The organism is Alteromonas sp. MMG017 (assembly GCF_018100795.1).
GTDB lineage: Bacteria > Pseudomonadota > Gammaproteobacteria > Enterobacterales > Alteromonadaceae > Alteromonas.
The window spans coordinates 288,357-346,027 of sequence record NZ_JAGJDY010000001.1; the positions used below are offsets into that span (position 1 = coordinate 288,357).

Genomic DNA, 57,671 nt, shown 5'->3' on the forward strand with positions numbered 1-57,671 from the left:
CATTGAAAGAAGCACAAAAGGGTGTATTTGCCGCAGCAGGCATTCGCTTACTAATCGTGCCAGCAATCATCGTGATCCCTGGCATAGTATCTTACAAACTGTTTGGCGATATTGGTGATAGTGCTTACGGAAAAATTGTAGCCACTGTATTACCAGATTGGTTGTCGGGTGTATTCGCAGCTGCGATGGCTGCCGCAGTACTGACTACATTCAATAGTAACTTGAACTCAGCCACTGCCTTGTATGTGTGTGATATTCACGAAAGCTACGTTAACAAGACACCAAATGTTCCAAAACTCAGTGGTTACGTTACGGTACTGCTTTGTTTAGTGTCGTTAGCGCTTATCCCTGTTTACCAGCAAGCCGATAGCATTATTAACCTTATTCAACAGCTTTACGGATTGTTAAGCATGCCTATCTTATCGGTATTTATTGTGGGCTTGTTGTTTAGAAATGTTCATGCGAATGCGGCGATTGGTTCGGTACTCTTTGGTGTCGCCTTGTACTCGGCAATGTCTTTTGAGTTCTCTCCTATGTATGCACCTTTTGGGCTGCACTACATTCACTTAATGTTTGTCACTCTGATTGCCTGTGTATCATTTGCACTAATATCTAATAAGGTCATCTTCAATCAGAAAGCTGAATTTAGTTTGGCTTTGTACAAAGAAGAAAAAGCTCAGTAACACTAAACAGGGAAGGTGTTGTGCAAACACCTTCCCTGGTTTTCATACAAAATAATAACAATACGGCAAGGCTATTCTTGGTCTGATTTCTCATTGCCTCAAAACCGCGTTATCATTGATAGTAAAACGTTTACCCTATCTAATAGAATTGACTTAAGCTGCACTACTTTGTGTGCTATAAATTGCTAACAAACTAAGTGCTATCTACACTGTTTACAACTTTATAACTGTGAGGTTTTCATGTCGTCATTATCGGCCTTCGCTCGCTTATCCAATGAAAAAACGACTTTAATTTTTGACTGCCAAGGGCGCATGCCTACTTTGATTTACTATGGCCAGCAGTTGAACAATGCAACGACGCAAGAGATGCTTGCGCTGCTTAACACCCGCCAAGAAGCCAAATGTGCGCCGGTTATCGAGCCTCCTATTTCTTTAGTGCCAACCCACGGTGAAGGGGTGACGGGCTCACCTGGCCTTGAAATTTCAGGGGATGCAGATCAGTGGTCGGCAGGTTTTACCTTGTCGGATATTCAGCAAACCGATACCAGCGTAACGTTTACAGCGGTCGATACTGACAGAAAAATGCAGTTGGTTACTGAGGTAGTGCTAGATGCTGAAACGACAGTGGCCACATTTACCTCAAGTATCGAAAACCAAGGCGAAAGCACGTTACAGTTAAATTACTTAAATGCGGCGAGCCTTGCCTTGCCAACGACCATGAGCAAAATTAAAAGCTTTGAAGGTAGATGGTCGAATGAATTTCAAACTGCCGATCATGATTTGTTTTTCGGTAGTTATGTGCGTGAAAATCGCCGCGGCAAAACATCACACGATACTTTTCCCGGTTTAATTGCGTTTGCTAATGGAACCGGTGAGCTTGTGGGCGAGTGTTTCGGCTTTCATTTAGGTGCCTCAGCTAACCATAAATTCCGCGCAGAAATGATGGCCGATGGCAGAAGCTACGTTCAATTTGGCGAGCTATTGTTTCCAGGTGAAGTGACGCTTAAATCTGGTGAAAGTTATACATCACCCGTGCTTTACGCAGGGTTTGGCGATGCTGGCTTTTCATCCCTTTCACAGCAGTTCCATAACTTTATTCGAAGCAATGTGTTAACCCACAGCGCTGACATCACCAGTGCAAACAACAAGCCTCGCCCTGTTCATTACAACACGTGGGAAGGTATTTATTTCGACCACGATGAAGCCACACTCAAAGCGCTTGCCGATAAAGTAGCACCGCTAGGCATAGAGCGTTTTGTACTAGATGACGGCTGGTTTAAAGGCCGTAGAAACGACAAAGCGGGCTTAGGTGACTGGACTGTTGATAAAGCCATTTACCCAGAAGGGCTAGATGGGCTTATTGACCACGTTACCGATAAAGGCATGGAATTCGGAATATGGTTTGAACCAGAAATGGTTAACCCAGATAGCGACTTGTACCGCGCACATCCTGAGTGGGCACTGCACACCAAGAATAACCCTCATGTTCCGTTTCGAAATCAGTACGTTCTTGATTTAACGAACCCTGAAGTGGTTGAATACCTATATAAAGTCATCACCGACGTACTAAGCACCTACCCTAAAATCAGCTATATTAAGTGGGACATGAACCGCGATGTGAATCATCCAGGAAACCTTAAAGGTAAACCTGCAATGCATGGCCAAATGGCGGCTTTATATACCCTAATTGACCGTGTTAAAGCAGCACATCCGGGTATTGAAATTGAAAGCTGTTGTTCTGGCGGAGGCCGTGTGGACTTGGGTATTTTACCTCACACCGATCGTTTTTGGACGTCTGATTCTAACGATGCATTAGACCGCTTGTACATTCAGCGTGGTTTCTCATACTTCTTCCCTTCTGAAGTGATGGGTGCACACGTAGGGCCTCGTGATTGCCATATTACAGGGCGTAACTTACCTATCGAGATTCGTTCAGCAGTATCGATGTTTGGCCACATGGGTATTGAGATGGACCCTCGTGAGCTCACTGAGCACGAACAAGAGACCCTAAAATCAGCGATTTCGCTATACAAAAAATACCGCCATATTACCCACGGCGGCGATTTATTCCGTATGGATGACGATGGCCTTAACGTGAAATTCGGCTATGTATCGAAAGATAAAGCGGAAGGTATATTTGCTTACAACAGCGTAAAAGAAACTGGCCGTACCATGCCTTCTCGTTTCTATTTTGCAGGGCTTGATGCTGATAAATCATACACCCTTGAACGCGTATGGCCGGGTACCTTAAAAGAGTACTCACCGTCGATTTTGCAACAAACCGATGGGCAAGTATTTAGCGGTGAAGCGTTAATGAAGTACGGTATGCAAATGCCGGTATTATTCCCGCAAACTGCGCTTATCTATACCGTTAAAGCGGTGTAGTGTAGTAAAAAACACATTACATAAAGCTTAAAAAAGCGAACCACTAGGTTCGCTTTTTTATTTGTTTTTTGAGGCTTTTCATTATTTTTGCCAAACGTTTATCACCGTCTTTTGTCACTTTCGCAAGGGTGGTAGAAGCCATTGATACATCATCAGCATTTAGAAACAGCTCGGCTAAACGTAAGTTAGCCCAGTTCTTACTTGGCAACTGATGGGTATCAATATCTGTCGCCTCTAATTCAGCCAAGTAATAGTTGAGCGCGTTGATACCCGACTCGGTATATTGACTGGTTTCTACCGCAACCCACCCTATACGATAGGTGCCATAAAGCTGACTAAATTTGCGGTCTGAATAGGTATCCCACGCTTGTGCATCAGATTTTTGGGCTTTAGCTACACTAGCGCTTAATAAAGGGGTTAGCGCGGCTATCGCGTCATCGTATTCTTCACCATCTATATGCAATCGACCAAGTTCCAAACGTGCACGAACTTCGAACTCAGGCTGTTCGCTAAGCCCGTTTAACATCGCCTTTGCTTCAGTAGCTTTATCGTCAGCTGCATATACTGTTGCAGTTGCAAACTTGCCTTCAAGTGCATCCATTTGCGTAATTTTATCGGCAAGTATTTTAGCTTCATCTATATCGCCACCAGCGATAGACGGCGCCACTATGTAAAATTGCATTAGCGCCTGATAAACCTCAATTTCATCTGGTGCCACTTCAATCGCTTTTTGTAGGCTCGCTTTGGCTTTTTTGGCATAACCTAGGGCGGAAAAGACACTATCCATTGCTTGCGCCCCCATCACGTTAGCCTGCATGTGGTAGGCGCGGTAATTGTCTTTATGATCGTTAACAAATTTAGCCGCCATATCCTCAGCATCATCTAAATCTGTATTCATTAACGCCGAAATTAACACGTTATATTGCTTCGGAGTTTTCGACGGTATGGGTTCAAGTACGTTCACTATCGTTTCGTAATCCTGCGCTTGAAACATAGCGTCTAATGCATCGTCAGAAGGTAATGCGTTAGCATTAGCAAATGAAACAAAGAATGATAAACACAGCAGCACAGCTACATGTGCAGCCTTTAACGCGGTAACAGCACATGGAAAAAAACGGTAGAGAGCAGTTAAGTTTTTTTGATTTCGCTGGGGGAACATTCCTTTGCCTCAAATGAATAAGCGTGAAGTAGTAAACTAGCATGCTTAAAATGACTTCTCTAATTGAATAAGTAACAAAGCATGTCTTTCTAAATGAACTGTTCGCTTATGGGAAAAATACAAAGCAAAACCAAAAAAGGCCTAACATGGTTAGGCCTACACGCTATTTTTTCGTTATTGAAGATAGTAAGGTTTGCGCCTATATCTTAGGTTTAGATTTAGGCTAAGGTTTACCATCCATTTTTAAGCCTAACGCATAGCGATTGTCGAAGCCTTTCCAAACTTCTGGCACTTTGCCGTCTACAGCAACTTGCCCACTATCGCCTTCAACATCTAAATAAGCACAAAAGTCAGCTTTTCCTTTCACATGGCATTCCATCATAGCCAATGCAAAGTGTTCGTTAATGTCATTCATGGTTTCTGAACGCCATGCTGGCTCTAAGTAGTGGCCAATATCGAACTCGTGGCCAAATGCCTCTTTAGGGGCGGGATGGGGAGCAATATTGTGTCTGGCATTTTTGTACGTAAGCAGTTTACTGTTTTCGTTACCCGTATTTTCAAATAACCACTGTATACCTTGGTAACCAGATATATCATCATGATCGCCGGCTACGTATAGCATTGGAACTTTAATATTACTGAGTGCATCTTCTGAAAACACTTTGTGTTGACCGCCCCACGGCGCTAACGCCATAGCCGCTTTCCAGCGTGTGTCTACGCTTTTAGCGTCGGCGTTGCCACCAGCACAGGTGTTAAGTGCATTTTGTAACGCACTGATAATTTTCGGATCGGTTACGCCAGTAAAACTAGCGGTAGCTTCAGCGCCAAATTCATAACATCCGCCAACGGTATTCACCGCACCAAAACCACCCATGGAATAGCCAATAAGCCCAGCGTTTTTTGTATCGGCAACACCGCTGAACAGCGCATGCTCACTCACCGCTTGAAGTGTTAACACTTGATCTCGTGAGCGATTTAATAAGGTACTAGGGAAACCTGCAAAAGGGGCATTAGCGAAATCTACATCTTCGTTTGTAGAGTCAGTATGGTCTATCCCTGCCACAATATAACCATGAGACGCTAGGTGCTCACCAAGGTAGTACATTATTGTGCGATAACCCGTATAGCCGTGTGATAACACAACGATAGGGTAACTGTCTTGCGTTTTTGCCACACTGGCATCGCGAATAGCATCAGCTTGAATGCTAAATTCGTTACCACTGCGGGTTTGGTTTTCATACGTTGTTGACGCGCCGCTATCCATAGTGGGATACCAAACTTCCAGTTTCAACGCACGGTCAACAACCTGCCCTTGTAAGGTAACTACCGGCTTAGGATAGTTAACGGTTAAGGTTCTAACACCCACTTGGTAGGCGCCTTTTTCACTTAGCTCGGGCGTAATATCACTAGGATAGTCTTGATAAAGCGTCTGCGCTGAATATGCCGGTGTGGCTGCTAATAATGCTGCGGTACATAACAGGGATAACGTTTTCATAATTTGCTAATTTTTTGTTAATTATTGTGCATAGCCTATATTACCTCTATGACCTTATTACACAAGGCATAGCCCATTGATTAAATGAATTGTCATCAATAAGACTGGTAAATTTAAACGGCAATTTTGAGAACAAGAAATGTAAACGTATAACCTAAAGGCTATTTTTGTACTCTGAATACAGCAAAGCACACGATAAGAATGAGTGCGAGGGTAGCGCAAGAAGTTACCAGTGAAACAGTTACCCCTTGGACTAACAAGGTTCCAGCAACTAAAGCCCCTATTGCGCCTGCTCCCACCTTAGCTGCGGCAACCCACATGTACGTTTGCGCCGCGCTGTGCGCTGGGGCAAACTCAGTTCGTGCCGCTAGGCTGGAAGTAAAGAATATGGCATTGGCTACACCACACAACCAGTAGCCCGCCGCACCAAGAACGAAAGAAGGACTTAGGGTTGTGGCCAGTAACGCCACCAACAAAAAGCTTCCTGAACGCTTTAACAATATTAAGGGCTCTTTCGAGAGTGGCCTAAAGATGAGAAATAGCGCACCACTTAAATTTCCTACCCCGTATGCTGTGACCAGATAAGCGCCATGATGCTCTACATGCTGCCAATGTTCGCTAAGATAAACCGCCAATACGGGCAAGGCTGCAATACTGAATGCCGCACCCGATGTCATCACTAACGTACGTACCAATGCGCTCGAGTCTTTAAACGCATAAAATACGCTTTTAAACCCTATATCTAATGAGGCATCACTTTTCTGCAGTACATGCTTTTTAGGGAACGTTAAAATGAGCATACCAGCTAACATAGGTGTCAACACCAGTACACTGACAGCCACCTTCGTCGAGAACAGCGCCGACAAGGAGGCAATAATCAACGGCCCCAATGTGTGCCCTACCCCATAGGTAATAGTATCCCAGCTTTGCGCCTTTCTAAGGGATGTATTGCTTGCGCTAACTAAACTTGGCAACTGGGTGCCTAATCCCCCCATAATAAACGAACTGCAAACACCACTTAACAACAATGAAAACGCCAACAACCAAGCCAAATGCTTCTCAAAACTGAATATAGCCAAAAGAAAAAAGCCGGTGTAACTCAGCGCCGCCGCGCTAATAAGATACTTAGGCTGCGAAACCCCATCTAACCAACGCCCGTATACTGGCCCTAACAAGTGGGGCAGCGTTAAACACGCCGCCAAAATGCCTGCCGCTTTGCCATCAAGCTCAAGGTTTCTAGCAAGCAATACGATGGCAACAATAGCACCACCTGTTGCGGTGCGCGCGATAATGGCAGCCACAACATATTTGAGTAATGGTGAAAAATGGTCCTTGTTCAACGGTGGGCTACTCTTTGGCTCTGTGCGTTAGCATTAGCGACAGATTTAAACTGGGTCACGTATTACTTAATCCAGTGATAGTTGCGTTAAAATCGCTTCGAGTTTCTGTTTATCTTCGTCCTGAAGCGGCTGTAACGGATGTGGTAAGCAGTTTGCTTCTGTGTAACCCAATATTGCCGCCGCGGTGGCTATTACGCGCATACCGCCTTTATTGCGGGCGAATAAGTCCCACAACGGCGTTAAGCGTTCAGATTGCGCGATTGCTGCTTCTGGTGACCTTGATTGACTTAGTGCAATCATGGTTTTCACCGTATTAGGGAATAGGCCTCCGAGCACAGATAGCCATAAATCGCATCCCGCATGCATCCCCAAGGCACCAAATTTATCACCACTTACCCCAATGGCGACATGCTCTGGCACTATATTTCGCAGGCTTGAAAGTCGTGTTTTCCCTACCTCATTTCCATTACCATCCGTATCGGCAAAAGGCATCCCTGGAATTTTAATCGCGCCTACGTTGGGAAGCTGGGTAACTTGGCGATATAGCTCGTCGCTGAAACTAAACTGGGTCACTCCAGGGTTCTCGTAAATACATAAGGGAATTGAGATTTCAGCGGTAACCTTCTCGTACAGGGCAAATACTTCAGCTTCGCGTAGAGGGTGATAAGAAACCGGTGCTAACAGCAGCGCTTTCGCACCCGCTTGTTGCGCGGCTTCTGCGTTTTTCAATACATCATAGGTACGCAGTGAGCCAATGCCTACCATTACCGGCGTGTCGCCAGCTATTTCTACTGACGTTGTTGATACCTTAACTAGCTCATCCCTTGATAAATAGGGATACAAACCTGTAGACCCCATTGCACAAATCGACTCAACATTGGCCTGCTTTAGGTTACTAATTAACTTTTCAAAAGCGTGAAAATCAATTTTTTCACGGTGAAAGGGCGTAAGAGGAAAAGCACACAATCCGGTGAACATGGAGGCTCCTAATGCGAAGGGCAAGCGATGTATTTAAGCGATTAACGTTACTATACATCAATCATACACTTGTCATTCGCCCACATACATGTCGTTACCTTCTAAACTAGAACAACATTTTATGCTTTTGAAAAGCTGATCATAGATTTTTCATTACGGTATCTGCCCATAACGCGCCGTCTTGTTGGCAACGGCCATAAAGGCAAATATCTTGGTTTGATAAGCGCTCGAAGGTTTGGCTATCAAATCGTTCTATGCCAACCACATTAATAAGCAAGGAACCTAGCGCATTGTCATGTGTTAGTAACGCTTGTTTTAAATGGGCTTCTAGTTTCAAACTGCCGACTAATGTCTCCATGTTCACTTTAAAAATGGCATCTACACCAGATAACAACCCCACTAAAAAGCATTCTAGCGGATGAAGTGTACCGTCCTCATGCTGCCGACTTAAAGCAATCAGTTCAAGGGTTTTTGCCCGTGCTAACAAGGACCGGAATAATTCAGTTGGGCTAGTAGAAACAGACATTAGCGACATAACAATTGCCCACTGCTTAACAACATCTAGCCCTAAGATAACAACGGCTTCCCGTACACTGTTTACATCTCGAACCAGTTGATAAAGCGGGCAGTTAATTAACAGCAAAATTTTAGTAGTCAGCACAGGATCTAATGAAATGATTTCTGCGACCTTATCAACCTCTATGTCGTTTTTACTGAATTCAGACACTAGCTGCAGACTACTGTTTTGTTTTTCGCTTATTTCTTTTCCACCAATAATGGTAGGGTTTTCAAGGAAGTCGCCTTGAAATAGGTCAAACCCTAGCGCTTTACAATTTTCGTATACCGTTTGGCTTTCTACTTTTTCTGCCAGTATTAAGCACTTCGACTTCTTTAAAATTGGTAGGCTTTTACTAAGTTGAGACTGGGTCACGTTAAGCACATCAACTTTTATTACTTTGAGGTATTTAAAAAAAGAAGCTTTAGATGGGTCTAATGCATATTCGCTTAGCGCAAAATCAAAGCCTTTGCGTCGCAATTGCTGAATACGTTTCAGATTTGATTCCGTAGGCTCTACCGAAGCCAATATCTCCAAAATGATGTTTGGTTTTACCGCATAAATATCGTCAGTTTCACTCAAGAACGTTTGATCGACGTTGATAAAAATAGGTACATCTAAATGCCGTTCACTTTCAGTAATGCTTTCACAAACACTGGCTAATCGCTTTGTGGTCATAAACTTTTTTGATGGGCACACATTTACGCTTGAGGAGGCATCTTCCGCCCCTTCATCTAAGCATAAGAACTCACAAGCATAGATTTCGTGGTTTTCGTTAAATACAAGCTGCCTTGCAGTTAACACATCCTTCACCATAGGCTACTCCATAAGATTACTAGGCAGCGGCTGAAAATCGGCCACTAAGTAAAATGCATCAACAATGACCGTGTGCAAAATGCATTGGGAAGCAATAATTGCCATTCTCTAGACCACGCTGATCTTCGCAATTATCGCTATTGTCATCTACATTAAAATTGTCGCGGTTTTTACTGGCTTTATTACAAAGCGAGAACAAAATTAATTAGAAAATCCTTATATAATAAATATTTAAGAAAAGCTTTTATCAAAACTGTTTGGCGCTTCTTCAATAATAGACCACCTTTTCATGACTATAAAAGATATTGAAATTAATAGAGACCTGAAAAAAACTCAAAGTCTCATAAATCTGTTTTATCACCCCGTGCTTGTGGTCAATAACGACTTGGACATTCTGGCTTCAAATAATAAATTGAATGAGAGTGAGGCGCTGTCTTCCAATTTGCCAATTATTATAGATGCCATAGTACCTTTGCTAAACGGCGAGCAAGAACTGGCTTTTTGCGTGATAGAAGGCGAAGAAAAACTGTGCACGGCCATGCCTATGGAACATGGGAGGACGCTAGTTAAAGTTGCTCGCTCTAAGCCATCTGCGCTGGCAAAACGATACTATAACTTGGTTACCGCCATCGATAAGATACCCGATGCAGCAATAATTTGTAGCGACGGAAAAATTGACTTGGTTAATGAGCAATTTCAAAACATATTCCCTTTTTGCGGGAATAAAAGTTTAAACGGTGTGCCATTAGATTCCATTCTTAACGATTTTAGTGACTATTTCGCACAAGGGGATAGCCATCTACAGGCTGTTACCTATCGTTTTTTACGACGGAAATTTAATAGTAAACAAGAGATGTCTTTGTCGTTCACCGCCCCCGATGGACAATTCTATGAGTATCGCGACAATCTCACTTTCACAGGGGGGCGTGTCGGTCTTATTATCAATGAATCGCAAATTAAAGGGCTAAACGAGCAACTTGAAAGTTCTTTCAATGAGGCAACCGCCCTTAGTAATGCAAAAAGCAATTTTATGGCAGCAATGAGTCATGAGGTACGCACCCCATTGAACGGCATTATTGGACTACTCGATTTATGTGAACATCAAGACGAACTGAAAGGGAATGAGCTGTTAAGAAGAGTGTCTAAAAGCTCTAAGTCTTTGTTAAGCCTCATCAATGATGTTTTAGATTTCACTAAGTTTGATGCCAATATGGTTCAGCTCTCACCGTCAGACGTTAATTTGAGAGTACTGTGTGAAGAACTAATTAACACCTTCTATGGACAAGCAAAGCAACAAAATGTGGAGCTTACATTGTTTGTCGACCCCGTCATATCTCAAATTGTTAGTGTAGATGAACTTCGCCTCACCCAAGTACTCACAAACCTTATTAGCAATGGTTTGAAGTTTAATCAAAAGCTAAACGCAACACTTCGCCTTGAAGTATTGCAAGATGATTTAACCAACTACATTCACTTCAACGTTATTGATAATGGGATTGGTATAGAGAGTACTAAAGTACATACGATTTTTGATCGCTTCACCCAAGCTCATGATGATATTCACAAAACGTTTGGTGGCACCGGGCTTGGTTTAAGCATCTGTCAAAAGATAGTACAGTTGATGGGTGGCGGTATCTATGTAGACAGTGAGCTAGGCAAAGGCTCTACCTTTGTAGTGCAACTACCACTAGAAGCTTGTTCTGCATCGGAGATTGAGTTAGCCCCAGCCAATTTAGGCAGTTTTACTTTTGAGACTAACAGCGCAGTCTTTTTTAACGATTTGAAGCGTTACGCTGAGCGGTTCCATTTTAGCGCCCGCTTCATAGATTCGTTGCCGGGCAACGCATTACTAAACCATTTCTATTTATTAGATGCATCTAGTAGCAGTGAAGCTGGGCTGATTAAAACTGAACAGGCATTGCAGGATAGCAGGTCTACTATGCTAACAAGCCAAACCGCGTTGCTTGTAGATAACGTTAATATGCATGCCCACACTCACTCAACGGTTAAGCAGATTCATCTCGTTCCGCTTAAGTTAGCCGAATTATTCAACTTAGCAGCACCACAATCCGCTGCTTCGTCGACAACCTCTGCCAACACGTCGCCTAAAAATATTTCTGACCGATTACGTATATTAGTAGTAGAAGACAACCCAGATAATATTTATGTGCTTAAGAAACAATTTAGTGCGTTGAACATTAAAGCGAGCTTTGCAATGTCAGCGGAAGAAGCCATTATTTTCTTTGAACAACAGCCATTCAATGTGGTGATTAGCGATTACCAAATGCCCGTCATTACTGGCGGAGAACTGATAGGTATTTTGCGAGGTTTAGAAGAAAGTGAACAGCGACCCAAGGCTACCATGCTAATCCTAACCGCAGATAACTCTAAGCAGTGCCAAGCACACTGTAACGAAGTGGGTGTCGACCGAATTTTAATGAAGCCGCTAACCTTGCAAACCTTAGCAGAACTAATTAGCCGTCTTAATAACGAGCAGCCCACTCCGAGTTCCTCTATAGAAACAACACCAGTTGAACCTGAACCGGAAGCTCACTTCTTTGAAGACGACTTTTTTGATGACAGTAGCGAGGTAAATAGTAAGATTGATCCCACCCGTGTTTTTGATATTTCAGCATTAACCGAAATCGTTGGCGATATTAGCCCGCAAGAGGAATACGACTATCTATGCGGATTTGAAAAGAACCTGCACAAAGATTTCCCTCACATGTGTGACTTGGTCGATGTCGAAGACTGGCAAGCCCTCTCGAAGCTTGCTCACAAATTGAAAAGTAGCGCCAGAATTGTTGGCGCGTATCATCTAAGTCAAAAATGCGAAGCCGTGGAGCTCGCAGGAAGACAAGATCCAGTAGACCAACTAATTTTGTTGGATTGGGAAGAAATGAAACTCGCTATCGAAGCGCTCATAGCCCATTTAAGGAAATATTTGGAACATCATGACTCAATCAAGTGAAGCACAAATTGTACTCTACATTACAGAGCCACAAAGTGACGAAATCGTTCTTGAGGTTATTAAGAAACATTTTGAAGACTATGTTACGTGCGATTCTTTAAGAGATTTATGCAAGTTATTGATTGATACAAAACCTAAAGTGCTTTTATTAACAGGCGACTCATTAGAGAAAAGCCTGTTTACTTATTACCGCACACTGGAAGCACTGAAATCATACCACCTATGCAACCACAAGATAGTTAGTTTAATACCTCGTCAGTTTGAAAGAGAAGCTTATGAAGCCCATGCGGCGGGGATTATCGATGATTACATGATTGCCCGGCCGGTTTATGAACTACATCGCATTATATTAATTTGCGAACATTTATTTACCGAATTAGGGGTGCATGTTCAAGATAAAGAGATGCTGGCTCAACAAACCTACTTTAGCAAAATCGACCATTTTGATGACAAAATAAAGCAGGCTTTAAAACAAGGCCTAGATTATAAAAATCAATTACAGTCAGAGTTTGAAAGCTCTATTGTAGAAATTGAGAACGCATTAGAACGAGCAGTAACACGGGTAGAAATGGAGCAGTCCGTAGACCTTGATATTGCCAAGTTACAAGAGACCCTATCTAAAATAAAGTCAGACCAAATTCGTCCAGAGTTAATTAAACTACAAGCAAGGGCAATTAGCTTATTAGAAAAAACCCTCGATTTAAAAACCGCAGAATTAACGCCAAATACTAACGCTGAAAAAGCAACGACAGGTGCGAGCACTGAAACTAGCGCAGACGAAAAAGACAAAGGCTATGTCTTTAACCGACTATACAACCAAGATATCGACCCTGAAAAAGTACTAGAAAAAAAGAACGGTGTGCCATCTATCCTTGTGGTTGAGGATGACATTATTAGTCTTCAATTAACTAAGCGATTGATTGATAAATATAAGATGCATTGTGATGCCGTAACCACAGGCAGGCAAGCCTTCGCTTCTTTAACCGCCAAAAAGTACGACCTTGTGCTAATGGATGTGAATTTACCAGACACTAACGGCATATACATTGTAGGCCAAGCGGCCTCACAGCAAAGCCTAAATGCTGATACACCTATCATCATGCTATCAGGAGATAAGCATAAAGCTACGGTGACTAAAGCGATGCAAAAAGGGGCTAAGGGTTACATTATTAAGCCCCTACAAAAAAGTTCGTTTGATAGGTTGATTGAAAAATATATCCCTAAAGCTTAAACAAACACTTAGGTAGTTATTCACGGTTTTTAATAAAAAGAGGCTGTATAGGGGAACCCTGACGGGAGCCCCCTTACATTAGAATAGGCTAGTCAGAGTAGGCCTGGCCCTGCTACTTTTTTGCTGCCTTAATTTTATTCTTCGCTACTGCGAATTCGAAAAACGTTCTTATATCAAGATCGTAAATACGCTGCCAGTAAGTGTCTGCAAGTTCAGCGTTGTCATTTTCAATGTGGTTTAGCGCTGAAATGAATAGGGCTTCAGACTGTTCGCAGCGATCACTTGCCAGTGCCATCAATTGCATTTCATCAATACTGCCTTTGGCAAAGCTAAGCATTCCTTTTTGCCAATCGTCCAGTTCGAGGTGCTCAGACGCAAAGTTCAATAACTCACGATATCCTTGGCTATTACCCTGTATTTTATAGCCATAAGCACCATAAAGTGCCCCGTAGATTCTAGCCTCATCAACTTGACTATAACGACTCGCAAGAGTGCCTACCTTATCCCAGTTGCCTGCGACAATATTTGCGTAAATTTGGGTAAGTAAAACCTCTGCTTTGCTATCTGCATCAGTTATCTCATAGTCGATGACTTTATCGATTTTGGTATCCCATAAATACATTTCATTTAAGTAACTTTGGTAACTAGGATCTAACTTTGCCGCTTTTTGTGCGGTATACACGGCCAGTGTGGTTTTATTGCTAAGACGAAATAAATCGGCGAGCAAATTAAACTGAAATGGATCATTAGGAAACGACTGCGTCAGAAGTCGGCTTTCGGTAATGATATCGTCTAATGGCTTGTAAGTGCCGGTATCACACATATTCTTAAGTGCGTATTCAGTTTGATAAAGCACCCAGTCCGACTTTAAATCTGGGTAGCTGTCATCTCGCTTGCGTGCTGCCTCTACAATGTAAAGCGCTAATTCAACCTGATCCTGATTGTAATAATAATAAGCTAACTCTAAAGCTCCATTCATAAAAAATGGATTATCACGAACCGTTTGTTTCAACGCCGCTAGCATTTTTTCGTCTTGGGGTTGCTCAAGTAAGTAAGAGACATACACCGGCGGTGCAATATCTAACGTACTCAAAAACGGGTGCTGATTATAAAAACCTTGCCACTTTTGTTCGTCGTATTCTTGCTCTACAAATGCTAATTGCAAATTCAACCGGTAATAGTGAAAAGCAAAATACCGATCGTTAGGCGCTTGTTTTATGCCTTGTTGCAAATTGCTTTGCAGCTTATTCAATAAGCCATAATCCGGCTCTCGCTCAAACGCCTTTAGCTGGTACTCAACTAAATTGCGCAATGCCTGCGAATCGTTGGGATAACTCTTAACCTGCTGCTCTAAACCAACAAGTTCAGGCGAGGCATTTACATTTTGGGTTGACGTAGACTCACAGCCGCTCAGTAATATCACACCAGCAAGTAGTACAATTCGGTAAAACATCATCTAATAATCCTTTATGTACTAATACTGATAGCCAAGCGATTCAGCACGCTCGAACGCCGCTTCAGACAGCGCGTCTTTGCCATTGAAACCATGCACAATACCCAGTAAAAACTGCACTTCCCCATTATCTTTATTGCCATTAGCAAGTTCGGTAACATATTTCAACGCCTCGTCAAAGCGCCCACTATCAAGTAAGGCTCGCGAGTGCGCTATTTGCTCTTCTATCGATAACGCTTCGTGGCTTTGCGGTGATGTTGCCATCACCTTGTCATAAACGAACATACTCTCGCTGCCTTTTTGAAAGGCATCAATAGCATTAAAAAAGGCCGCATATTCTTCAACCGGTATGGTTTGCGCATACAGTACAAACTTTGAAGTACTTGTTACCTCGTTGTCACTAGGCTGCGCAGTATGTGTAATTTCAAAAAATGGGTTTTGATAATTGCTGGCAGGCCCATTTTGCACGAGCTCTGCATCTGACCAAGGGGCAGGATAAGTAATAGAAAGTTCTACCGTGATAGGTATTTGTATATAAAGGTCTTGGGCGCGTTCAGATACAGGTTCCATGATAGAAAAACCGGTAAAGACTTTTAAAATTTGCGCATAGTTCATGCTGTAATGAAAACGAGAAATGTCTTCGGTAATAGAAAGCAAATCTACAAACTTCCCTTCTATTTCAAAAGGTGTGGCAGAGTCTGCAGGATCAGTTGCCGTAAACGACGTTACTCGATTATCGTGAACAAATGGCGACAGAAGTTGCTCTACTACAGCACGCTTTTCTGGCGAAAATTGATAATAATTGCGAAGATTCGTTTCCACTTGACCGTCAAAACTCATCTTTACTGATGCGCTTAATGCAGAATCATTCAGTGAATAATCAACCGCCACTTTTGCTACATTCTCTTCAGGGTTAACATGGGGAACTTCCACGAGCTGACCCGCGTTGCCAGTTATCACAAATGTACGCTTGCCCCCAAGCATGGCGCTTAATCCTGGGAAAGTGCCCGTTTGACCACTAGTATCTAGCCAATAACTACCTTCGTCCGTGGTCACGTAGGTGATCATATGGTTAAAGTTAAGTGCTGGTAAATCATCAAATACAACACTTCCGTTGTAAGTATTCACTAACGCTGGCGATGCTTTAATACCGGCTATGTTGAGCAGAGCAACAATAAGAGTGGTTTGGTCTTTACAATCGCCGTAGGCGTTCTGCAGCACTTCTTGTGCAGTATGAGGTTGGTAGCCTCCACGGTTAACATGCGCACCTATATAACGAACATTTTTTTGCATGTAATCAAACACCGCTTTTACTTTATCGGTCTGGGTATCTTGGCCACTGAACAGTTCATTCGCTAACGCGGTAACATTATCTGCTGGCATCAGGCTTGGCTTGAATAAGTCCCAGTACCAATCATCTACGGTTTTCCAATTGTTCATGGTAGAGGCGTAAACGAGGGGCAAGGTTTCATCGATTGGCGGCATGCCAGACTCAATTTCAATACCTTTTAACTTATCCATTTTCCACACGTATTGCATTGTGCTTCCACTTTTCGTTACAAGCGGAGATAAATCAGTGTTGCGATTTTCGATATATAAATCGATGGTATTGGGAATAGTGAGTGTTGTTAACGAGGTCAGAATAGGATCGATTCGCACCCAGTTTTTCTGCGGTAAAAACTTTACGTGGTTAAAGCGAATGCCGGTGAACCATTCACCATCGATAATCGCTTTCGTCTGCTTCTCGTTAATTTGGTACTCGATGATATTACCGACTTTTAACTGAGGCACAGCGAACTCAATTCGCTTCATATCATCGAGGTAATCGTCGTTATTCGCTGCCACCTCAGAGATAGCATCGTCTTGCATATTGAAAATTTGACCATCAGCAGCAATTACCCGAGCAAAATCGATACTACTAGTATGGTAATAAGCATTGAACGAGTTAACTAATTTTGAATAGTCAGATACCGCTTCTTCGCTTGCAATATAGATAGCACGGTAATATTTGGTAGACTCTAAGCGTTGCTCGTCTACCGTAATTTCGGTTTTGCGACTGAGTATTACTGCCCCGCTCTCTGCATATTCTATAGCGTCTGTTTTAAGTGCTAATAAGGTCTCGGCGTCGGGACCAATACTAGTCGATTCTGCACTTGCGTTAGTTATCACTAAGAAACTCAAAAAGATAACGAACACTCGGATATATACTGCCATCCCATTCTTCCTTGTTGATACAAATTCCAACCAAACGCGTGCGTTCAACTGTTCATTTTTTAAGTTATGCTGCCGTATCTTCCTTTATTTGTCGATAAGAGATTTCTTATATCAATAAAAGAGCCTTTAAATTTTTCTGCTGTACTTTTCGCTTTATATCGAACTAATTGGCAACAATTATTCTTCTCATAAAAACTAAAAAAGCCGCTTAATAGCGGCTTTCTAAATTGTTTTTCAACATTTTTGTCTTTGTCTAGAACGGAATATCATCATCAAAGTCAAAGTCTGGCTCAGCCATTGGAGGCTGCTTAGGCTGTGACTGACCACCGCCTTGATTAGGCGCTTGCTGTTGATAACCGCCTTGATTTTGACCACCTTGGTTTTGGCCGCCTTGCTGCTGATACCCGCCTTGGTTTTGACCACCTTGTTGCTGGTATCCACCTTGCTGGTTATTCTGAGGACGTTGATAGCCGCCCCCCGCATTACCACCGCCACCTTCACCACCGCGACCACCAAGCATTTGCATTTGGTCTACAATGATTTCTGTGGTGTAACGGTCTTGGCCTGACTGATCTTGCCACTTACGCGTTTGCAATTTACCTTCAACGTAAATTTGAGAACCCTTTTTCAGGTATTCCCCGGCAATTTCTGCTAAGCGACGGTACATAGTAAGGCGGTGCCACTCAGTGCGTTCCTGCATTTGGCCTTGCGGATCTTTCCAGCTTTCGCTGGTAGCCAAGCTTAGGTTCGCAACGGCGTTACCGTTAGGCATGTATCGTACTTCAGGATCATTACCTAGATTTCCCACAAGTATGACCTTGTTAACGCCTTTCGTTGCCATTGGTGTCTCCTGTAACGTATTTAGTGCCTTGCTGCTCTATCACTTTGTGACAACAACAAGTGCGAAAGTTTCATCGATATTAGCCGATTAGTATATCTTATTTTGAACAGGAGAAATTAAGTTTTTTCTCTCCCGTGTGCTTTCAAATTTGAACGCTATCAAAATATTCATAGCTTGTCGGCTGAACTTTCGCATGGTTTTATTGGGCGCTTGATAGATTAAGCGCACAAACCATTACCCGTTACTTTCTACCTCCAGTGGCTTTTTACCGCCAGCAGCAGTCTTTACCACCAAGCGCCGTAGAAGGCGATAAGCAAACACACTACGGCGAAGGCTGCGATGTTAAACCCTTTGGTGGTAGCGAATTCGACCTCATCTAAATCTACCGCGTTTTCATGTACACCTTTTTTCTCGGCAAGCGACACGATGATTGCCACAGAAACACAAAGTAAGAACACGATACCAACACGGTCAATAAACGGCAGTTCAGGCCAGAATTGACGGAATACAATACTAAGTACAAACGAACCTAGTGCCGCACACAGTCCACCGGTTGCGGTGGTCTTCTTCCAGAACATACCCAATACAAACAAGGCGCAAATACCTGGCGTAAAGAAGCCTGTAAATTCTTGGATATATTGAAAGGCTTGGTCGAAATTACCTAATAATGGTTTTGCGGTAATCATGGCAATAATAAGCGATACAAAGCTAACAATACGGCCTACTTTTACATAGTGATGTTGGCTTTCATTTGGGCGTTTGTCTTTATATAAGTCCATAGTAAATATGGTCGATACACTGTTGGTCATCGAAGCTAACGACGACACTATTGCGGCTACTAACGCGGCAAAAATCACCCCTTTCAACCCTACTGGCATCATGCTCATTAGTGATGGGTAGGCTTGATCAGGCTTTGAAAGCTCCGGCACTAATAGCACTGCCGCAATGCCTGGTAACACCACAATTAGTGGCATTAACAGTTTTAGGAATGCCGCAAACGCTATCCCTTTTTGGGCTTCTTGTAGGCTTTTCGCCGCCAATGTGCGCTGAATAATGTATTGGTTAAAGCCCCAGTACGACAGGTTCATTATCCACATACCACCAATGAGTACGGAAATGCCCGGCAAGTCCATATAATGCGGATTATCTTTCGATAAAATCATATCGAATTTTTCAGGTAGCTGGTTACTTAGGTCAATAAAACCTTGAATAGGGCCATTACCATCACTGATTAAATTAAGCGCGGTGTAAGATAAAAACAGGCCGCCGAATATCAACAGTACAACTTGAATAATGTCGGTTAGTGCCACGGCTTTTAGCCCGCCGTATAACGAATAAGCCAGCGAGAAAGCACCTAGGAATATCATGCCGTAAATCATGTCCACACCAGCAATGGTGTTAATGGCCAAGGCGCCTAACCACAATACCGCGGTTAAGTTTACAAATACGTAAACCCCTAACCAAAATACCGCCATGACTTTACGTACACGATGGTCGTAACGCTGCTCTAAGAACTGCGGCATGGTATATATTTTGTGCTTTAAGAAAATGGGTAAAAAGTATTTTCCTACAATAATAAGTGTGATGGCTGCCATCCACTCATAAGAGGCAATAGCTAATCCCAACTGGTAGCCAGAGCCTGACATACCAATAATTTGCTCTGCCGATATATTTGCCGCAATCAGCGAGGCCCCTATTGCCCACCATGGCAAGCTAGAGCCTGCTAAGAAGTAGTCGTTCGTATCTTTTTCGTGCCCCTGCTTTTCCCTTGATACCCACCATGCGATGCCGATAAGCGTCACCACATAGATCACAAACACTGTGATATCTAACGATGCTAATTTCATAGTTTTTCCCAACGATTATTTTAGTTTTGCGGTGCGAATTTTCTCGATGCAGGGTCGATGAAGGCTATTGGTATTATTATTATTATTAAAGTCCACACCATGACTTTCTTTATGACTTCGCCAAAAAGCGCATCATTAATATCACATTTCATTAACTTAGATGAACAAGAAATATAAATTTGAGGCAAAAAAGCGTTGTCTTGAAATTCAAAACAACGCGAGGGGCACAAGTAATCGTTAACGGGAGTCTTGTGTATTACATGAAAAAATTAAGCAAAGGCACCTTGAGTGGCTGCGCATACATAAATATCGGCTTTGTAGCCAGTCTCATCGAAGTACTTGTCGGTCACCACTTGCTTTACCGCATCTACTGAGTCGGTTGGAACTAACGCCACAACGCAGCCACCAAAACCGCCACCAGTCATGCGAACGCCACCAGTTTTACCTAATACTTCACCAATAATTTCTACAAGGTAGTCAATTGGCGGTACGGTAATTTCAAAGTCGTCGCGCATAGAAACATGAGATTCTGCCATCGCCTCACTCACGGTGGTGATATCACCTACCTTCAATGCTTCGCTGGCACTTAATGTACGAGCATTTTCAGTAATAATATGACGGGCACGTCGATAAACCACTTCAGGCATATGAGGCTTAGCGGTTTCCAGCATTTCAATAGTCGCTTCACGTAACGAAGGAACGCTTAATAGCGACGCGCCTTGCTCACACTGTTCACGACGCAAATTGTATTCGCTGTCTACCAAGCCACGTTTTACATTTGAGTTAATGATCACAATTTGATGTGATGATGGCAGTGGAGAATGTTCAATCGCCAGTGATTGGCAATCAAGCAACATTGCACTTCCTTCGTGACCCATTGCCGATACCAACTGATCCATAATGCCGCACGAACAACCCACAAAGGTGTTTTCAGCTTTCTGACCAAGTAAGGCCGCTTGAACACCGTCTAGCGGCAACTCATATAGTGCACTAAGGGCTTTCAAAATAGCGATTTCAAAAGACGCTGATGAGCTTAAACCCGCGCCTTGTGGCACGTTGCCTGTAACAACAAGATTAGCACCAGCAAAATCAGGTAAGGCATCTTTAAGGACTTTAACCACGCCACGCACATAGTTCGCCCAGCCTTGGTTATCGTCATACTGAATATCAGCCAGTGAAAACTGGTTTTGCTGATTTTCATAATCAAGCGCAGACACTACTATGTCGTTGTCATCACGTTTTGATGCAGCAACCCACGTACCAAAGTTAATGGCGGCTGGAAACACAAACCCTTCGTTGTAGTCGGTATGCTCACCGATGAGGTTCACTCGACCTGGCGCGTGGGCAATAAGTGTAGGCTCTGCGTCGAAACAACGTGTAAATTCTGATGAAAGTAACTGGTTATCCATTGGTGTTCTCGCGTTTCTTATAATGCACTACAGGCAGTGCTTTTAATCGGTCTGCCGCTTGCTCGGGCGTAAGGTCGCGCTGAGCTTCAGCCATCATTTCGTAGCCAACCATAAATTTGCGTACACTTGCTGAGCGTAAAAGTGGTGGGAAGAAATGGGCGTGCACAGTCCATTCTGGGTGCGCTTCGTTATCAAATGGCGCACTATGCCAGCCCATCGAATAAGGGAATGACGTTTCAAATAAGTTGTCGTAACGGCTGGTGATATCACCAATAATTTGCGCCAGCGAGTACGCTTGCGCATCAGTTATTTTATCTAATGATTGTACGTTAAAGCGTGGAAGCAATAAGGTTTCAAAAGGCCAAGCAGCCCAGTATGGCACCACGACAACCCAATCATCGTTTTGGCAAACTACGCGCTCCTGCTTTTCTACTTCTTGTTCGGCGTAATCAAGCAGCATAGGGCGCTGGTTTTCTGCGTAGTATTGACCAAGTTGAACCAGCTTTTTCGCCGGATCTGAAGGTAAATGCTGCTGCGCCCAAACTTGACCATGTGGATGGGGGTTTGAACATCCCATTGCTGAGCCTTTGTTTTCAAACACTTGAACCCAAGTAAATTCTTTACCTAGCTCTTCGGTTTGTGCTTTCCAACAATTCACCACATCGGCACGTTCATCGTCGGTAAGTTCCGGCAACGTTTTGCTGTGATCAGGTGAAAAGCAAATAACACGGCTGCAACCTTGCTCTGTTTCAAACTGGAACAACCCACTCTTTTCACTGGCTTGTTGGGTATCTTTTTTCAATGCTGCAAAGTCATTTTCAAAAACGAAAGTGCCAGTGTAATTAGGGTTTACTTCACCGTTTACCCGAGTATTGCCTGGGCATAAATAGCAAGTGGGATCGTATGACGGCTTTTGCTCGTTCGAAGGCTCTTCAGATTGTCCTTGCCAAGGGCGCTTAGCGCGATGTGGCGACACTAAAACCCATTCACCTAGCAATGGGTTATAACGGCGATGTGGATCGTCAGTTGGGTCGAAGGGCTTTCCCATAATTTCTCTCACTATTTATTTGGCTTTCGTTGCAATATTGCCACGCCCCTGCACTTAATTTTTATAGTGAAAGCGTGTGAATAAACCAAAAAGGTTAAACGTTTACCCTCAATGATATATTAAGGGCTCACGATTATCAATTATCGAATAAAGATAATGCATTGTTAAATAAATTAACAATTCAAATGTACTATCTTTTCGTTTAATTCAGCGTAAATTGATACCGTATTTCAGCGGTAAAGGGTTTATCGGGGTAAATGATGCAATCAGGAAACTCTGGTTTATTCGGTGCATCAGGGAAGTGCTGGGGCTCTAAACATAATGCGCCAAGCTGACTGTCAGATTCTAAGCTACCCGTATAGAACTGAATACCCGGTAAGTCGGTGTATAAATCCATTTGCAGATTTGTATCTTCAGCAAACACTTGTGCCTGAGGCTTTCCAGCTGCCCCTTTATTTAATACGAAGTTATGATCGTATCCACCCACCAAATTATACAAATCATGTGATTTTGCGCTGTTTTCGATCACCCGGGTGAGTGCCCTAAAGTCGAAGGGCGTGCCGGCTACTTCTATAAGTTTGCCTGTTGGCAATAAGGTACTGTCTGCATCAGTAACCCGCTCTGCGTCAATTTTCACCAAGGTGTTTTCCACTGTCGCATCTTTACTCAATGTAAAATATGCGTGTTGGGTAAGGCTGAAAGGGGTCGCTTTGTCTGTGGTAGCATTCAGTGAAAGCGATAATGTATTAGCATCATCTAGGGTATAAACAGCCTCAACGGTTACGTTGCCAGGAAAACCTCCTTCGCCGTCAGGGCTAGATAAGCTTAAAGATAACGAAACACTGTCTGCATGCGTTTCTGCCTTAGCTTCCCACATCTTTTTATGAAAACCTGGAATGCCGCCGTGCAAGTTATGTTCCCCCCCATTTTTATCGAGGTGATACTCAGTACCTTCCAGGGTGAACTTCCCATGCCCAATGCGGTTAGCGAAACGCCCTACTATTGCATTTCTATAACTGGGATCGTCCACATAGCCATCTATAGTTGAATATGACTGCACGCAAGCATGAAGCTTACCTTGGTTATCTGGCACATTTAATTCGTGAATTATGCCGCCATAATTCAAAATTTTTGCCTGCATACCTTGTGAATTACTTAACGTGTAGAGGGTGACTTTATCACCATCAACGACACCAAAATCAGACGCTTCAACTTTCATAACAATGCATTAACCTTTTTTGCAAGAAATGAAGATTACCATTTTTTAATTAATAGGCTGGCACGACCTCAACAGCAAGGAGGGTATACGTTTTCTTATTCTGTTTATAGTGCTATTTGTTAGAACATTTTTATGTTTTTTTGTAAATATACTGTACGCTGTACGCCATAACAGAGGATAGTTGCAGCCAATATGGCTAAATTGAGTAACAAAAATGCTTACTGGCCTACCTAAACTGCGAGTCTTCACTTCTATAACCTAATAATAATTGCTAATTTTTCTGTATGGCTACGATTAAAGACATTGCTCAGGCTGCAGGTGTATCTCTTGCAACCGTTTCACGCGTTATAAATAACGGCCCTAAAGTTGGCAAAGATACCCGTCAGCGGGTAAAACTCATCATGGAAGAAATGGGTTATAGACCCAATGCTAACGCCAGAGCTTTGGTGACTAAGCGCAGTGCCTCGCTAGGCGTAGTGTTAGCAGAACTTCACGACCCTTTCTTCGCAATGCTTGCCCATGGGGTTGAAACCGTTACTCGTAAGAATAACGTTCAAATTCTATTAAGTGCGGGCTCGATAGAAAAAGAAACCGAATTGCGTGCTATCGAAATTCTACTGGAACACCGCGTAGAAGCCATGGTGGTTCACAGTAAAGCATTGGATGACAAAACCCTTATCGACTTTGCTAAGCAAGTACCGGGCTTTGTATTAATTAACCGCTACATTCCAGAAATTGCTAATCGTTGCGTTTGGTTAGATAACGTCACCGGCGGGCGCTTGATGGCTGAACATGCTATCAATCAAGGTCATAAAAAGTTGGCGGTAATCAGCAGCCAATACCATATTGATGATCCTAATCACCGTTTAGAAGGCATAGTTAACGCTACCGAAGCAGCCAAGCTTACCTTACCTGAAAGCATGATTGAGTATGCGACGCCAGATCAAGAAGGCGGCGAATTGGCCATGCAGAACTTACTCGCTACTGGCGCTGAATTTACTGCGGTGCTTGCCTATAACGATGCTATGGCGTCTGGCGCAATGACCATGTTACAAGACCATGGTATCGCTGTACCCGAGCAAGTATCAGTGATGGGCTATGATGATGTGCTGTTAGCCAAATATTGTCGCCCTAAATTGACCACTTTGCGTTACCCAATAGAAATGATGGCAGCAAAAGCGGCAGAACTTGCGCTGAAATACGCTGCTGGGACAAAACCTGAAGAAGGCCTTACCTTTAAATATACGCCTACTATCGTTAAACGTGACTCGGTGGTAAGGGTCTAGCACGCTATTTGCCTACCCTAGAGCGCGGCTTGGTACTTACCTTCATCAATAGGTAAAAATTATGAAGGTAAGTCGCTATCTGTTAGAAAATTTCATGGATGATAGATCTTGACAACTTACTGAGCTTGATCTTTTAACGAAAACTTTTATCCCCAATCCCCTGCTACTAGCGATCCTGATACCACTAAAGATCTACTTATCGACCGATCTAAAATAAACTTGCTACAGCCCTTGATTTAATTGAGCTAACGTGATCTGACCAGTTGGTCTAGGCAGATCACGATCTTATTTTAAATTTATAAGCTTAGGGAGTTACCAACAACTTGATCCACACTTTATCCACAGGCTTAAAAGTGTGATAAACCTTGATTCTACGGGCTTATATGGCTGATAAACCGCTGATACTCTTCTATCGCGAAGTCGTGCTTTAGCGTGGCATTATGGGTCGCACCAGGCACTACACTAATGTACTTTGCGTGACTGGCCGACGTTGCTAACAATTGCTTACTAATTTCGAATGGGGTAATAACATCTTTCTCACCAACTAAGAGCCAAAGCGGGCCCTCGTAGTGCCTTAAAATGGGGGCGATTTGCATTAGGTGTACTTCAGGGTGAAGTTTCATGCTGGTCAGTGAATTCGAAAAACCAGGCACCATGTTGGCAATGAGATCGGATATGTCGTTAAACGCCCCATCGAGCACTAGCCCGCCAATAGGTTTATTCGCCGCCACATAGCTTGCGAAATAACTGCCCACGCCTCTGCCATGCACAATAGTGGGTAACGACTTATCGAATATACCTTCGGCGTAATCAAAAACAGTCAATGCATCGGCTTTAATCGCATTAATGCTGAGCTTTTCAGATTTATCACTGGCACCAACTCCTTGGTAATCCATCCAAAGAATATTCGCCGGAATCTTACCTAAGCGATGCAGCACGCTATTGTTTTCGCTCACCGGCATACGGTTATCGGCGTAAAAAACAATATTCACAACAGGCTCGGCATAAGACACAGCAACGCCTCTTAACGTTAGACCTTGCTCATTATCAATTTCTACGCGAGTAATCCCTGCCGACGTTTTATCTTGCTCAATGGCGGCATGTAACTTCGTGGTTGTCAGGGGCTTTGTTTGGTTGTCTTGATGAAAAAAAGCGCTTGGCGTCACATTAATTGCGCAGGCGGCTAAGCCTAATGACATAACCGCCACAGTAAATATTTTCGAAAATGTCATATCACAATCCTTGTTGACTACGTGTTTGCTTACACCAATGAATTTACTATCTTACCGTCTTTTACCATAACACATGTCATTCCTGCATCTAACGCGGCGCGTTGACCCATTTCAGTATCTTCAAATACTACGCAATCTTCTGGCGCAACATTCATTGCTTCTGCGGCCATGAGGAAGGTTTCTGGGTGAGGTTTGCCATTTTTGACATCATCAGCCGTGACCAATACTTTCAATTGCTCGATAATATTATGATGGCTCAATAACCACTCGGCATGGGGTCTATCAGAGCCTGTGCCCACCGCAATAGGGTGGCTTTGTATGTAGTGATTAAATACGGCAAGGGTATCTGGAATTAACCTAGGGATATCGGGTAAATTTTCAGAAGTACGCTTTTTAAAGCCAGCGACTTCTTCGGTATCATTTTGTTTGTTGTATTTGGCATTCAACATCTCAACAGTCTCAAGCGTTGGTACGCCCCCTAAACTGTGAATGTAATCTGCATCAAATGGGTAGCCGAACACTTCACACGTTACTTGCCATGCGTTGATATGTCTGCCCATTGAATCAACTAGGGTGCCATCCATATCAAAAATAATGCCTTTAAAAGACGATAAATCTATCACGGTCGCACTCCTTACGTTCGTTATTCTTAGCAATTAAAGCCAATATGCTTACTACTAAGCGCTATCAATTACCGCCCTAGCTTGGGTAGCATCGAAGTCTCGGTTCACTTTTAAATATACCGTGCCATTTTGACTGTTTAAAGTCACCTCTAAAACACCTGGAACCAAAGAAATATTTTTCTTTAACGCGTCTTCCTGATGCGAACTAAAACTACCGTTCATCATGACACGCTTAACGCGGCTTACTTCTTTTAGCCCATAAATAATATAAAGCCAAAGTAACGTGCTGACCGCACCAACTATATAGGCGATATCAGGGGACCAAATATCGGTCACAACACCAGACAACATGCCACCTAAAAAAGCGCCAAAGAACTGGAAGCTAGCATAAATGCCCATGGCAGTGCCTTTTTGACCTGCCGGCGCAATACTGGAAACAAGAGATGGAAAATTGGCTTCTAGATAATTAAACCCAGTGAAAAACAGCACTACAGCGGCTGTGGTTATCCACCAGCTATGGTCTTTCATGGCAAGCGCTGCAAATGCAATGCCCATAAGTACCACGGCGAAAAGTAGATAGGATTTTGGTGTGCGGCCTCTGGCCATACCCATCATAATAACTAACCCCACCACCGAAATACCTAATACCGGTAAGTACACGGTCCAATGGGTATCAAGGGCCATGTCGAAATGCAGTAAGGTTAAAGGTAATTGTACAAAAAGCAGGGTAATTAGCATGTGCAAAATAAGCACACTAACGTTTAAGCGCCAAAGCTGTGAAGAGAACACCAACCGTTTAAGTTGACCCTTTTGCGGTAGCGTATCGCCACTACTCAGAATCTCGCCATTAGGCACAACCCATTGCACCAACGGCATACAAACAATGGCTAACACACCGGTTATAGCGAAAATACCCGCCAAGCCCCAATTATTCGCTATGAGAGGCCCTAACAGCACTGCCATATAAAAGGAAAAGCCAATTGCAATGCCGATAACCGCCAGCACTTTTGCCCGTTGGCTTTCACGGCTAACGTCGGTGGCTAATGCCATAATGGCCCCGGCGATGGCGCCTGCTCCTTGTAATATTCGCCCTACAATAAGCCACGCCATAGTGTCGGCATTGGCCGCCACGAAACTACCGAACGCAAATACAGCTAGTCCGAACAAAATAACGGGTTTTCGACCCCATTTGTCAGACATCATACCCATTGGAATTTGCAAAGCAGCCTGTGTTAAACCGTATCCACCCACCGCTAGCCCCACCATTAAAGGTGAGTAGTCTGAATAATCCATAGCAGCGACGGCTAACACCGGCATCACCATAAATAATCCCAGCATGCGTAATACATAAACAGATGCTAGCGCTAGCGAGGCGCGCAATTCCAAAGCGTTCAAAGCTGTACCGTTCCTCTAAATCAATGTGGGCGCGAAGTGTAGCATATATTAGTAAGCTGCCTACGTTCGAAATATTCGATTAATGTAATCTTAAGTTGATCTCATTGATAGCCAATCAGTATAACTTGATCATGCAATGCAATATCAATTTGCTTGACGACTATGGCATACTGATTCTTTTTTTCGCACTTAGGCTTCAATGGATAAAATCGAGATACGCGGTGCTCGCACCCACAATTTGAAAAATATCGATTTAACACTGCCACGAGACAAGCTGGTAGTGATAACTGGGCTGTCAGGCTCAGGTAAATCGTCTTTAGCTTTCGATACCCTATACGCAGAAGGTCAACGTCGTTACGTTGAGTCGTTGTCTGCGTATGCCCGTCAGTTTTTATCTATGATGGAAAAACCTGATGTTGATCATATAGAGGGTTTGTCACCGGCTATATCCATTGAGCAAAAGTCAACGTCACATAACCCTCGTTCAACCGTGGGTACTATTACCGAAATTTACGATTACCTTCGTTTGATGTTTGCCCGTGTTGGCACGCCACGATGCCCAGATCACGATGTGCCGCTTGATGCGCAAACCGTGAGTCAGATGGTAGATAAGGTGTTGGCAATGCCAGAAGGCAGCAAGTTGATGCTGCTAGCGCCTATCGTGAAAGAACGTAAAGGTGAGCATTTAAAAACCCTGCAGAATTTGTCTGCTCAAGGTTTTATTCGTGCGCGAATTGACGGCGATGTATGTGACCTGTCCGATCCACCGCCATTAGATTTACATAAAAAGCATACTATCGAGGTGGTAGTAGACCGCTTTAAAGTGCGTGAAGACTTAGCGCTACGTTTATCAGAATCTTTTGAAACCGCATTAGCGTTAGCTGGCGGCAATGCGCTTGTAGCCGACATGGATAACAGCGATGCTGAAGAAATTGTATTTTCAGCTAACTTCGCTTGCCCGCACTGTGGATATAGTATTAGTGAATTAGAGCCTAGATTATTCTCGTTCAACAACCCTGCTGGGGCATGCCCAACCTGTGATGGTTTAGGTACACGACAGTTCTTCGACCCAACTCGTGTAGTGGGTAACGACGAGTTAAGCCTTGCAGGCGGCGCAGTGCGTGGTTGGGACAAACGCAGTTATTACTATTTCCAGATGCTGCAATCGGTTGCCGACCATTACGAATTCGATTTAACTGGCCCCTTCGGCGAATTAGACGATAAGCACAAAGACATTGTGCTATATGGCTCTAAAGGTAAGTCGTTAGCGTTTAAATACATTAACGAACGCGGCGATGTAATGGAGCGTAAGCATCCGTTTGAAGGCATTATTCCCAACATGGAGCGCCGCTATCGCGAAACCGAGTCTAACGCGGTACGTGAAGAGCTGGCTAAATACTTAAGCCAACAGCACTGTAGCAGCTGTAATGGCACACGCTTGCGAGTAGAAGCCCGTAATGTCTTTATTGAAGACACTACACTGCCTACCATTGCGGATAAATCTATTGCTGATGCCTACGAGTTTTTCGAAAACTTATCGTTAACAGGCCAAAAAGCCCAAATAGCAGAGAAAATTTTAAAAGAAATTCTCGATCGTTTACGCTTCTTGGTTAACGTTGGCTTGAACTACTTATCACTTTCACGCAGTGCCGATACCCTATCGGGCGGTGAAGCCCAGCGTATTCGTCTTGCGAGCCAAATTGGTGCTGGATTAGTAGGTGTAATGTACGTTCTTGATGAGCCTTCTATTGGGCTCCACCAACGAGACAACGAACGCTTATTGAAGACCCTTAGACACTTGCGTGATTTGGGTAACACGGTATTGGTGGTAGAGCACGACGAAGACGCCATTCGTGAAGCCGATTATATTGTGGACATTGGCCCTGGAGCCGGTGTACATGGCGGTGAAATTATTGCCGAAGGTCAGCTTGAAGATATATTAGCAAGTGAAGACTCACTTACTGGTAAATACCTATCCGGCCGTGAAAAAATTGTTATTCCTGAAGTTCGTACACCTATTAACGATGATAAATGGTTGGAATTAAAAGGGGCCACAGGCAACAACTTGAAGTCAGTAGACTTGCGAGTGCCTATGGGCGTGATGACCTGCGTAACCGGTGTATCTGGCTCAGGTAAATCGACCCTTATTAACGACACCTTTTACAAAATAGCCCATTGTGAATTAAACAAGGCCACCACTTCTGAGCCTGCGCCTTATGTCTCGATGACGGGGTTAGATCAGCTTGATAAGGTGGTCGATATTGACCAGAGCCCTATTGGTAGAACACCGCGTTCAAACCCTGCAACTTACGCCGGAATTTTCACGCCTATTCGTGAAATATTCGCCGGTACACAGGAAGCACGTTCTCGCGGTTATAAACCAGGTCGCTTTAGCTTTAACGTGAAAGGCGGACGCTGTGAAGCGTGTCAGGGCGACGGTGTAATTAAAGTAGAAATGCACTTCTTACCCGATGTATACGTTCCGTGTGACGTATGCCAAGGCAAGCGCTACAACCGCGAAACCTTGGAAGTGAAATACAAAGACAAAAACATTCACGAAGTGCTAGAAATGACGGTAGAAGATGCTCGAGATTTCTTCGACCCCATTCCTGCCATTGCCCGTAAACTGCAAACGTTAAAAGAAGTAGGCTTGGCCTATATTCGTTTAGGGCAAGCAGCCACTACCTTATCGGGCGGTGAAGCACAGCGGGTTAAGTTAGCCAAAGAACTGTCGAAACGTGATACCGGCCAAACCCTGTATATATTGGATGAACCCACCACAGGGCTGCATTTCCACGATATTAAACAGTTACTAGCCGTACTGCACCGACTCCGTGATCATGGCAACACAGTGGTGGTTATTGAACACAACCTTGATGTGGTCAAAACTGCCGACTGGATCATCGACTTAGGCCCTGAAGGTGGCTCAGGCGGTGGTCAAATTATTGCTGAAGGTACGCCAGAAGTGGTGGCTGAATCTAAGGTTTCTCATACCGGCCGATTCTTAAAGCCAATGCTTGAAGCACAAGCCTAAGCTCATAAGCTTCAAAGGCTTAGCTTTTAAGGTTTAGTATCAAGAACAAAAAACGCGCCTTTTCGGCGCGTTTTTCTATTTAGCTCTGTTAAATACTTAGGCACCTGACTAGCCTAACTTTGAAACTTAGCTGCTAGCATAGCTATGCTTTAAAACTTAGATGCTTGAATAGCCAAGCCTTCACACACAGAGTTAAACGCATCGTTCTCTAACCGAGGCAGTCCGGTCAATAGCTCTTCGTACAATGCATCGATAATAATAGGCGATAAGCTCATACCACCGGTAACCATCACTACCTCAGGTGCCGCAGCGCTTTTTTCCAAACATTCCACCACTAACGCTTTTACCTTACTTAACCACGGCTTTAACGCGCTTTTTAAGTCCTCGGTACTAATGTTCACATCAAAATCTTCTTCAATGTAATGCAGTGGTAAGGTGATCTTGTCTTTGCTAGAAAGCAGTTCTTTTGCCATTCTCACCGAGTTAACCACCCGCGCCGACAACTTGTTTTCTTGCACTAGCAACAAACGCTCTAATTGTTCTGGGTTTTTGGTTACTGACATAGTTTGGGAAATCTCTAGGCCGTAATCATCAGAGAAGAACCGAGTAAGTGCGGGGATATTATCAACCGCACACATATCTGAATAATAGGTAGGGGGGATGGGCAGACCGTTAATCATTTTTAGCCCCATTCCCATTTCGGGCGCTACCACCTTTAATAGCAGGCTTTTATCGCAATCCATGCCGCCCAAACGTCTTCCCGTTACCGATAGCACGTCCTGCTTTCTATCCAGTTGGTTATTACGTTCCGGTGAAAGATTAATACAACAGATGTCTGTAGTACCACCGCCAATATCCACAATAAGCGCCGTGGTATCGCGGGGTAACGTCTGCTCAATTTTATACGCCGCCGCAATAGGCTCATCCAAAAAGTTAATTTTACTAAAGCCAGCGCTAGATGCTGCTTCAGTCATAATCTGAATGGCTTGAGTGTTACCCACTTCACCACGGGTGCCATGAAACTTAACCGGGCGCCCTATTACTACCGAAGAAACCGGTGTTTCTAATTGGGTTTCTGCACACTGTTTAAAATACGCTAACTGTTTGGCAATAATGCCAATAAACGCCTTTTTCTGGTCGCCATCTAATGATGCACCTAAGAAGTTTTTAGGTGAGTAGATAAGCCGGCCTTTATCGGGCATTTTTAAAAAGCGTTTAAACCCTTCTTCACCGAAGGCAAACTTGCCATGCTCCACTAAACGTAACAATGGAATTTCTTCCAGCGACATAGCGTGCATAAGCTGCTGGATAGCCTTACGTTGCAATGCAGGTCGGTTATGGTATTCACCACGAAGCGATTCAATGCGGTTGCTATAGCGCGACTGCTCTTTGGGATCTTTAGCGTCGTAATAGCCCTGCTTGGCTTTGTCTATTTGCTCGTTGATTAAACGCTGCAACTGCGACACTTTAGCTTCCACCATGGCATCAGGCGGAGGCGGCAGTTCATCCTCAAAGTATATAAATACAGACGAGCGAATTTTATTACCCTGTTCAAGTGACGGGTCGAGCTTTATATGTCTATGGGTAGCGCCATCAAAGTACACCACCTCAGAGTTTGAGGTACCGTAATCAATCCCAATTGCAGTCATAATTATTGTTTAATCAGAAATTTGGCGCAGATTGTAATTTAAAACCACGCTGGGATCACTTTTCATCTTAATTTCGTTTCCAATGGCCTGTCAGATTGAGCCAGATTACTGAAAAACCCAATGTAGCGTGATAAAGTGAATACACATCACGATAAAAATAAGAGGCGATATGTCAGCAGTAACTCCATCTGAAACCATTCCTATGGAAATGTCATTCGAAGTACGGTTTTGTGAGACCGATGCCCTGCAACACGTGAGCAACACCGCATTAGTCAGTTGGTTTGAAGCTGCTCGGGATCCTATCTTCAGAATGTTCACGCCGACGATGGATTTACAGAACTGGCCGCTTATTTTAGCAAGCTACAAAGTCGATTTTCTTGCGCAAATTTTTTACGGCAAAACCGTTACCGTAAAAACGTTTATCAGTCGTTTAGGGAACAGTGCGTTTGATGTGTACCAAGAACTTTGGCAAGACGGTAACCTGTGCTCAACGGGCATCACGACTATGGTACATTTCGATTATAAGCAGCAGCGATCAGCCCCCATTCCTGACGATATAAAAACTACGTTACAAGCACATTTTAAGGCGCTACCTAATGACTGATTTAATTGAGGTTATTGATGACGTTCTGTCACCCGAATTGTGTACTCAACTTATCGCGCGTTTCGAGAAAAGCCCAAACCTAACTCAAGGTAAAACTGGCGGCGGTGTCGATTTAGATAAGAAGCGTAGTGTTGATGTGTCTATCTCTCAACAACCTGAGTTTGCTGACTTATTTAAGCAGGTGATGCAGCTAACAGGCGAGCAATTGGTGAAGTATATAGAGAAATACTATTACGCACTGGTTGGTCCTATTGGCCTAACCGTTCGCCACCCCAAAACGGGAGAACCGGTTAAGCTTACCGGCGAAAACTTTGAGGAAGTGGGTAAACCTAATTTACATAACTTGGTTAACTACCTATTTCGTATTGGTGACATTAACGCACAGCGCTACACAGCAGGTAATGGCGGTTACCCTTACTGGCATTCGGAAGTGTATCCGCAAGCGCCTCACAATGAAGCTTTGCATCGAGTATTACTGTTTATGTTTTACTTAAATGATGTGGAAGATGGTGGGGAAACCGAGTTTTATTATCAAGATAAAGCCGTAAAGCCTAAAGCAGGAAGAATGGTCATTGCCCCTGCTTATTTTACCCATACTCACCGTGGGCAAATACCTAGAAGCAACGACAAGTACATTCTTACTTCGTGGCTACTGTTCAATCGTGCAGAACAAATCTATACACCACAAGGCTAGGCCACGTTTTTGCTTATGAGGAGCTCCCTACTCAAAAGGAGCTTACTTGCCTAAAAAGCACTTACCTCGATACCCTTAAGTCGATAACCTACCGATGCGATATCACCTTTCCAGCCTTCAGTGGTAAGCTCGCCAGTTACCCATATCGCGTCGTAAATATTATCTAGAGGAATGCCTTCTTCAAACGTCACGTACACAATTTGGTTTGACGCAGGCGGCGGCACATGAATACAAGCGCCAAAGTAAGGCACTAGCAAAAATTCGGTCGTGAGCTCAGGCGTGCCTTCAAGGGGCACCACAAAGCCAGGAATTTTTACCCGCTTACCATCGAATTTATCGACCACTGGCGCATCAGGCTGCAACTGTGACATTTCACCATTGTGCTGAACGGCGGGAGGCGCAAGCTCATTAAACCCTTCTGGTACCAAATCTTCCCAATACACTTCAATAGGTTCTTCGTCGCTATACGCAGAGAACGACGGAAGCAATATCACCAAGGCTAAAACCAATGCCTTTCCCATGACTTTCAACATAACACTCACTTAAATAAAAAAGGGTAGCTCTTAAAATAAAAAGGGCCGGTACTTACCAGCACCGACCCCTTTTTAGCATGTCTTGTAAGCAGCGTGAATTATTCTGCTTCGAAACGCTTAACGCTTGCGACAATTTCTTCTTTCGCTGCAGCTGAACCAGCCCAGCCGTCAATCTTAACCCACTTACCAGGTTCAAGATCTTTGTAATGAGAGAAGAAGTGCTCGATTTGCTGTAGTAGCAACTCAGGTGCGTCTTCAGTTTCTTGTACTTTACGGTAAATAGTAGAAAGCTTGTCGATTGGTACCGCCAATACTTTAGCGTCTTTACCAGACTCATCAGTCATGTTCAAAACACCAATTGGGCGACAACGAATTACCGAACCCGCTAGCAATGGAAATGGTGTCATTACCAATACGTCAACTGGGTCACCGTCTTCAGACAAGGTGTTAGGCACGTAACCGTAGTTAGTTGGGTAGTGCATGCAAGTTGCCATGAAACGGTCAACAAACATAGCGCCTGAGTCTTTGTCTACTTCGTATTTTACCGGGTCAGCGTGTGCTGGAATTTCGATAACTACATTCACTTCTTCAGGCAAGTTCTTGCCCGCAGGAATATCATTCAAGCTCATTCTAAGGTCCTTTCAATGATGTTTTAAAAAATTTGGCGCTAAGTATACGGTGACGGCGGCAAAATAAAAACGGTTTAGCGCTAATCACGCGCAAAACCGCCTTTATTTAGCGATTTTTCTATTCACCTTTACCGTAATAGCTTAAACAGGTTTCAACTTCTTCTTTAGAACCAATAATACATGGCACGCGTTGATGTATTTCTTCAGGCATTACTTCAAGAATACGCCCTGTACCGGTTTCTGCTTTACCACCGGCTTGTTCCATCAAAAATGCCATCGGGTTTGCTTCATAAAGCAAACGCAATTTACCTGGCTTAGATGGGTCACGTTTATCGTATGGATACATGAAAATACCGCCGCGGCATAACAAGCGATGAATATCGCCCACCATCGCAGCTACCCAACGCATGTTGAAATTTTTCTCACGAGGGCCATCTTTACCCGCTATCAAGTCGGCAATGTATTCTTGCATAGCCGGTTCCCAATGACGCTGGTTCGATGCATTAATAGAGTACTCAGTGGTTTGCTCTGGCACTTGAATATTAGGGTGAGTAAGTAGGAAACCACCGTGAGTTTTATCTAAGGTATAAATATGTGTGCCACGCCCAGTAGTAAGGGCTAGCATAGTAGATGGTCCGTAAAGCACGTAACCTGCTGCAACTATCTGTGTACCCGGCTGAAGAAACGCTGATGGATCATCGGGCTCCATCCACTGAGGCGCGTGGGTAATTGAGAAGATAGTACCAATTAAACTATTAATTTCTGTATTCGATGAGCCGTCTAATGGGTCAAAGCTAACCAAATAGTTACCATCTGGGTTGCACGGTACTACATCGTCTTCTTCTTCCGATGAAATGGCTTTTACATAGCCCGACTCGCGAAGCGTATCTTTAATGATGTGATTAGAGATAACATCTAACTTCTTTTGCGTTTCACCTTGTACGTTTTCTGACAAAGTAGAACCCAATACGCCAGCAAGCGCACCTTGACTCACCCGGAACGAAATTTCTTTGCAGCTCGCCAACAAGGTTCTTATAAGCAATATGAGCTCTAGCGGGGCACCATCTTCTTGCAACTGGGAATTTAAACGTTTCATCTTAGTTAAGCCTTTTTTTTAGTGTGTAGGGTATGACAATACAAGGCGCGCAGCTTTCCTTACCGGCTTTCTCTTGCACTACCAACAAGCACTGCTTTATATGCTTGTTAAATTGATTGTAACCGTGAATGCACCGAAGTGGAATAAGGCAGGCGCTGCCAATCTACACAACATACCAGTGAAAGCAGGCATTATGAGTGAAAATGCATTATTTAACCGGCAACGGTTCTGATAAAGTAGCCAGTATTCAATGCAGTAAAAATGAGAATTCGCTATGCATGTACATATTTTAGGTATTTGCGGTAGCTTTATGGGTGGCATCGCAGCCATTGCGAAAGCCTTAGGCCATAAGGTCACAGGCTCAGATACCAATGTGTATCCGCCCATGAGTACCCAACTTGAAGCCCTTGGCATCGAGCTTACCGAAGGCTTCGATACTAACCAGTTCGAGCCAATTCCTGACATCGTGATTATTGGTAACGCCATGTCTCGAGGAAATTCAGCGGTTGAGTATGTGTTAAATAGAAACTTGCCGTATACCAGTGGCCCGCAGTGGTTACTTGATAACTTATTAAAAGATAGATGGGTAATTGGCGTATCGGGCACCCACGGCAAAACCACCACCAGCAGTATGGTGGCGTGGATTTTAGAGTACAGTGAATTAAACCCCGGCTACCTTATTGGTGGTGTGCCTGAAAACTTTGGTGTGTCTGCCCGCATTGGAGAAAGCCCGTTTTTTGTCATTGAAGCCGATGAGTACGACAGTGCCTTTTTCGACAAGCGTTCTAAGTTTGTGCATTACCGTCCTAAAACGCTGGTGATTAATAACTTAGAGTTTGACCATGCTGACATCTTCGCCAATTTAGCGGCCATTCAAACCCAGTTTCACCACCTTGTGCGTATGGTGCCAGAAAACGGCCTTATTCTTACGCCCAATCACACACCTGCTATTGAGGAAACCCTAAAAAAGGGTTGCTGGACACAACGCCAATCTTTAGGCAAAGAATGGTCGGCAGAACTCATCAATAAAGATGGCAGCCAGTTTAACGTGTTATTTAACAACGACGTTGTAGGTGAGGTGCAGTGGGAACTGCTTGGCCAGCATAATGTGGATAACGCACTCATGGCTATTGCTGCGGCTCATCATGCTGGCGTAACTCTTAACGATGCCATTGCGGCACTATCGAGTTTTAAAAACGTTAAGCGGCGCATGGAAATAAAGGGCGCAGTGACACTCGCGGCTGAAGGTAAACCCGTGACGGTTTATGATGACTTCGCTCATCACCCCACCGCCATTGCCACCACCATTGACGGACTTCGTAAGAAAGTAGGTAACGCCCGCATTCTTGCTGTGCTAGAGCCCCGTTCAAATACCATGAAAATGGGGGTGCACAAAAATACTCTCGCCCAATCTTGGCAGGCCGCCGATGCGGTTTATGTCTATGAACCCCAAGGGCTAGACTGGTCATTGAAGGAAGCTGCGGCTACTAGCCCTGCCCCCACTGCCGTTTTCAACAAAGTAGAAACGATTGTGCAGGCGCTTAAAAAAGAGGCTCGCCCTGGTGACCATATTCTTATTATGAGTAATGGTGGCTTTGAAGGCATCCATAGCCGTGTTTTAAGCGTACTTACCCCGTCAATCGAGGTAGAAAAATGAAACATGATAAGCAAATTACCCTAGCTATTACGGGTGCTTCAGGTACCCCATACGCACTCTCACTGTTAACGTCGTTAGTAAAAGCTGACTACCAAGTGTATGTGCTTATTTCTTCGGCGGCTAAAGTCGTTATGGCCACCGAAGAAAACATAAAAATACCCGCTAGGCCTGAAGACGCCAGTGCCTTTTTTATTGAGCACTGCGGCGGCAAGCCTGGCCAAGTACAAGTATTTGGAAAAGAAGAATGGTTTTCGCCTGTCGCATCAGGTTCTGCCGCACCGGCTAAGATGGTGGTGTGCCCCTGCTCTACTGGCACCCTTTCGTCTATTGCTATTGGTGCCAGTGACAACTTAATTGAGCGTGCTGCCGATGTAGTATTAAAAGAAAGAGGCCAGCTCATTCTGGTGCCACGAGAAATGCCTCTTTCCTCTATCCATTTGGAAAACATGCTTAAACTGTCACAAATGGGGGCGACAATAATGCCAGCGGCGCCTGGCTTTTATCATAACCCTAAGACCATCGAAGATTTGGTCGACTTTGTTGTGGCCCGTATTCTTGATCACCTTGGCGTTGAACAATCTTTAGTGGCGCGATGGGGTTACGAAACCGCTAAACATACCCCTAAAACGTAAAACTAACTACCCACTAAAAACTAGTACAGAGGAATATTAATGACAGCGTTGAGAAACAGGACTTTCGCCGTTGCGCTTAGCTCACTTATTACATTACTGATGGCATCTCCCGCATTTGGCTGGGGTCAAACCGGCCATCGGATTACCGGTGCTATTGCACAGCAGTATTTAAGCCCATTGTCTCAAGCGGCAGTTGCAGAACTACTGCCACACGGTTCGTTAGCAGAAGCGTCAACCTATGCGGATGAAATGCGCTCAAACCCAAGCGAGTTTTGGCAAAAGATGTCTACCCATTGGCACTACGTAACAGTACCTCAAGGGAAAGACTATGCTGAAGTTGGTGCGCCTAGACAAGGCGACGCCGTTACCGCACTTGAAGCCTATACAAAGACGCTAAAAAGCGACACAGCCACTATTGAAGAAAAACGCTTAGCGCTGCGTTTCGTTGTGCACATCATTGGCGATTTGCACCAACCGCTACATGCGGGTGATGGTAGCGATCGCGGTGGTAACGATGTAAAAGTAAATTTCTTTTGGCAGAACTCTAATTTACATAGGGTGTGGGACTCTCAAATGCTAGAGCAGCGTAAACTGTCTTACACAGAATGGACCGACAGGCTTACGCAACATATTACTCCTGGCGACATTCGTAGTTGGGCAACTACAGATCCTTTGGTGTGGATTGAAGAAAGCACCAAAATCCGCGACACCATTTACCCTGAAGATGCCAACAACATGAGTTACGACTACTTATATCAGCACCTTCCAACCGCAAAGCAGCGCTTACAAATGGCAGGTATTCGTCTTGCCATGTACTTGAACGAAACGTTTGATAAGTAAGCCCTAATCGCAAACCAGCAAATTTTAGGCACAAAAAAGCGGAGACACTTTAATCAGCTGTCTCCGCTTTTTGTTACCCGAACCACATAAGTTCGCTATAGGTTTAGCTTAGTAAGCTTTAATTTACCGTATGCGTAGGCACTACTGTAAAACCTTTAGTCAATATCAAGAGGTTCTGGTGAAAGAATAACGCCTGTGCTGTCAGCATAAAGGTGATCTTCTGGCAGGAAGGTAACGCCACCAAAATTAACCGGTACGTCTACATCGCCAATGCTTTCGCTTTCCGCATTAACGGGAATAGCCGCTACCGCTAACACGCCAATATCTAGTTCGGCTAAGTTATCTACTTCACGTACACTGCCGTAACACACGATGCCTTCCCAGTCGTTGTCTATTGCCACTTGAGCAAGCGCTGCATCGAACAAGGCACGACGCGTAGAACCACCACCATCAATCAGCAGAACTTTGCCTGCACCAGGTTGAGCCAATACACGGTCGATAAGACCACGGTCTTCGAAACACTTAATCGTGGTGATTTCGCCACCAAAAGAATAACGGCCGCCAAAGCTTGCGAAGATAGGGTCAACTACGTCGACGCTGTCTGCAAATAAATCGCACAATTCAGAAGTGTTGTAATCCATTGCTCTACCTTACTTTAATTGAGAGTAGTAGGTTATTTACCTTGTTCTAGCATAGCATTAATTTGGTAGTTGAAAACGCCTGATTTATGAAGTTTCAGGGAAACAGCAATAACCTTTCCACTAAATAGACTGCCACGTTTATTAGCGAAGACATTTTCACCTACTTAGCACGTAACTTGCTTACCTTTTTACAAAAGACTGACTCACTACCGCACTGCACCAAATAGAAGTTTATACGTGCAGTACAGCGTGACCAACCCACCGTTTCATCTGTCATAAAGGTTTCTTTTTTCTGTCACTGGTTGGTCACAGAATGCTTTTAAATTGTTCAATAATCAATCGAAAGGGGGCAAGGCTAATGCTTCTTAAATCCTTGACCAAATACGATACAAATTTGTTCTATCGCTTATACAGCCTTACCGTAAAACGAGACTGTCGCAGTATCATCTGGTTGTCAAAAACCGGAGATGGATACCTTTACTTGGTTATTGGCGCCTTACTATGGGCTTTTGAACCCGAGCACGGCGAACTTTTCCTCTATACGGCGCTGATGGCATACGCGCTGGAGTTACCTATCTATGTGCTGCTTAAGAAAATGTTCAAGCGCCCGCGCCCTTGTGATTTTCTATTGGATTTAACAGCACACGTTACGCCATCCGATAAATTCTCACTGCCCTCTGGGCATACTGCTGCAGCCTGCTTAATGGCAAGTATTGTAGCGCATTACTATCCACCATTCGCGGTACTGGCATACAGTTGGGCAGCCCTAATTGGCTTGTCCCGCGTCTTGCTAGGCGTGCACTACCCATCAGATGTAGTTGCAGGTATGTTACTTGGTATCACTATCGCATCATTGAGTATTTCCATCCTGGGGTAACATGAAATTATTGTATGGCGTGCAAGGCACCGGAAACGGACATATTGCTCGTGCACGAATTATGGCAGCAGCGCTAGCTAAGCGTTCAGATGTTGAAGTAGATTTTGTTTTCACAGGTCGTGAACCAGATAAATATTTCGATATGGATGTATTTGGCGACTATCGCACCTTCACAGGCTTAAGCTTTATTACTAAAAGTGGCCGCGTTGACCGGTGGCAAACCATTAAAGAAGCCAACATCAGTCAATTTCTTAAAGACGTAAAACATTTTGATGCAAGCGGATACGATCTTCTCGTTAACGACTTCGAGCCTGTTACCGCCTGGGCAGCAAAGCGACAGCATATTCCGTCAATTTCAATTAGCCACCAAGCCGCATTTTCTTATGATGTGCCAAAATCTGGCGACACCATCATTGATAGGCTGCTGATGAAAAAATTCGCCCCTACCGACCTTCAACTAGGCGTACATTGGTTTCACTTTAATCAACCGATTATTCCACCTTTTGTGGCAGAAAAACCTGTATCAGTTCCAGGTAAGGGCCATGTATTGGTTTACTTACCATTTGAAGATGTAAGCGATGTTCAGCAAATGCTAGAGCCTTTGAGCGACCAACAATTTCAGTGTTTCCACCCAGATATTAGCGAAATTAAGGACGCAGGCCACATTCAATGGAACCCGACGTCGAAACAACATTTTCAGCGTGCACTACAACATTGTAACGGCGTTATTGCGAACGGTGGTTTTGAACTTTCAAGCGAAGCCTTACAACTCGGTAAGAAACTACTTATTAAACCCCTTCATGGGCAATTTGAGCAGCTGTCGAATGTATTAACACTTAATAAGCTCGACCTTTGCCACACCCTATTTCAGCTTGATACCGATATTGTTGAAGAGTGGCTAGAAGCGGCAGACATAGAGGCCATTCAGTTCCCAGACAACCCTGATGTATTAATTGATTGGCTGAAAAAAGGTGACTTGCAAGATACGCAGAGCCTATGTAATTCACTGTGGAAAGAGGTTCGCTACGGCGATAAAACACAAGAACGCTTATTGTCTCTTGCATTTTAATCACGCAATGCGATGATAACGGCATTTATTGTCGTATTCGCGGGATTTTTCGTGCTTAAGAAGTGGGTTTTAGTTACATTCGCAGCCATTCTACTCAGTGGTTGTGGCTATAAAGGGGCGCTGTATATTCCACAAGCGCCAGAACAAACGACGCCTACTGAAAAGCCAGACGAAACAGCGTCTTCACCAAACACGCAAAGCCAACCCGCCTCCACACCAGGAGAATCTCACTAGTGGATTTTTTCGCTTATAAAAACGGCCAGCTTTTCGCTGAAGATGTTGCCGTTGCAGATATTGCTGCACAGTACCAAACCCCTGTTTATGTCTATTCACGGGCAACGTTAGAACGTCATTGGCATGCCTTTAATGATGCAATTGGTGAGCACCCTCACCTTATTTGTTATGCAGTAAAAGCCAATTCAAACCTAGGTGTACTCAGTACATTAGCCAAAATTGGCTCTGGTTTTGACATTGTTTCTGGCGGTGAACTTGCACGTGTTATTGAAGCCGGTGGCGATGCCAGCAAAGTGGTTTTTTCAGGTGTAGGTAAAAAAGCAGACGAAATTCGTTACGCGTTAGAACAAGGCATTATGTGCTTTAACGTAGAATCTGAGCCTGAATTGCATCGTATTAACGCGGTAGCAGAATCCCTTGGCAAAAAAGCGCCTATTTCGCTTCGCATTAACCCAGATGTAGATGCAAAAACACACCCCTACATTTCAACAGGATTGAAAGCAAACAAGTTTGGTATTGCCCGTGAACGCGCATTGCAAACCTATGAACTTGCCGCATCACTTCCTTACCTGAACGTAGTCGGTATGGACTGCCACATTGGTTCACAATTAACTGAAATTGGCCCCTTTGTTGATGCACTAGAGCGGTTATTGCTGCTTATTGATGAATTAGCCGAGCGCGGTATTACCATTGATCACCTAGATGTTGGTGGTGGTTTAGGCGTAACTTATAACGATGAAGAACCACCTCATCCGAAAGCTTACGCTGCTGCGATGGCAGAAAAAATGGTAGGTCGTGAGAACCTTAAGCTTATTTTAGAGCCCGGTCGCGCGATTGCCGCAAACGCGGGTATTTTGGTTACGGAAGTCGAGTTTATTAAAGAAGGTGAAGAGAAGAGCTTCGCTATTGTTGATGCCGCTATGAATGACCTGCTTCGTCCTGCTCTTTACTCTGCATGGCAAAATATCATCCCAGTAAAACAAGAAAGTACTGCCACAGCACGCAATTATGATGTTGTAGGCCCGGTATGTGAAACCGGTGATTTCATTGGTAAAGACCGTGAACTTGCTATTGAACCAACCGACCTATTAGCAGTGCGAAGTGCCGGTGCGTATGGCTTTGCCATGGCATCGAACTACAATAGCCGCTGCCGTCCAGCAGAGATTATGGTAGATGGTGATGACACAATTGTGGTGCGTGAAAGAGAAATTCTAAAAGATCTCTGGAAAGGTGAGCACAAACTTACGTAAACTAGGGTTAAACTCATAATAAAGATGCGCGGTTAATGCAGGTTCAGTTTTCAAAAATGCACGGTCTGGGGAACGACTTCATGGTGATTGATAATGTCACCCAGAACGTCTTTTTCTCGAAAGACAAAATACAGCAGTTAGCAAATCGAAACTTCGGTATAGGTTTCGATCAATTGCTTATGGTTGAACCGCCTTACGATCCTGAACAAGATTTTCACTATCGCATTTTTAACGCTGATGGCTCTGAAGTAGAACAGTGTGGTAACGGTGCGCGCTGCTTTGCCCGTTTCGTAAAGCAAAAAGGCTTAATTAACCGCAATAAAATTGTGGTGAGCACCAAAGCCGGAAAAATGGTGTTGTACTTGGAGAAAGACGGCCAAGTTACCGTGAATATGGGCAAGCCCGAATTCGAACCGGCTAAAATTCCACTTAAAGCGAACAAGCAAGAAAATACCTATATATTACGGGTAAACGATAAAACCTTGTTTTACGGTGCCGTATCTATGGGTAACCCACATTGCGTCATGGAAGTGGAAGATGTAGATACCGCTTCCGTTAAAGAAATTGGTCCACTCGTTGAACGCAATGAACGCTTTCCAGAAGGCGTGAATGTGGGCTTTATGCAAATTATTAATGAATCGCACATTCGATTGCGCGTATTTGAACGTGGCTCGGGTGAAACCTTGGCATGTGGCAGCGGAGCATGCGCAGCAGTTGCAATCGGTCAGATTCAAGGTAAATTAAGCAAAGATGTTCGGGTAGATTTGCCCGGAGGCAGTTTACGGATCCGTTGGCCAGGCCCAGATAATGTATTAAAAATGACAGGGCCCGCCGACCATGTGTACGACGGACATATAAATTTATGAGTGAATTATCAGGACAAGCTAGCGCATCGTCGGTAGTAGAAGTGTTTTCAGGCGACAGCGATGTTTCCTCAGAGCAGGTTCGCGCTTTTTTGTTAGAAAACCCTGATTTTTTTGCTCAACATCCCGAACTACTCGAAAAACTCAAAATTCCTCATTCGCATAAAGGCAGCGTCTCGCTGGTTGAAATTCAAAGTGAGCAATTGCGCAAAAAAGTTCGCCAGTTGAATTATAAGCTTACGCAACTGGTGAGCATTGCTAAGCAAAACGAAAAAATTTACCGCGTGTACACCGACCTAAACGTACAACTGCTGCGTTGCGAAAGTGTGGCAGAAGTTCAGTTCACCCTTGAAGATGTATTGCAAGAACGCTTGCAGTTATCTTCTGCAGTGATAAAAAGCTTCAAAGGCCCTCACGCCATACCTGAATTACAGCGCAGGCTATTTACTGAAAAGCGCTTTAAAACGTCGAACTTCTTTTTCGGGCGATTATCGCAGCATGAACGTCAGTTATTGTTCGGTGATAGCAGCGCAGAATCTGTTGCACTCATGCTATTAGGCGACAACCAAGATATCGGTATTTTGGGTATTAGCAGTAGTGACGCAAGCCATTTCACCCCTGATATGGACACCTTGTTACTACAACAACTACAGCAAGTGCTTAATATTATTTTGCCTGAGATGATGGGGTACTAGTTTTCGTGACAACGGAAACTACGCTTAGCGAACCCTGTCATCTGTGGCTTGAAAAATTCCTGCTTCACCTACAAGTTGAACGAGGGTTATCCCCCCTAACCATTAGCAACTACCGCAGACAACTCACCAGCATCGCCGTTACTTTAGGGCTTTATGAATGGTCGGGAATGACGCCCTCTGATGTAAAACGTGTAATGGCCGCAGCAAAAATGGACGGGCATAAACCGCGTAGCATTGCATTGCGACTGTCTGCCTTGCGTACCTTCTGCCAATACCTGATTGAAAACGAACAGCTTTTCAGCAACCCCGTGGAAGGTATTCAAGCGCCCAAACAGGGCAAGCCATTACCTAAACAGCTTAGCGTTGATGAAATGCAGCAACTGTTGGCAAGTGAACAAGCCGCCAGCGGCGATACGGATGAAGGCATTATTTGCCGCGACGTTGCCATGTTTGAATTGCTCTATGGCTGCGGACTTCGATTAAGCGAACTAACGGGTTTGAACTTAAGTGACTACCCGAAAGATGGCACCATTAAAGTGACGGGTAAGGGCAGTAAACAGCGTATTTTGCCCCTAGGACGACAAGCGCAAAAGGCGCTACATGCTTGGCTTAAAGTGCGTCCCGCTTATGCTTCACCCTACGAGCCCGCTATTTTTGTTAGCAAGCGTAAAACCCGCATTTCAAATCGCCAAGTGGCCAATCGGCTTAATCAAATGGCTGAATTGCAAAGCCTTAGTCAGAAAGTTAGCCCCCATAAACTGCGCCATTCTTTCGCCACCCACGTATTAGAGTCGAGCGGCGATTTACGAGCGGTGCAAGAATTATTAGGCCATGCCAATCTATCTACCACGCAAGTGTACACCCATTTAGATTTTCAGCATTTAGCCAAGGTTTACGATGCCGCGCACCCTAGAGCACACAAAAAATAATCCTCTTTTGAAAATAGGCCTTTAACTATTATGCAGTTCTTCAGAGCCATTAATTCCGTGAAGGCAATGACCTTCGATCTTGATGACACCTTATATAATAACGAACCTATTATTCGCCAGGCAGAAGCGGCCTTAAATGCGCATTTAAAGCAGCATCACCCTAAAGCAGCTGCCTTACCCCCCTCTCACTGGCAGCAACTAAAGCACGACGCAATTGTAGCCAATCCTACTTATTCATCTGATATGGGAAAGTTGCGTTTAGCAGTGTTAAATGCGGCATTGATTCACGATATTCCAACCCACGATAGCCACGCATTAGAGGCTGCTGTGCAAGCATGCTTCGACTGTTTTTACCATGCTAGAAGCGAGTTTGAGTTGGCTGATGAAGTGCATAAAACTTTATCGATTTTAAGTGAAAATATGACACTAGTGGGTATTACTAACGGCAATGTAAACGCCGACCAAATAGGCATTACGCCTTATTTCGATACCATTTTACATGCCAGCACTAGCCGCCCTATGAAGCCTTCACGGGCTATGTTTGATGAAGCAGCAAGCTTTATAGGGGAAGCGCCCAAACATATATTGCACGTGGGCGATAACATTATTAAAGATGTGTATGGGGCGATAAATGCAGGGTTTCAGTCGGCGTGGTTTGCATGCAATCGAGATATGCATCTACCCCGAGAGAGAGCGTCTGTACTCCCTCACGTGGCACTAGATTCGTTAGACGAGTTAGCTTACTTCTTATAAATAATGCAGTAAGTAGCGCTGGCTCTTTTGGTATGTAATCTTAAAGTACTAGCACTTAAGGCTTTTGCGAATAAGGCTGGTTGTCTTCCAATACGTTTTGACGCATAGAATCGCAAGGGCGCTGGCATACCGGGCGCCCAACTACTTTTGCAGGTACACCCACTACAGTAACGTGAGGTGGAACGTTGTCTAGCACAACACTACCTGCGCCCACTTTAGACCCTTCGCCAATTTCGATATTGCCAAGAATTTTAGCACCCGCGCCAACTAACACGCCTTGGCGAATTTTAGGGTGACGGTCACCCGACTCGTTACCGGTTCCGCCAAGGGTTACGCTTTGCAAAATAGACACGTTGTCTTCTATAACCGCAGTTTCACCCACTACAATACCGGTGGCGTGATCGAACATCACGCCTTTGCCTATTTTAGCGGCAGGGTGAATATCTACGCCGAAGGTAGCCGAGTTACGGCTTTGTAAGAACAAGGCGAGTTGATGTCTACCATGCAACCACAAGTAGTGCGCCATACGGTGAACTTGCACGGCATGAAAGCCTTTAAAGTGCAGCAATGGCACTAAGAAGTCATCTACTGCCGCGTCTCGAGCACGAATCGCGTTAATATCTGCCATTGCCGACTCACTAATCGACGGCTCTAACAAGTAGGCCTCATCGAACACTTCACGAATGGCAATAGCTGGCATCACTTCATCAGCCATTTTGCTTGATAATATAAAGCTTAACGACGACTCAAAATTATGATGGGCTGAAATGCAGGCGTGAACATAGCTTGCTAATAGCGGCTCGCTTTCTGCCACAGTTTGCGCTTCTTTTTTTAACGATAACCAAAAGTCAGTCGATGGAGAGAGTGCGTGCATGAGGCAGTTCCTGTAAAAGTAAAGTTCAAACCCCGTTTGAAAACGGGTAAACGGCGCAAGATGGTAAAAGGCCTAGATTCTCGTAGGCAGCTTAATGGCTCGAAGTGTACATGAGCCGCCATAAAAACAACACCTACAGAGTACGCTTCAAGCGTGAAAATTGTTCAACTTATCGATAACCCGCCTTTGAATACAGCCGGTATCACCTCAACAGGGCTAAATTCACCGCAAAAGTTACGCCTTAGCCACTAAGCTTCATCAAACAGGCCTGTATAAATTCACAGTCAGCTGGCATAATGTTGCAGCATTGAAACTACACAAATTAGGTTGACCATATTATGGATGTATCCCGACTGCTTGACGAGCTTAACGATAAACAACGTGAAGCGGTAGCAGCCCCTCTTTCTAACGCCCTCATATTAGCTGGCGCAGGAAGCGGTAAAACTCGGGTGTTAGTGCATCGCATAGCATGGTTAATGGAAGTGGAAAATATTGCCCCGTTTTCCATTTTGGCCGTAACCTTTACTAACAAGGCCGCAAAAGAAATGCGTGGCCGAATAGAATCGTTAATGGGCCGTGGCCTACACAATATGTGGATTGGTACATTCCATGGATTAGCCCACAGGCTGCTTCGTGCCCACCATGCAGAAGCGAATTTGCCTGAAAACTTCCAAATACTTGATTCAGACGATCAATACCGTTTAATCAAACGTATCTTAAAAGCCATGAATTTAGACGAAAAGCACTGGGTGCCCCGTCAAATTCAGTGGTATATCAACGGTAATAAAGACGAAGGTTTACGTCCTCAGCATATTGAAACCCACAACGATCAAACACAACAAAAAATGCGTGAAATTTACGCCGCGTATCAAGACGCGTGCGACCGCTCAGGGCTTGTGGATTTTGCCGAGTTGTTGTTACGTGCTCACGAGCTTTGGGCTAAAAACCCCGAAGTACTCGCCAACTACCAGCGCCGCTTCCGCGCTGTATTAGTAGACGAATTCCAAGATACCAACAACATTCAATACGCGTGGCTACGCATGTTGTGTAGCGGCAATCAAAACAACATTATGATTGTGGGCGATGACGACCAATCTATTTACGGCTGGCGAGGCGCGAATGTTGATAATATTCAGCACTTCTTAAAAGACTTCAATAACCCCACAACCATTCGATTAGAACAAAATTACCGTTCTACTGGCACCATCTTGAAAGCCGCCAATACGGTTATCGATAATAACACCGGCCGATTAGGCAAAGAGCTTTGGACAGACGGCAACGATGGCGAGCCTATTTCTGTTTATGCTGGGTTTAACGAATTAGACGAAGCCCGTTTTATTGTGTCGAAAATTAAAGACTGGCTGAATCAAGGCAATGCGCTAAAAGACACCGCGATTTTATATCGCAATAACGCCCAGTCGCGGGTATTAGAAGAAGCCTTGCTTCACCAAGGGACACCATACCGCATTTATGGTGGTCTTCGATTCTTCGAACGCCAAGAAATTAAAGATGCACTTGGCTACCTTCGCATGATGAATCACCCTCATGACGATGCCGCCTTTGAACGTGTGGTGAACACACCTACTCGCGGCATGGGTGAGAAAACCCTCTCACAAGTACGAGAAGCCGCCAGAACACATAATTGCTCTATGTGGCAGGCTAGCCAACTGCTTATTAACGAAAACGCACTCAAAGGCCGTGCACTTAACGCCCTTCAAAGTTTCGTGCTGTTAGTGACCGAGCTTGAACAAGCTACCGTAGACGAGCCATTAGAGAAACACGCCGATGTGGCCATTAGGCAGTCAGGTTTATACGCCATGTATCAAGCCGAACGAGGCGAAAAAGCCCAAGCGCGCTTAGAAAACTTGGAAGAATTGGTTACCGCTTGTAAACAATTTACGGTACCTGATGAAGCGGAAGAAATGACGCCACTTTCAGCCTTTTTAGCTCACGCCTCGTTAGAAGCGGGTGAAACCCAAGCAGGTACCGATCAAGACGCCGTACAGATGATGACCATTCATACTGCGAAGGGCCTAGAATTTCCTATGGTGTTTATGGCCGGTGTTGAAGAAGGTATGTTTCCAAGCCAAATGACCAATGATGAACCTGGTAGAATGGAAGAGGAACGTCGCTTATGTTACGTGGGCATGACTCGCGCCATGGAAAAGCTGTATATTACTTACGCGGAAAGCCGCCGTTTATACGGGCAAGACAAATATCACACAGCTTCTCGCTTTATTCGTGAAATTCCTGCTGACTGTGTTGAAGAAGTAAGGCTCAAGTCTACTATTTCTCGACCGATACATAACCGATTCAGCCAAGCAACATCACATGCCTCTTTTGAAGAGACCGGCTTTCAGTTGGGCCAAAAAGTGGCTCATCGCAAGTTCGGTGAAGGAATTGTATTAAACTACGAAGGCAGTGGTGAACACGCTAGGGTACAAGTTAATTTTGACGAATTTGGTACAAAATGGCTCGTTCTCGCCTATGCTAAATTGGAAAAAGCATAGTCATCTGGCAAGAAGCCTGAACCCAAGTAGAGAAATATGCCACAAAACGTGCTGGTGATAGAAAACAGCGATAAAAACTTAGACGTTGTATCAAAACTCGTCAGAAAATCAGGGTTAACCCCTGTTGGCGCTCACTCATTAACGGAAGCGAGCGCACGTTTTGCGCTTATGATGCCAGAGAGTTTTTTGTGCGCCATTGTTGCTCATAACTTACCGGATGCCCCGAATGGCGAAGCCATCGACTTCGCTATTGACGCCTTCATTCCGGCCATCGTTACTACCGATACGTTAGAGGCGAAAACCCGAGATAAGGTATTAGAAAAAGACGTCGTTGATTATATTCCCAAAGAAAACGCACAAAATTACGATTATTTAAGCCGTTTACTGTTTAGGTTAGAGAAGAACAAATCTACCGGTGTTGTGGTAGTGAGTACCCACCGTTCATCTAGACGAAAAATGCTATCACTACTTTATCGACACAACTTTGTGGTTTACGACTGCCCTACTGCCAGCGATGCTATGAGCATATTGGCTGAGCATGCGCATATCAGGTTGGTTATCACCGATAACGCGCTTCCAGATATGACGGGCACGCAGTTTATTTCAGGCCTGCGTAAAGCCTTTTCAAAAGAGCAGTTAGCCATTATCGGGCTAGCAAGCGACCAACGCCCGCTTATGTCTGCGCATTTCATAAAAAGCGGCGCGAACGACTTTTTGCATTTACCTTACTGTCATGAAGAGTTTTTATGCCGCGTGATGCAGAATATTGAATATATCGAAAGCGTGGAAGCCATTCGCCGCGCTGCCAATACGGATTATTTAACAGGGCTGCCTAATCGCCGTCATTTCTTTTATACCGTTACCGTGCAGTATAAGAAGCTACCTGAGCAACATGCGTTAGCGCTTATCGACCTTGATCATTTTAAGCGCATTAACGATACCTACGGGCATGATGCGGGCGATCTTGTGCTCAAAGCAGTAGCTAACCTATTGCAAGTGCATTTTAACGATACGCTGGTTGCACGTTTTGGTGGGGAAGAATTTTGCGTTTACTTGCCTAAAATCGACATTTATAACGCACAAGAGCGGTTAACCAGATTCAGAATGGCATTAGAAAAATTGCCCATTCAACTGGGCGAAGACACTGTGAAGGTAACCTGCAGTATTGGCCTTTGCAATACACCGACGCAAAATATCGAAACCTTGCTAAGTAGCGCTGATAAGCTTTTATACAAAGCAAAAAATGCAGGTCGTAATCAAGTTACCCTTAACAGTGAAACTCAAGAAGTTTGAGTTTCACTGGTTTCCTTCGCCGCCTAAAGCGATGCCTTTTGGGCTTTTCGCTGTTTTTTGTAGGCGATAAGAGAGTCGACACTAAATACTGCCAGTGCTAACCACACAAAGCCAAAGGTGATTAGCCTAGCTTCATCTAACGGCTCATCGTACAAGTAAACCGCCAACACAAACATGAGCGTTGGCCCTATGTATTGCAAAAAGCCTAAGGTTGAATACATGATACGCCGTGCCGCTGCGGTAAAGCATAACAAGGGGGCAGTGGTTACAATACCGGCTGCTAAAATAAGCATGTTTAAACTAGCGTCGTTATTGAAAAGGTTGCTGAATTCTGATCCAAATAGCAGCCAATAGCCTAAAGCCAAGGGTGATAGCATTAAGGTTTCGATGAAAAGGCCCGGCAAAGAATCTACCGCGACTTGCTTGCGTAAAATGCCATAAATACTAAAACTGCCCGCCAATACAAGTGCAATCCAAGGCACATGACCGTAAGAGAAAATCAAAATAGCCACGCCCACGATGGCTAATACCACCGCCACTCGCTGAAACGTTCTTAGCCTTTCACCTAGAAAAAGCCGCCCAAGAAACACGTTAATAAGCGGATTGATGTAATAACCTAAGCTTGCATCCAGTATGTGATCGTTATTCACTGCCCAGATGAACAGTAGCCAGTTGGCGCCTAATAAAATGCCAGCGACCAATAACACCTGCATCACCTTTTTGTTGCGAAAGGCAGCCATGACCTTGGGCCACTGATTTAACGCCGCAATTAACCCCACAAGCACTAATACCGACCAAATTATCCGGTGCATTAAAATTTCTGCTGCCGGCAGTACAGTAAGCTGTTTAAAGTAGATTGGCGCTATGCCCCACATGGTGTAGGCCGCAATGGCAAAAATCACTCCGACTTGAGCAGCACTGGCTTGCTGAGCGCGCATAGTTAACTATCACTTTTTAAGGCTGAAAAAAGGCGCATAGTGTTCATTACCTTGCCTAAAATAACAAGCCTATAACGCCCAGAATGGGGTATTTTTCGATAAAGTTTGTTTAGGTAAATTTAGGTAAGTAACCTACTTAGATTTCCAGCTACAGCAGAAACAGCGTACCCAAGCCTAAGAAAGCAACAAAGCCTACAATATCAGTTACTGTGGTAAGAATAACCGAGCCAGAGAGCGCTGGATCTATCTTTAGTCTGTCTAAAATAAAGGGCACAAACACACCGGCAAGGGCTGCAGCCACAATATTAAACAGAATGGCGAGACAGATCACCATGCCAAGTAGCGCATCGGCAAACCAGAAATAGGCCACTATGCCTATTACTAACGCCCATATCACGCCATTTAGCCCCCCGACTTTGAGCTCTTTCATCATAAGCGCACGTAAGTTGGCTGGGGTTACCTGTCCTAGTGCCAACCCGCGCACAATCAGCGTAAGGGTTTGGCTGCCTGCTATACCGCCCATACTGGCGACCACAGGCATCAGTACCGCAAGGGCAACCACCTGCTGCAAGGTAGCTTCAAACAGCCCGATAAACCAAGACGCTAAAAATGCGGTTAGCAAGTTGATACCTAGCCACAATGCACGGTTTCGCGCGCTTTTCGCCACAGGTGAGAATAAATCCTCGTCTTCATCCATACCTGCTGAGGCCATCACTTGGCGTTCGTAAAACTCATTCATTAACTCACTGGCCGAAGCTATATCTAAACGGCCAATCAGTTTGTTCGATTCGTCCACCACAGGTAGTGAGGATAGCCCCGAGCGCTGCACTTGTAATGACGCCGCGGTAGATTCATCGGTGCCCACTAGCATAGTGACATTTTCTTCTGCCATGCTAATCAGTGAACTGTGTTCTTGCGCTGAAAAAAGACGATGAATTTTCACCAGTGCCGTAAATTGACCTGAACGGTTCACTAAGTAAATACTATCGCAGTGCTGAGGTATGTCTCGTCGCAAAAGCCGTAAGCCTTCTTTCACTTTTGCATTAGCTGGGAGTACGAGTAATTCATGATTGACCCAGTGACCTACTTGTTCATCGGGGAACTGAGTTGCTTCGCGGAAGTATTTACGCTCTTGGCTATCTAGTGCCTCGTAGGCAACATCAACTAATCGAGTGGGTAATGAATCAAGAAGTTCGAGTAAATCTTCTGCGTCTATGTCAGCAAAAATAGACGCCCACTCGTTATGGGGCGTGGCGTCGATGAGAATTTCACGAGGGTCGCTTCGCATTTCCACCAGCACGCTAAGCTTGCGGTCACGTGGAATGCCTTCCCAAACGACAAGACGTCGCTCTAGGGGTAACGATTCTAATAAGGAGGCAATGTAGACAGTATCCTGCCCACTTAATGCGGTAAGAATAGACGCTGGGTCATCACCCATACCATCTGTTACAAACTCTTCGATAAGATCGGGTAATGGCTCCGCCACTCAACACCTCCAAAATACGTTTTCTACCGGCTACCCCAACATATAGGTACCCGTACCAAAGGCAATATGATCGCCTTTTTCGTTGTGAAGCTCCATCCTACAAACCGCCAGCTTAGCGCCCCCGCGAATTACCTTGGCCGTAGCGATGAATTGCTCACCACGACCTGGCCGTAAATAATCAACGCGCATATCTACGGTGCCCATTTTCGGTAAACGGGTTTGCAAGCTTGCTAGGTCGGCATCGTTAGTTCGTTTAATCGCTTCAATAATAGCGACCAAGCCGCCTATGGTATCTAGCATAGTGGCTGTTACGCCGCCATGAAGAATTTTTTGCAGTGGATTTCCGGTTAAGGCTTCACGCCAAGAAACATGAAGTTCTATGCTGTCACTTTCTAACCCTTCATTCGAGCGAATGAACTCTAGCCCTAATAACTGGTTAAACGGCATAGTATCACGAAATAAACTAATAACATGTGCAATCATATCGTTGCGGCTAGGCATATTTTTATTGTCTGAAATGCGCATATTGCATCCTTTCTTATGAGTGGCATTACTTCGACGTTAGCCTACTTTAAAGGGCTGCACTGTTTTTATTTGTTATACCTTTTCATATGACTTCTGAATTTTAGTCCAGTTTTTGCGTTTGTTTCGTGAAGAACGATGGAAAAACGCGTAAAATCCCCCGCCATGACTACTGTAATTGCCGACACCACTATTAGTTCTCCCGTTTGTGATGCGCTAACCCCTGAAAACGTTTTAAAAAATGTGTTTGGGTACGACGAATTTCGCGATGGACAAGGAGACGTCATCCACCATGTGTGCAAAGGTGGAGATGCACTTGTTTTGCTACCTACCGGTGGTGGAAAATCAATGTGCTACCAAATACCAGCGCTGATCCGCCCGGGTACCGGTATTGTGGTGTCGCCGCTTATCTCGTTAATGCAAGATCAAGTAGAACAGTTAAAGGCCTTAGGGGTAAAAGCCGCTTACCTGAATTCAACACTTAGTCAGGAAGAGCAAGCCAACATTTCCGAGCGACTGGTATCTAACCAGTTAGACTTGCTGTATGTATCTCCTGAACGCTTGCTTCAATTTGGCTTTCAGCAAACTCTTCGTACTACTGATGTCGCCTTGTTTGCTATCGATGAAGCGCACTGCGTGTCCCATTGGGGGCACGATTTTAGGCACGACTACCGTGCCCTCGGCCAGATTAAAGCCCGCTTTCCTGATATTCCTGTTATTGGGTTAACGGCTACAGCTGACATCGCCACGCAAGGTGATATTCTCACCCAATTACAACTTAATGAACCCTTGGTTTATAAAGGCAGTTTCGATAGACCGAATATTCGCTATCGGGTGATGTCAAAGTACAAAGCCTTTGAACAAGTCGTTACCTACGTTAAACAACAAGAAGGCAGCGGGATTATTTATTGTAATAGTCGCGCCAAAGTAGACGACTTACATGCCAAGCTATTCAAGCAAGGTTTTCGCTGCGCGGCTTATCATGCGGGTATGGATGCCGATGAACGAGAACTCGTACAGCGCCAATTTTTGAACGATAAAATTGATATTGTGGTGGCCACCGTCGCCTTCGGCATGGGTATTAATAAGTCGAACGTGCGTTACGTTGTGCACCACGATGTACCTCGAAGCGTTGAAAGCTACTATCAAGAAACAGGGCGCGCAGGACGAGATGGCCTTGAATCAGAAGCCATGCTGCTGTTCGACGAAAAAGATGCAGCGCGGGTACGTCAATGGATAGAACAAGGTGAGCAGGCCGATAGAAATGCCATCGAACTTCAAAAGTTTGCGGCCATGGAAGCATTTTCTGAAGCGCAAACTTGCCGTCGACAAGTACTGCTTAACTATTTTTCGCAGTTTAGTGATAGTGCCTGTGGCAACTGTGATATTTGCCTAGACCCACCCACCATGATTGACGGCTTGGTCATTAGCCAAAAAGTGCTTTCTTGTATTCTTAGGCTTTCGCAGCAAGCATCTACGCAGTATCTTATTGATGTACTGCGCGGCAAACAACTAAAGCGCTTGCAAGAAGCCGGGCACCACCAGCTTTCAACGTATGGCATTGGTAAAGACAAGTCAGACAGCTACTGGCACAACATGATTAACCAGCTTATTCATAAGGGGTTAATTAGGGTAGATATTACCGCTAACGCAGCGCTTCGATTAACCGAAGCGGCACGCCCGGTGTTGAAGGGTGAAGTGGCGGTACAACTCGCGGTACCTAGATTAGAATTCAAACCAGATAAAAAGGCCAAACAAGCACCGGCTAACTACGACCGCACTTTATTTATGCGCTTGAAGCACTTACGTAAAGTACTAGCAGAGGAAAACGAAGTGCCGCCGTATGTGGTATTCAGTGATGCTACGCTGGTAGACATGGCCGCTAAGCTACCGACCACCCGCGACACTATGCTAGATGTCAGCGGCGTAGGCCAAACCAAACTATCCCGCTATGGCGACGCCTTTATGCAGCTGATAAACGATTACATTCATCGCGAGCAGTAGCGGCAGTACTTGATTAGCTCTAGCGTGTCGCATTAGGCATATGCGTACTCGCCGCCTTTTTCTAGCGCTTGCTTATACGCAGGCCGTGCATGTACCCGTTTCACGTATTCCCGAATAGCAGGGAAATCTTTGGCATTCCCACTTGCCACTAATGACTCTAGTGGGAATATCATTTGTACATCAGCACCCGTTGGTTGTTCACCTGCAAACCACGTGTGATGAGCAAGGTAAGACTCTACGTAGCGCAAGCTCTGGGCTAAGTTCGGCCCATAATAGGCATTCAAAATACCATCAATTAACTTGTTCGTAATGGGTTTAATAAAAAAAGGCTTAGCACCTTTTTGACGGGCTTTTTCCAGCACTAATCTGGCTACCAAGGGTGGCATTAGCGAGCCTTCAGCAAAATGTAACCAAAATAAATACTGCTGCAGATTTTCACCACTCTCTGGAGAGGTAAAGCTTGTTTGCCCGTATTTGCGTACTAAATACTCAACAATAGCACCGGACTCAGCAATAGCACCCTCTGGGGTAGTCAGTACAGGCGAGCGACCTAATGGATGAACTGCTCGCAACGCATCTGGTGCAAGATTAGTGGTGCTATCTCGCTGATAATGTTCAATATTGTAATCAACGCCTAGCTCTTCCAATAGCCATAAAATACGTTGAGATCGAGAATTATTTAAGTGATGTAACGTGAGCATAATGCTTCCTTTAGACCCAAATAAGGCCGTTTTTTATTATTGCTGGCTTGCGTCTTTTATACACCCTTTGTAGAGGGGAAGTTTAATTTTAATCTGTGATAAGTTGCACTGTGTCTCACTGATGTAAATGACACTTTTATTAGCCCTCACATTTTGCTACTTTCCGCCCTATAGATTGTGACACGCTATCGGGAAACAAGTAACAAATGGGTTTATTAAATCGTTATGCTGAAACCCTATCGGAACTGGGTAGTTTTGTACTTCCAGCCCCGCTTAAAGACATGCGAGTTGGCTTGTTTAACACTACGCTAGCTAAGGAGCTTGCGCTTCCAGAGCCCTTGATGCAGTCTCAAAGCCTGCTTGATTGGCTACACTCCCCTGTTACGCCCCTTACACAACGGGCATTTGCGCAAAAATACGGTGGTCATCAGTTTGGTCAATGGAACCCTGAATTAGGCGATGGACGAGGGCTACTTTTAGCCG

At 44.4% G+C, this 57,671-nt stretch carries 48 protein-coding genes (2 of these 48 cut by a window edge); 23 read left to right on the forward strand and 25 right to left on the reverse strand.

Translation table 11 applies throughout. The features are described from left to right. Positions 1-683: the final stretch of an SLC5 family protein gene (locus J8L84_RS01295; RefSeq protein ID WP_211069102.1), read on the forward strand. It extends 781 nt beyond the left edge of the window; 683 of the gene's 1,464 nt are visible here — the last part of the coding sequence; its start codon lies off the left edge, out of view; its stop codon occupies positions 681-683. Between the two features lie 240 nt (positions 684-923). Further along, the gene (locus J8L84_RS01300; RefSeq protein WP_211069103.1) at positions 924-3,068 is read left to right on the forward strand and encodes an alpha-galactosidase; all 2,145 of its coding nucleotides are present in this window, start codon (positions 924-926) and stop codon (positions 3,066-3,068) included. 43 nt (positions 3,069-3,111) lie between these two features. Here the strand turns inward: J8L84_RS01300 and J8L84_RS01305 are convergent, their stop codons facing one another. The 5 genes from J8L84_RS01305 to J8L84_RS01325 all read right to left on the reverse strand — a co-directional run bounded on the left by J8L84_RS01305 (position 3,112) and on the right by J8L84_RS01325 (position 9,412). Continuing rightward, positions 3,112-4,227 carry a hypothetical protein gene (locus J8L84_RS01305; protein ID WP_211069104.1) on the reverse strand — a complete coding sequence of 372 codons (1,116 nt, stop codon included), beginning with the start codon at positions 4,225-4,227 and terminating at the stop codon, positions 3,112-3,114. Positions 4,228-4,450: 223 nt separating this feature from the next. Beyond that, complete coding sequence (locus J8L84_RS01310; protein ID WP_211069105.1) at positions 4,451-5,722, reverse strand: acetylhydrolase; 1,272 nt, start codon at positions 5,720-5,722, stop codon at positions 4,451-4,453. A 161-nt stretch (positions 5,723-5,883) separates the two neighbouring features. Then, on the reverse strand, positions 5,884-7,062 hold the full coding sequence (locus tag J8L84_RS01315; protein ID WP_211069106.1) for an MFS transporter: 1,179 nt from the start codon (positions 7,060-7,062) through the stop codon (positions 5,884-5,886). 66 nt (positions 7,063-7,128) lie between these two features. After that, complete coding sequence (locus tag J8L84_RS01320; RefSeq protein ID WP_211069107.1) at positions 7,129-8,040, reverse strand: dihydrodipicolinate synthase family protein; 912 nt, start codon at positions 8,038-8,040, stop codon at positions 7,129-7,131. Between the two features lie 139 nt (positions 8,041-8,179). Beyond that, complete coding sequence (locus J8L84_RS01325; protein ID WP_211069108.1) at positions 8,180-9,412, reverse strand: HDOD domain-containing protein; 1,233 nt, start codon at positions 9,410-9,412, stop codon at positions 8,180-8,182. 289 nt (positions 9,413-9,701) lie between these two features. Here J8L84_RS01325 and J8L84_RS01330 point away from each other — a divergent pair, with 289 nt between their 5' ends. Together J8L84_RS01330 and J8L84_RS01335 are read left to right on the forward strand one after the other, a co-directional pair. Further along, positions 9,702-12,383, forward strand: a complete 2,682-nt coding sequence (locus tag J8L84_RS01330) for an ATP-binding protein (protein WP_211069109.1) — start codon at positions 9,702-9,704, stop codon at positions 12,381-12,383. Further along, complete coding sequence (locus J8L84_RS01335; RefSeq protein ID WP_211069110.1) at positions 12,367-13,614, forward strand: response regulator; 1,248 nt, start codon at positions 12,367-12,369, stop codon at positions 13,612-13,614. Before J8L84_RS01330 ends, J8L84_RS01335 begins: the two co-directional genes overlap by 17 nt. Before the next feature lie 112 nt (positions 13,615-13,726). Here the strand turns inward: J8L84_RS01335 and J8L84_RS01340 are convergent, their stop codons facing one another. The 7 genes from J8L84_RS01340 to J8L84_RS01370 all read right to left on the reverse strand — a co-directional run bounded on the left by J8L84_RS01340 (position 13,727) and on the right by J8L84_RS01370 (position 23,645). Further along, a complete protein-coding gene (locus J8L84_RS01340) occupies positions 13,727-15,070 on the reverse strand; it encodes a hypothetical protein (RefSeq protein ID WP_211069111.1) in 1,344 nt (447 codons plus the stop codon). An 18-nt stretch (positions 15,071-15,088) separates the two neighbouring features. Further along, the gene (locus tag J8L84_RS01345; RefSeq protein ID WP_211069112.1) at positions 15,089-17,281 is read right to left on the reverse strand and encodes a DUF3857 and transglutaminase domain-containing protein; all 2,193 of its coding nucleotides are present in this window, start codon (positions 17,279-17,281) and stop codon (positions 15,089-15,091) included. 253 nt (positions 17,282-17,534) lie between these two features. After that, positions 17,535-18,122, reverse strand: a complete 588-nt coding sequence (locus J8L84_RS01350; protein ID WP_129735777.1) for a single-stranded DNA-binding protein — start codon at positions 18,120-18,122, stop codon at positions 17,535-17,537. Between the two features lie 284 nt (positions 18,123-18,406). Further along, positions 18,407-19,969, reverse strand: coding sequence for a sodium/sugar symporter (locus tag J8L84_RS01355; RefSeq protein ID WP_211069113.1), 1,563 nt, complete (start codon positions 19,967-19,969; stop codon positions 18,407-18,409). A 269-nt stretch (positions 19,970-20,238) separates the two neighbouring features. Beyond that, a complete protein-coding gene (gene galK, locus J8L84_RS01360; RefSeq protein ID WP_211069114.1) occupies positions 20,239-21,378 on the reverse strand; it encodes a galactokinase in 1,140 nt (379 codons plus the stop codon). After that, complete coding sequence (locus tag J8L84_RS01365) at positions 21,371-22,426, reverse strand: UDP-glucose--hexose-1-phosphate uridylyltransferase (protein WP_211069115.1); 1,056 nt, start codon at positions 22,424-22,426, stop codon at positions 21,371-21,373. The genes galK and J8L84_RS01365 overlap by 8 nt, the downstream gene beginning before the upstream one ends. A 202-nt stretch (positions 22,427-22,628) precedes the next feature. Next, a complete protein-coding gene (locus tag J8L84_RS01370; protein WP_211069116.1) occupies positions 22,629-23,645 on the reverse strand; it encodes an aldose epimerase family protein in 1,017 nt (338 codons plus the stop codon). 284 nt (positions 23,646-23,929) lie between these two features. Here J8L84_RS01370 and J8L84_RS01375 point away from each other — a divergent pair, with 284 nt between their 5' ends. Further along, the gene (locus J8L84_RS01375; RefSeq protein WP_211069117.1) at positions 23,930-24,931 is read left to right on the forward strand and encodes a LacI family DNA-binding transcriptional regulator; all 1,002 of its coding nucleotides are present in this window, start codon (positions 23,930-23,932) and stop codon (positions 24,929-24,931) included. A 371-nt stretch (positions 24,932-25,302) separates the two neighbouring features. Here the strand turns inward: J8L84_RS01375 and J8L84_RS01380 are convergent, their stop codons facing one another. The 3 genes from J8L84_RS01380 to J8L84_RS01390 are packed head-to-tail and all read right to left on the reverse strand — an operon-like array spanning position 25,303 to position 28,181. Next, positions 25,303-26,163 carry an alpha/beta hydrolase gene (locus tag J8L84_RS01380; protein WP_211069118.1) on the reverse strand — a complete coding sequence of 287 codons (861 nt, stop codon included), beginning with the start codon at positions 26,161-26,163 and terminating at the stop codon, positions 25,303-25,305. 29 nt (positions 26,164-26,192) lie between these two features. After that, a complete protein-coding gene (locus J8L84_RS01385) occupies positions 26,193-26,786 on the reverse strand; it encodes a beta-phosphoglucomutase family hydrolase (protein ID WP_211069119.1) in 594 nt (197 codons plus the stop codon). 54 nt (positions 26,787-26,840) lie between these two features. Continuing rightward, positions 26,841-28,181, reverse strand: a complete 1,341-nt coding sequence (locus J8L84_RS01390) for an MFS transporter (RefSeq protein WP_211069120.1) — start codon at positions 28,179-28,181, stop codon at positions 26,841-26,843. 199 nt (positions 28,182-28,380) lie between these two features. Between J8L84_RS01390 and uvrA the strand changes: the two genes are divergently transcribed. After that, positions 28,381-31,215, forward strand: a complete 2,835-nt coding sequence (gene uvrA, locus J8L84_RS01395; protein ID WP_211069121.1) for an excinuclease ABC subunit UvrA — start codon at positions 28,381-28,383, stop codon at positions 31,213-31,215. 149 nt (positions 31,216-31,364) lie between these two features. Here uvrA and J8L84_RS01400 read toward each other — a convergent pair whose 3' ends face one another. Beyond that, positions 31,365-32,864 carry an Hsp70 family protein gene (locus J8L84_RS01400; protein ID WP_211069122.1) on the reverse strand — a complete coding sequence of 500 codons (1,500 nt, stop codon included), beginning with the start codon at positions 32,862-32,864 and terminating at the stop codon, positions 31,365-31,367. A 169-nt stretch (positions 32,865-33,033) separates the two neighbouring features. On the opposite strand from J8L84_RS01400, the gene J8L84_RS01405 reads away from it, so the two are divergent. Further along, positions 33,034-33,468: a thioesterase family protein gene (locus tag J8L84_RS01405; RefSeq protein WP_211069123.1), complete on the forward strand. Its 435-nt coding sequence runs from the start codon at positions 33,034-33,036 to the stop codon at positions 33,466-33,468. After that, complete coding sequence (locus J8L84_RS01410; RefSeq protein ID WP_211069124.1) at positions 33,461-34,162, forward strand: 2OG-Fe(II) oxygenase; 702 nt, start codon at positions 33,461-33,463, stop codon at positions 34,160-34,162. Before J8L84_RS01405 ends, J8L84_RS01410 begins: the two co-directional genes overlap by 8 nt. Before the next feature lie 50 nt (positions 34,163-34,212). On the opposite strand, the gene J8L84_RS01415 is transcribed toward J8L84_RS01410, so the two are convergent. The 3 genes from J8L84_RS01415 to J8L84_RS01425 form a co-directional block, all read right to left on the reverse strand. Beyond that, positions 34,213-34,695 carry a DUF3299 domain-containing protein gene (locus J8L84_RS01415; protein ID WP_211069125.1) on the reverse strand — a complete coding sequence of 161 codons (483 nt, stop codon included), beginning with the start codon at positions 34,693-34,695 and terminating at the stop codon, positions 34,213-34,215. 98 nt (positions 34,696-34,793) lie between these two features. Continuing rightward, complete coding sequence (gene ppa, locus J8L84_RS01420) at positions 34,794-35,324, reverse strand: inorganic diphosphatase (protein ID WP_013785907.1); 531 nt, start codon at positions 35,322-35,324, stop codon at positions 34,794-34,796. Positions 35,325-35,442: 118 nt separating this feature from the next. Next, positions 35,443-36,420, reverse strand: a complete 978-nt coding sequence (locus J8L84_RS01425) for a class 1 fructose-bisphosphatase (RefSeq protein ID WP_211069126.1) — start codon at positions 36,418-36,420, stop codon at positions 35,443-35,445. 274 nt (positions 36,421-36,694) lie between these two features. Here J8L84_RS01425 and mpl point away from each other — a divergent pair, with 274 nt between their 5' ends. Genes mpl through J8L84_RS01440 form a run of 3 tightly spaced genes read left to right on the forward strand, consistent with a single transcriptional unit; the run spans position 36,695 to position 39,549 of the window. Next, entirely contained in the window at positions 36,695-38,077 is a 1,383-nt protein-coding gene (gene mpl, locus J8L84_RS01430; RefSeq protein ID WP_211069127.1) for a UDP-N-acetylmuramate:L-alanyl-gamma-D-glutamyl-meso-diaminopimelate ligase, read from the forward strand. Further along, positions 38,074-38,709 carry a flavin prenyltransferase UbiX gene (locus tag J8L84_RS01435; protein ID WP_211069128.1) on the forward strand — a complete coding sequence of 212 codons (636 nt, stop codon included), beginning with the start codon at positions 38,074-38,076 and terminating at the stop codon, positions 38,707-38,709. Before mpl ends, J8L84_RS01435 begins: the two co-directional genes overlap by 4 nt. Positions 38,710-38,748: 39 nt before the next feature. Continuing rightward, entirely contained in the window at positions 38,749-39,549 is an 801-nt protein-coding gene (locus J8L84_RS01440; RefSeq protein WP_211069129.1) for a S1/P1 nuclease, read from the forward strand. Positions 39,550-39,704: 155 nt separating this feature from the next. Here J8L84_RS01440 and rraA read toward each other — a convergent pair whose 3' ends face one another. Continuing rightward, a complete protein-coding gene (gene rraA, locus J8L84_RS01445; protein ID WP_057794700.1) occupies positions 39,705-40,190 on the reverse strand; it encodes a ribonuclease E activity regulator RraA in 486 nt (161 codons plus the stop codon). 358 nt (positions 40,191-40,548) lie between these two features. Here rraA and J8L84_RS01450 point away from each other — a divergent pair, with 358 nt between their 5' ends. The 8 genes from J8L84_RS01450 to J8L84_RS01485 are packed head-to-tail and all read left to right on the forward strand — an operon-like array spanning position 40,549 to position 46,860. Continuing rightward, entirely contained in the window at positions 40,549-41,067 is a 519-nt protein-coding gene (locus tag J8L84_RS01450; protein WP_057794702.1) for a phosphatase PAP2 family protein, read from the forward strand. A gap of 1 nt (position 41,068) precedes the next feature. Further along, entirely contained in the window at positions 41,069-42,136 is a 1,068-nt protein-coding gene (locus tag J8L84_RS01455; protein WP_211069130.1) for an MJ1255/VC2487 family glycosyltransferase, read from the forward strand. A gap of 51 nt (positions 42,137-42,187) precedes the next feature. Next, positions 42,188-42,370, forward strand: coding sequence for a lipoprotein (locus J8L84_RS01460; protein ID WP_231517502.1), 183 nt, complete (start codon positions 42,188-42,190; stop codon positions 42,368-42,370). Beyond that, on the forward strand, positions 42,370-43,620 hold the full coding sequence (gene lysA / locus J8L84_RS01465) for a diaminopimelate decarboxylase (protein WP_211069131.1): 1,251 nt from the start codon (positions 42,370-42,372) through the stop codon (positions 43,618-43,620). Before J8L84_RS01460 ends, lysA begins: the two co-directional genes overlap by 1 nt. Before the next feature lie 35 nt (positions 43,621-43,655). Continuing rightward, positions 43,656-44,486: a diaminopimelate epimerase gene (gene dapF / locus J8L84_RS01470; RefSeq protein WP_211069132.1), complete on the forward strand. Its 831-nt coding sequence runs from the start codon at positions 43,656-43,658 to the stop codon at positions 44,484-44,486. Continuing rightward, the gene (locus J8L84_RS01475; RefSeq protein ID WP_159528001.1) at positions 44,483-45,178 is read left to right on the forward strand and encodes a DUF484 family protein; all 696 of its coding nucleotides are present in this window, start codon (positions 44,483-44,485) and stop codon (positions 45,176-45,178) included. The genes dapF and J8L84_RS01475 overlap by 4 nt, the downstream gene beginning before the upstream one ends. Positions 45,179-45,183: 5 nt before the next feature. Continuing rightward, the gene (locus J8L84_RS01480; RefSeq protein ID WP_211069133.1) at positions 45,184-46,107 is read left to right on the forward strand and encodes a tyrosine recombinase XerC; all 924 of its coding nucleotides are present in this window, start codon (positions 45,184-45,186) and stop codon (positions 46,105-46,107) included. 30 nt (positions 46,108-46,137) lie between these two features. After that, positions 46,138-46,860, forward strand: coding sequence for an HAD-IA family hydrolase (locus J8L84_RS01485; RefSeq protein WP_211069134.1), 723 nt, complete (start codon positions 46,138-46,140; stop codon positions 46,858-46,860). Between the two features lie 55 nt (positions 46,861-46,915). Here the strand turns inward: J8L84_RS01485 and cysE are convergent, their stop codons facing one another. After that, entirely contained in the window at positions 46,916-47,734 is an 819-nt protein-coding gene (gene cysE, locus J8L84_RS01490) for a serine O-acetyltransferase (protein ID WP_013785921.1), read from the reverse strand. 338 nt (positions 47,735-48,072) lie between these two features. Here cysE and uvrD point away from each other — a divergent pair, with 338 nt between their 5' ends. Beyond that, positions 48,073-50,244, forward strand: a complete 2,172-nt coding sequence (gene uvrD / locus J8L84_RS01495; protein ID WP_211069135.1) for a DNA helicase II — start codon at positions 48,073-48,075, stop codon at positions 50,242-50,244. Between the two features lie 36 nt (positions 50,245-50,280). Then, positions 50,281-51,537 carry a diguanylate cyclase gene (locus tag J8L84_RS01500; protein ID WP_211069136.1) on the forward strand — a complete coding sequence of 419 codons (1,257 nt, stop codon included), beginning with the start codon at positions 50,281-50,283 and terminating at the stop codon, positions 51,535-51,537. Between the two features lie 23 nt (positions 51,538-51,560). Here J8L84_RS01500 and rarD read toward each other — a convergent pair whose 3' ends face one another. The 3 genes from rarD to J8L84_RS01515 form a co-directional block, all read right to left on the reverse strand. Then, positions 51,561-52,475 carry an EamA family transporter RarD gene (rarD, locus tag J8L84_RS01505; protein WP_211069137.1) on the reverse strand — a complete coding sequence of 305 codons (915 nt, stop codon included), beginning with the start codon at positions 52,473-52,475 and terminating at the stop codon, positions 51,561-51,563. A gap of 148 nt (positions 52,476-52,623) precedes the next feature. Beyond that, positions 52,624-53,961, reverse strand: a complete 1,338-nt coding sequence (locus tag J8L84_RS01510; RefSeq protein WP_211069138.1) for a magnesium transporter — start codon at positions 53,959-53,961, stop codon at positions 52,624-52,626. A 30-nt stretch (positions 53,962-53,991) separates the two neighbouring features. After that, positions 53,992-54,486 (reverse strand): thioesterase family protein, encoded by a 495-nt coding sequence (locus tag J8L84_RS01515; RefSeq protein WP_211069139.1) that lies wholly within the window; start codon positions 54,484-54,486, stop codon positions 53,992-53,994. 162 nt (positions 54,487-54,648) lie between these two features. Between J8L84_RS01515 and recQ the strand changes: the two genes are divergently transcribed. Beyond that, positions 54,649-56,487: a DNA helicase RecQ gene (gene recQ / locus J8L84_RS01520; protein WP_211069298.1), complete on the forward strand. Its 1,839-nt coding sequence runs from the start codon at positions 54,649-54,651 to the stop codon at positions 56,485-56,487. 32 nt (positions 56,488-56,519) lie between these two features. On the opposite strand, the gene J8L84_RS01525 is transcribed toward recQ, so the two are convergent. Beyond that, positions 56,520-57,188 (reverse strand): glutathione S-transferase, encoded by a 669-nt coding sequence (locus J8L84_RS01525; protein ID WP_211069140.1) that lies wholly within the window; start codon positions 57,186-57,188, stop codon positions 56,520-56,522. Between the two features lie 206 nt (positions 57,189-57,394). Here J8L84_RS01525 and J8L84_RS01530 point away from each other — a divergent pair, with 206 nt between their 5' ends. Continuing rightward, positions 57,395-57,671: the beginning of a protein adenylyltransferase SelO gene (locus J8L84_RS01530; protein ID WP_211069141.1), read on the forward strand. Its footprint extends 1,151 nt past the window's final position; 277 of the gene's 1,428 nt are visible here — the first part of the coding sequence; the start codon lies at positions 57,395-57,397; the stop codon falls past the right edge of the window.

Bases quoted from the DNA above. Each gene is read 5' to 3' on its own strand.
- J8L84_RS01300 (WP_211069103.1), top strand. From the start codon at position 924: ATGTCGTCATTATCGGCCTTCGCTCGCTTATCCAATGAAAAAACGACT.
- J8L84_RS01305 (WP_211069104.1), bottom strand. From the start codon at position 4,227: ATGTTCCCCCAGCGAAATCAAAAAAACTTAACTGCTCTCTACCGTTTT.
- J8L84_RS01310 (WP_211069105.1), bottom strand. From the start codon at position 5,722: ATGAAAACGTTATCCCTGTTATGTACCGCAGCATTATTAGCAGCCACA.
- J8L84_RS01320 (WP_211069107.1), bottom strand. From the start codon at position 8,040: ATGTTCACCGGATTGTGTGCTTTTCCTCTTACGCCCTTTCACCGTGAA.
- J8L84_RS01325 (WP_211069108.1), bottom strand. From the start codon at position 9,412: ATGGTGAAGGATGTGTTAACTGCAAGGCAGCTTGTATTTAACGAAAAC.
- J8L84_RS01330 (WP_211069109.1), top strand. From the start codon at position 9,702: ATGACTATAAAAGATATTGAAATTAATAGAGACCTGAAAAAAACTCAA.
- J8L84_RS01335 (WP_211069110.1), top strand. From the start codon at position 12,367: ATGACTCAATCAAGTGAAGCACAAATTGTACTCTACATTACAGAGCCA.
- J8L84_RS01340 (WP_211069111.1), bottom strand. From the start codon at position 15,070: ATGATGTTTTACCGAATTGTACTACTTGCTGGTGTGATATTACTGAGC.
- J8L84_RS01345 (WP_211069112.1), bottom strand. From the start codon at position 17,281: ATGGCAGTATATATCCGAGTGTTCGTTATCTTTTTGAGTTTCTTAGTG.
- J8L84_RS01350 (WP_129735777.1), bottom strand. From the start codon at position 18,122: ATGGCAACGAAAGGCGTTAACAAGGTCATACTTGTGGGAAATCTAGGT.
- J8L84_RS01355 (WP_211069113.1), bottom strand. From the start codon at position 19,969: ATGAAATTAGCATCGTTAGATATCACAGTGTTTGTGATCTATGTGGTG.
- galK (WP_211069114.1), bottom strand. From the start codon at position 21,378: ATGGATAACCAGTTACTTTCATCAGAATTTACACGTTGTTTCGACGCA.
- J8L84_RS01365 (WP_211069115.1), bottom strand. From the start codon at position 22,426: ATGGGAAAGCCCTTCGACCCAACTGACGATCCACATCGCCGTTATAAC.
- J8L84_RS01370 (WP_211069116.1), bottom strand. From the start codon at position 23,645: ATGAAAGTTGAAGCGTCTGATTTTGGTGTCGTTGATGGTGATAAAGTC.
- J8L84_RS01375 (WP_211069117.1), top strand. From the start codon at position 23,930: ATGGCTACGATTAAAGACATTGCTCAGGCTGCAGGTGTATCTCTTGCA.
- J8L84_RS01380 (WP_211069118.1), bottom strand. From the start codon at position 26,163: ATGACATTTTCGAAAATATTTACTGTGGCGGTTATGTCATTAGGCTTA.
- uvrA (WP_211069121.1), top strand. From the start codon at position 28,381: ATGGATAAAATCGAGATACGCGGTGCTCGCACCCACAATTTGAAAAAT.
- J8L84_RS01400 (WP_211069122.1), bottom strand. From the start codon at position 32,864: ATGACTGCAATTGGGATTGATTACGGTACCTCAAACTCTGAGGTGGTG.
- J8L84_RS01405 (WP_211069123.1), top strand. From the start codon at position 33,034: ATGTCAGCAGTAACTCCATCTGAAACCATTCCTATGGAAATGTCATTC.
- J8L84_RS01410 (WP_211069124.1), top strand. From the start codon at position 33,461: ATGACTGATTTAATTGAGGTTATTGATGACGTTCTGTCACCCGAATTG.
- J8L84_RS01415 (WP_211069125.1), bottom strand. From the start codon at position 34,695: ATGTTGAAAGTCATGGGAAAGGCATTGGTTTTAGCCTTGGTGATATTG.
- ppa (WP_013785907.1), bottom strand. From the start codon at position 35,324: ATGAGCTTGAATGATATTCCTGCGGGCAAGAACTTGCCTGAAGAAGTG.
- J8L84_RS01425 (WP_211069126.1), bottom strand. From the start codon at position 36,420: ATGAAACGTTTAAATTCCCAGTTGCAAGAAGATGGTGCCCCGCTAGAG.
- mpl (WP_211069127.1), top strand. From the start codon at position 36,695: ATGCATGTACATATTTTAGGTATTTGCGGTAGCTTTATGGGTGGCATC.
- J8L84_RS01435 (WP_211069128.1), top strand. From the start codon at position 38,074: ATGAAACATGATAAGCAAATTACCCTAGCTATTACGGGTGCTTCAGGT.
- J8L84_RS01440 (WP_211069129.1), top strand. From the start codon at position 38,749: ATGACAGCGTTGAGAAACAGGACTTTCGCCGTTGCGCTTAGCTCACTT.
- rraA (WP_057794700.1), bottom strand. From the start codon at position 40,190: ATGGATTACAACACTTCTGAATTGTGCGATTTATTTGCAGACAGCGTC.
- J8L84_RS01450 (WP_057794702.1), top strand. From the start codon at position 40,549: ATGCTTCTTAAATCCTTGACCAAATACGATACAAATTTGTTCTATCGC.
- J8L84_RS01455 (WP_211069130.1), top strand. From the start codon at position 41,069: ATGAAATTATTGTATGGCGTGCAAGGCACCGGAAACGGACATATTGCT.
- dapF (WP_211069132.1), top strand. From the start codon at position 43,656: ATGCAGGTTCAGTTTTCAAAAATGCACGGTCTGGGGAACGACTTCATG.
- J8L84_RS01475 (WP_159528001.1), top strand. From the start codon at position 44,483: ATGAGTGAATTATCAGGACAAGCTAGCGCATCGTCGGTAGTAGAAGTG.
- J8L84_RS01485 (WP_211069134.1), top strand. From the start codon at position 46,138: ATGCAGTTCTTCAGAGCCATTAATTCCGTGAAGGCAATGACCTTCGAT.
- cysE (WP_013785921.1), bottom strand. From the start codon at position 47,734: ATGCACGCACTCTCTCCATCGACTGACTTTTGGTTATCGTTAAAAAAA.
- uvrD (WP_211069135.1), top strand. From the start codon at position 48,073: ATGGATGTATCCCGACTGCTTGACGAGCTTAACGATAAACAACGTGAA.
- J8L84_RS01500 (WP_211069136.1), top strand. From the start codon at position 50,281: ATGCCACAAAACGTGCTGGTGATAGAAAACAGCGATAAAAACTTAGAC.
- rarD (WP_211069137.1), bottom strand. From the start codon at position 52,475: ATGCGCGCTCAGCAAGCCAGTGCTGCTCAAGTCGGAGTGATTTTTGCC.
- J8L84_RS01515 (WP_211069139.1), bottom strand. From the start codon at position 54,486: ATGCGCATTTCAGACAATAAAAATATGCCTAGCCGCAACGATATGATT.
- recQ (WP_211069298.1), top strand. From the start codon at position 54,649: ATGACTACTGTAATTGCCGACACCACTATTAGTTCTCCCGTTTGTGAT.
- J8L84_RS01525 (WP_211069140.1), bottom strand. From the start codon at position 57,188: ATGCTCACGTTACATCACTTAAATAATTCTCGATCTCAACGTATTTTA.